A 57671-nucleotide genomic window follows, 5' to 3' on the forward strand; every position below is an offset into this window, starting at 1 on the left:
AAACCGGGTACATACCAATTTACTACAATACACAGTTATATAGACAGTCTCAAATCTTAAATTTTTCAATTTTTTCTTCTTCTTTCATTGCGGATAGAAGCAAAAGAGCCCGGTTTATTTCGGATAATGCAGCTGTAATATTACCCGTTTCCTCGTAATATTCAGCGATTTTTATCATCATTTGCAGCAGATTTTCAAAAGAAATCCATTTTTGTTTTTCTGCTGCTTCCAGTTTGGATTTACCTGTCTGTAGAGATGCCATTTCTGTCAGCTTAGTAAAATAGATTTCGGGCAGCTGATCAATGGCCGCTAAAGCGCTGTTGCGGTCTCCTTTTGCATGAAAAGCATAGGCAAGGAAACGGAGGGCATCATATTTTACAGCAGGGTCATCGGTCTGTTCAGTCAGTTTTCCGGCTACGGAAATGGTTTCATCCGGATTGTCGGAATAATTCATAACATAAAGAAGATTATTCAGCAGAATATCATTGTCAGGATATTTATGCAGGCCTTCCTCAAGAATCTTACGGCTTTTTTCGGGATCGGTTTTCCTGTATTTATATGCTTCCCGGCATATTTCCTCTGTTTTTTCCTGGATTTCCTTTAAATTAAAGTCAAAGAGTTCATCAATGGAGATGTTGAAGTAGCTTGCAAGGGCGGGAACCAGGGTGATATCGGGAAGGGAGATATCATTTTCCCACTTGCTTACCGCCTGGAAGGATATACCGATACTTTCTGCAAGCTGTTCCTGAGTAATTCCCCGTTCACGGCGTAAAGCTTTTATTTTATTTCCGATAGATAGCTTCATAAGTTTCCTCTTTTCTTTTAGTCAAAGAACGTTCTTCTTGTGATAAGTATAACTGAAGTATGAAAACAGAACAATAGCTTACCAAGTGAGCCGAATTCTGCCTGTGGTTGAATAGAATATTTGGCTGGACCGGTTTTTGGAGAGAATTTATTTATGATTGCTAAAAAAAATTTTTGCCCTTTTAGTTTATTTTCTTATGTTAAGTTTAATGTATGTACCGGCAGAAGCTGTTACAAGTAAACAAAAAGGCTTTCTAGCTCCGTATTTTGATGCAGTTTGCATACACATATAGCGGGTCTGGAAATGAAAATCAGGCCATAGATAAGATTCGTATAAATGGAAAAAAGAGTTCGGAAAAAAGTGATAAAAAGTTGTAAAAAAATTTAAAAAAATGTGTTGACAAGTTGTCCCATTTTTTGTATACTAATCAAGCAGGTTGCGAGTGCGGTAAACAAAGCGCCTCAGAAACTTGTTTGATTATGGGATCTTAGCTCAGCTGGGAGAGCATCTGCCTTACAAGCAGAGGGTCATAGGTTCGAGCCCTATAGGTCCCATATAATCTGGCGAGATAGCTCAGCTGGCTAGAGCACACGGTTCATACCCGTGGTGTCGAGGGTTCAAGTCCCCCTCTCGCTACTTGAATATGGTTAGCGGAAATGTTTATCAGAACATTTCCGCTATTTTTTTGCATGAAAGGAAAGTTCCCCCGAAAAACAGAATACAGCCACACCTGCCGATTGCACGCAGACAAAGAAGCTGTGGCAACGGTCTTCTATACGGAATAGACAGACAGTCTCCAACGTGTATGTCATGAAAAGGTATTGTTATCGTAATGAATTGGAGTTTGGCGCGGCAGGCGCCTCCTGTATAATAAAAGATAAATGCCAGGCAAAACCGGCGGAGTCCATAGTCTTGCTGTTAAATCAGCTGCGGCTGCTCCGGGGCAATGTACAGGCAGTGAAATGAAATAATGTGGAAACCTTTGCGGCGTACACAGGAAGAGGGAGAATGGAAGATGAGTCAGGCAAGCGGAATTCTTATTATGTTCGGCGGTATTTTAGTTGTGTTGCTTCTTATGCTGCTTTTGAGGGCAAAGCTTAACTCAAAGCGGGCAAAGAAGAAGCCGGCGCTTTTTAAGGCAATGCACAGGGCTGTGGAAGAAGCCGTACCCCAGGCCAAAGGATACCCTGTGGTCATGGCGCAGGCGGAAAAGGACACCATGTCCTTACTGAAGGAGGCGGGCGGGGATTTCGCCAGACAATTCGCCGTAGCCGCTGTGGGAGCGGTCTTTGGAGTGCGGGCAAACTTACATACCTATGGCAGTCACCCGCCCAAATTCGTTCTGGCTTACCGGGGCGATGAAATTTTTGCAGTGTGCGTGGGTAATCCCAGCTATAATACGATCGAGGCGGATACGGAGTGCATCCTGCATCTGACCCGCCAGACGGTGGAAAAGGTTAAGCTGAAAGCCTCAGGCCGTACAATATTTTATCTGCAGGGCGGCACGCAGTTTATCGTATCGCTTCCCCTGGCGGCGGCCTCGGAAATCGAACAGAAAGAAGAGGTTGACAATTTTAAAAAATTTCTCACGGAATTTGCACAGGTGGTCAATGAACAGTAGGAATGAGCGGATGTATGGGAATCATCACTCCACCGGCGCTTTGGCTATTCTGGGCTATGCTCATTTGAAGAAACTGGTGATAACAGAAAAATATTTTTCCCTGTTCACCAAAATTCAATTTGCTGTCACCTTTAAAGAGGGTATGGATCAACGGCAGATAGATGCATTTGTTCCATATATAAAAATGCATTGTCCCGGAATTAAGGTGATCTAAAGCGATTGCCGGGATTCAGAGATTCCGGACAGAATGTTTAAGATGAGATGGGGGGCCTTTCTCAGGAAAGGCCAATTACAGGTTAAAAGAGATGTAAACAAAAGGCTTGTATCAAGCATACGGATCGGGAGTTCTCCAACGAAAACAGAGGACTCCCGGATTTTTTATGTGAAAAGGAAAGCTTCATTTCTGCTGAACTCAAAGTCTATTCTGGAAATTAACCTAACTATAAAAATGATTCCTGCAATGTGAAAAAAGCAAAGTAAAATTTAGTAAAAATTTTAGTAAAATAAATGGCCATTATGCCACAAAATTAAAGTAAAAAGCGAACAAAATACACATAATTTAATTATGCAATCCATACAAAAATATACATATAGCACATAAATATGAAAAGAAGTGTAGACAAGAGAAAAACAATTGCATATAATCAGAAATATAGAAGGAAGTAAATTTTAGTAAAACTGAAAGGGGAGAGCATATGCCCACACTGAAAGATATCGCAACTAAGGCAGGGGTATCCATTACCTCCGTATCCAGAGTATTGAACCGGGACGACAGCTTTTCGATTTCTGAAAGTACGAAGAAAAAAATCTGGGAGACAGCGGAAGAGCTTGGCTATAAGGGCACCGGAACGAACGCGGAGGAAGAGGCGGCAAGGGGAAAGGCGACGGTGGCGTTGGTGCTTCTTTACAGCGAATATGACGAGATTATGGATTCCTATTATCAGCTGATTCGTGTGACGGTAAAGGATGCTTTAATAGAAAAGGGCTGCAGGGTAAGAGAATTTTTCTGCCCGGCCAAAGAGGGCAAGGAGCTTGATATGAGCAGGTTTTCAGGTACGATACTGATAGGCCATGCAGGCGGCTGGTATCGGAATGAAAAGATCCGGCAGAGCGTGATAGCCTCGGGAATCCCTGTGGTTTTTGCCGATTTTGACCCGGAAGATATGGAGGTGGAAGCGGACTGTGTAGTCAATGATTTCCACTCTCTTGTGGAAAAGGCGCTGTCCCATTTCTTCCGTCTTTCTTATACAACAATAGGCTATGTAGGCACCTACGGCGTGGCGGTAAGCGGCCGGGCGGTGGAGGATAAACGTTTCCTTTATTTTAAACAGATACTTGAGGAACAGGGACTTTACAGGGAGGAATTCGTCTGGAAAACAGATATCAACTATGCACAGAACGCGTACCGTTTATGCTGCCAGATGATTGAGAACGGAGATCTTCCCAGGGCGCTTTTTATAGAAAATGACGCTATGGCCATGGGATGCTTAAGGGCGTTTGAGGAAAACGGCATCCGGGTGCCGGAGGAGCTTTCCGTTATCAGCTGCAATGATGTCCCAACCGTAGAGTTCATTTCCCCGGCGCTTTCCACAGTGCATATCTATGGGGATTTGATCGGAAGCATGTCGGCCGAGCTGCTGGTGGAGCAGATGCGTACCGGCAGGGTCAGAGGAATCCGGGCCGTCATACCCAATAAGCTCATTCTCCGGCAGAGCTGTGCGCGGGAATGATTTTGTGAAACAACAGATGAAAAAACAGATTTAAATCCGCCAAAGCGGATGCGGGGAGTCAGCATGAAAGCAGTATTTAATTATGAGTTACAGGACTGGAACAACATCGAAGTCCTTCAGAGAAACAGGCTTTGCACAAGGCCGTTTTATACAGGATATGCAGACAGGGAAAGCGCCGCGGCCATGCACAGGGAAAAGAGCGGCAATTATAAGCTGCTGAATGGCAGCTGGGATTTTACATATTATGAAAATCCGTTAGAGACGCCGGAGGATTTCATGAAGCCGGAGTTTGACAGCAGCGGGTGGGGCAAGATGCCTGTGCCCGGTCATTGGCAGTTAAACGGCTTCGGGTATCCCCACTACAACGATGCGATCTCACTTTTCCCCATTTTGGAAAGGCCCGCGGTTCAGAACGACAATCCGACAGGCGCTTACCGCCATTTTTTCCGGGTGGAAAAGGATGAGGAGAAAGAATATCTGCTCCGCTTTGACGGGGTGGAAAGCGCTTACCATGTATGGCTGAACGGCACATTTGTGGGATACAGCCAGGGATCGCGCTTAAGTGCGGAATTTGATGTGACGGACTGCCTTCGCAGCGGGGAAAATCTGCTGGCGGTAAAGGTCTATAAATTCTGTGAGGGCAGCTATCTGGAAAATCAGGATATGTGGTGGTTTTCGGGGATTATCAGGGATGTGGCGCTGCTTGCCAGGCCCCGTGTCCATCTGGCCGATTATCAGCTGGACTGCGGACTGACGGAGGATGGGGAAAAGGGAATCCTGAACGCTTCTTTTTGTGTGGAAAATGGAGATGGAAAGGAAAAAGAGCTGATTCTTGCGATCCGCCTTTTCCGGGAAGAGACGGCGGTCCTATGCAGGGAGCTTAAGCTGTGTGCAGCGCCGGGGGAGAAACGGGAGCTTAAGCTGGAGGAAAAAATAGAAGAGATCAGACAGTGGTCGGCGGAACAGCCCTTTCTCTACCGTATGGAAATGGTTTTAAAGGATGCGCAGGAGGATCGCATTGTAGAAGTATATGCGGAAGAGGTCGGCTTCAGGCGGGTGGAGCTGAAAAACGGGAGGATGCTTGTTAACGGGAAGCCTGTGAAATTCAAGGGGGTCAACCGCCATGACTGGAATGAAAGCAGTGGGCGCTGCATAACCCTGGAGGATATGCACAGAGATCTGGTATTGATGAAGGAAAACAACATCAATGCCATCCGCACCTCCCATTATCCGCCCCATCCGGATTTCCTGTCCTTATGCGACCGTATGGGCTTTTATGTGATGGAGGAGGCGGATCTGGAGTGCAACCAGATGACCTATATTAAAGGGAAAATGAACCGTCTCAGCGAGGATGTGCTGTGGGAAGCAAGCTACCTGGATCGTGTGGAGCGCATGGTGCGCAGGGATAAAAACCACCCCTGTGTCCTTGTCTGGTCGCTGGGAAATGAGTCCGGCTTTGGCAGCAATTTTGTGACGGCAGGAAGGTTCGTGAAGGAATATGATCCGTCCCGGCTGATTCATTATGAAGAGGACAGGGATGCTTCCATCGCCGATATGTACAGCACAATGTATACGAGCCATCAGGAGCTGGAACGGCTGGGGAGGGATACGAGCAAAAGAAAACCGCATATCGTCTGCGAATATGCGCATGCCATGGGAAACGGCCCCGGCGGGTTAAAGGAATATTGGGAAATTTTCGATAAATATGAGCGGCTGCAGGGCGGTTTTATATGGGAATGGGTGGATCACGGATTAAAACGCAGGGATGATAAAGGAGTTACGTATTTTACGTATGGGGGAGATTACGGGGACTATCCCAACAGCGGCGCATTTTGCTGCGATGGTTTAGTGCAGGCCGACAGACGGCCCACGCCTGCTTTGAGTCAGGTGAAAAAAGCGCTGGAGCCGGTCAGATGCTTCGGGTTTTCAGCCGGAAAGGGCACGATATCCATACGGAACCGATATGATTTTCAGACGCTTTCCCATTTAAAATGCATCTGCACCCTGGAATCCTGCGGCAGCGTCAGATGGGAAAAGGAAGTGCCAATCGACGGGATTGCACCGCAGTCTGAACAGGAAATAAAACTGTTTGAGAAAGGTGAGATTCCTGGTGGGGACGGCTTGCCGGAGGCCTGGATCTGTCTGCGCTTTATTTACAGGGAAAATCCCCGGTGGTATCAGGGAAGCGGGCCTTTGGAGGCGGCCGTCCATCAGGAACGGCTGGTGCAGGCTGCCGAAGTGGATAATATCCTGCCAAAGGACATGGCGGCAGATTTAAGCGCCGTGACAAAAGTACAGGAAAGTACGCAGGGAACGCTTTCGGGGGAAATGAAAAATGGCCGGCTGTATTTACAGGGCAGGGATTTCAGCCTGGAATTTGACTGTATTCACGGATGGCTGGACGGATATACCTTCCGGGGAGAAAAGCTGCTCTGCAGGGGATTGGGCTTCAATTTTTGGAGGGCGCCGGTGGATAACGACAAAAATATGGAGAAAATGTGGGAAGATTACCGGGCGGACTGTATGTGTAATGTGGTGGAGACGATAGAAGCGGACTGGGACGAAAAGAAGGCGGTGATCCGTTGCAGACAGACCTATGCGCCCATTGTCATGGAATGGAAAATCCTGCTTGACAGCACGTACACCATTGACAGCGAAGGCAAAGTGACGATTGAGGTAAATGGGAACCCGGTGGGAATGCTGCCGGAATGCCTGCCGCGCATCGGGCTGCGGTTTCTGCTCAATGACCCATGTGAAAATGCGCAGTGGTACGGTAGAGGGCCTCTTGAGACCTATCCCGACTGTAAGGAAGGCAACCGGGTGGGCCGTTACCGGGCGGATGCCGATGCTTTTTATTTCCCTTACGTGGTGCCTCAGGAAAACGGAAACAGGGAAGATACCAGATTCGCGGTTTTTGAAGGAAATAACAACGCCCTGTATCTGGCAGGCGAAAGCCCTTTTTCCTTCAGTATCCTGCATTATTCCCAGGAGGAGCTGACCCGTGCTGCGCATACCTGCGAACTTCACAGAGAAAATAAGGTGTATCTTCAGGCAGATTACGCGCAGAATGGTTTGGGCAGCGCAAGCTGGGGGCCGGAAGCGCTTCCTCAGTACAGGCTGCGACCGCTTCCTTTTCATCTGAAATGGCAGTTGGGGGCGGCCGGGCGCGGGAGTGTCTGGGAACAGGCCCGAGGCGCATGGAAAGCGCTTGCGGAAAGCAGGGCGGTGAAAAGTAATGAATAATAACAGGGAAGGAAGAAGCAGAGGAAGCCCGGCGGAAAAGGACGGGAATGAAAAAACGGTCAGGAAAGAAATCTACCGCCTGATTATACCCATGATTTTGGAAAATCTCCTTCAGGTATCGGCGGGACTTATTTCTACGGCAATGATAGGGCGGCTGATGGCATCCGATATCTCAGCCCAGGGAATATGCGTGCGAATTACGGATACCCTGTGGTGTTTCTACAAAGGCGTTGCCATAGGAGCCACGGTTCTGATCGCCAGAAGCTTCGGGGCCGGAAAACGTGATAAATGCAGGAGAGTGGCGGAACAGACGCTGCTGACAGAAATCCCCATCGCTTTGCTTTTAGGTGTGGCGCTGTTTTTTGTGGGAATGCCTGTCTTCCGTTTTTTTACGGAGGATGCGGGAATCCTGGTTAAGGCGGGAGAATACATGAGAATCATTGTATTCGGGTTCCCGTTTGTGGTTATCATGTCGGTGGTGACGGCAACCTTTCAGGGGCATGGGAACACCAGGACGCCTATGTACATAGCGGTGGCGGTAAATATTATCAATATCATTTTCGGTTATCTTCTCATATTCGGCCCGGGCCTGCTGCCGGAATTCGGAATCAGGGGGGCGGCCATGGCGCTGGTGTCATCCCAGGCGGGAGGCGCCTGCATCGGTCTGTATCTGCTATACAGAAAAGGCGGCCTGCTGCGGAATACGGAAGAGCAAAAGCATCATTTGCGGCCTGACGGCCGTTTAATCAAAGAGATATACAGGACAGGAGTACCGGCGGCGCTTGAAAGCATGTTCTGGCAGTTTTCCGCAATCATTCTGAGTAAGGTAATCCTTGCTTACGGTGAGAATTCATTTGCAGCCTACCAGCTGGGCATACAGGCGGAAACCGTGACGGAAATGCCTGCCATCGGCTTCAGCACTGCCTCCACAACGCTGGCGGCACGCGCGCTGGGACAGAAGGATTATGAATTAAAGGAAACCTATTTTAACCAGTTAATCAGGATAGCTCTTCGGATCAGCATCTGTACTTCGCTGCTGCTGATCGTGCTGCCGAAGGCTTTTATGGGACTGATGACCAATAACCCCAAGCTGCAGGCCATCGGGGCGGTCTATGTATTTATTATGGGATTTGTACAGATTCCGCAGAATCTGTCCCGTATTTATAATGGCACCATCAGGGCGTCCGGGTACCCGGGAGTGCCCATGTATATTGCGGGCTTTGGAATCTGGATTGTGAGGATACCTCTCAGCATCATCGCGGCTTATGTGCTGAAATGGAGCATTCTCAGCATATGGCTTATCATAGCGCTGGATCAGATATCGAGATTTCTGCTGAGCGTGGCAGTTTACCATCATACAAAGAAAAAAGCAGGTCTGAGGGAAAGGATGATGTGAAAAAACAAAACATGCAGTAAAAGTAACATATAGTTTTTATTGGCGCGCGGGAACGCGCAGATGGGAGAAAGCATGAAAAAAATAATGGCATTGGGTTTGGCGGTTGTATTTATGGTATCCATGGTGCTTACGGGCTGCGGAAAAAGCGCAGGGACCGGGCAGGAGGAGGCCGGAAAAGGCGGTAAGGTGAAAATCCGCTTCGCTTCCTGGGACAGCGCGGAGGATCTGGAGGATCAGCAGAAGCTGGTGGATGCTTTTAATGAGCAGCATGATGATATTGAGGTGGTCCTGGAAGCCTACGGCAGTGATTTTGATACCAAAATTGCAGCAGGCATGGGTTCGGGAGATGCGCCGGATGTGATGTATATGTGGAATTATCCGGATTATTATGAAGGCCTGGAGCCTCTGGATGATTATCTTGCAAAGGAAGGCGAGGATTTTAAAGCGGATTTTTATGAAACGCTGTGGAATTACAATAGCATGGACGGCAAGATTTACGGTATCCCGGTAGGCTTTACCACGCACTGCCTCTTTTATAACAAGGATCTGTTCGATCAGGCGGGGGTGGCTTATCCGACCTCAGACTGGACCTGGGATGACCTGGAAGCGGCGGCAAAACAGATTCATGAAAAGCTTGGCATTTACGGCTTCTCTTATGGAATCAAGGCAGATGCCTACGATTATGAAATGTATCTGTGGAGCAATAATACAAGCTATGTAGGCAAAGATGGAAAGATGGACGGTTATCTGAATTCCCCTGAGTCTGTGGCAACGTTTACGATGTTCCAGGATATGCAGAAGGACGGCTACGCGCTTGCCGGGGAAAAAGGCGGACGCAATGAATTCAGCGCTCAGAAATCCGCAATGTTTATTTACGGCGCATGGTCTATCAATGCCTTTAATGAAGCCGGTCTGAATTATGGCGTTGTGGAAATTCCGGCTTTTGCGGGAAGCGGCCATGATTCCGTCAGCAACCTGAGCACATCGGGCCTTGCCATGAGCAAGGATTCCAAAAACAAAGAGGCTGCCTGGGAATTCATCAAGTACTGGACCGGCGTGGAGCTGAATAAAAAACGTCTCGGATATGAAATGTCTCCTCATAAGTCCGTAGTGGAATCTGAGAAAATTATGGAGGATCCCGTTTATGCGCCTTTTTATAAGATGCTGGAGCAGAGCGTGGGATATACCCCTACTATTTTCCTGACAGATAAATGGTCCTATATTTCCGATGAACTTTCTTTATCTTTTGAAGAGATTTTTAACCCGAATACACTGGAGGATCCTCAAACCGTGCTGGACGCAGTGGTCGCCGAGCAGTAACAGGATGTCAGGGGGACAAAAATTATGAATAAAAAGTGGATAACAAAAGCAACGCCCTATTTATTTATCCTGCCATGGATAGCAGGGCTTCTGGTATTTACGGCGGGGCCGCTGATTCTTTCCTTCGTGATGAGCTTTTTTGACTGGCCGATCACAAGCTCGCCGAAATTCTGCGGCATCAGCAATTATTTGGAAATGTTTACCCAGGACCGGCAATTTGGCAAATCTCTGATAATCACACTGAAATATGCAGCAATTTTTGTCCCTCTGAATATGATAATCGCCCTTTTCCTGGCAATGCTTATCACACAGCCGGTAAAGGGGGTAAAGACCTTCCGGACCATATTTTACATACCTACGGTGGTGTCCGGTGTTGCGATTTCCATTATCTGGGGATGGATGTTCAACGGAGAGTACGGGATTATCAATTACCTGCTTTCCCTGCTGGGAATCGACGGGCCGGACTGGCTGGTGGATCCGGCATGGGCGCTCTTCGCGGTAATTCTGGTAAGCGCCTTCGGCGTGGGGACGATGATGCTGATATTCTACACCAATATTAAAAATATCCCTGTGGATCTGTATGAAGCGGCCAGCCTGGACGGCGCGGGGCCTGTGAAACAGTTTTTCAGCATTACGATACCTATTATTACGCCCACGATTCTGTTTAACCTGATTACCTCCATGATAAGCGCTTTCCAGCAGCTGACGCTTGTTATGCTGCTGACAGGGGGAGGACCATTAAAATCGACCTATTTTTACGGTATGTTTGTATATGATAACGCCTTTAAGCATCACAGGCTTGGATATGCGGCATCCAACGCCTGGGTGATGTTCCTCATCATATTGGTACTGACCTCTGTTGTGTTTAAGTCTTCCGACGCCTGGGTGTTCTATGAATCTGAAGCGGGCGGCAAAAAGAAAAAAGGCTGATCTTAAATAAAACGTGCGCTCCGGCGCGCAGATCGGAGAAGATATGAAACTGAATAAAGGTACGAAAGCCGTGATTTACGCACTGCTGATTCTTGTGGCAGTATACTTCCTTTTTCCTTTTGTATATATGTTTTTCTCCGCATTTAAAACGGAAGCGGAGATCAATGCAATACCGCCGTCCCTGTTTCCGAAGAAATTTTTGTGGAGCAACTTTGTAAATGCATGGCAGTCTCAGGAATTCGGTACATTTTTGAAAAATTCCATATTGGTAACCATCGGAACGACTGTGGGTCAGCTTTTGTCCTGCTCCCTGGTTGCCTATGGGTTTGCCAGATATGAGTTCAAGGGTAAAAATGTGCTGTTCATGATACTTCTTTCCACAATGATGATTCCCTGGGACGTGACGATGATTCCGCAGTATATGGAATTCAAGCTGTTCGGATGGATCAATACGCTGAAACCGCTGATTGTGCCGTCATGGTTTGGCTCGGCTTATTATATTTTCCTGATGCGGCAGTTTTTGATGGGGGTTCCTAAGGATTATGAGGAAGCGGCGCGGATTGACGGGGCCAATGCGTTCCAGATCTATTCCAGGATTTTCATGCCGATTCTCAGGCCGCAGCTTATCCTGGTGGCGGTCCTGAATCTGCTGACGGTATGGAACGATTACCTGGGGCCATTGATTTTCCTGCAGGATCGCAGCAAGTTTACGCTGGCGTTGGGGCTGGCCTCCTTTAAGGGCGTGCATAATACGCAGATTGTCCCCATGCTTTGCATCACGATTATCATGATAATTCCCCCTATTTTAGCATTTATCGGGGCGCAGAAATATATTATAGAAGGAACCAGCGGCTCCATTAAGTAGAGCGGGAGAACAATTCCGGCCGGCCAGAGATGGCCGGCTGTTTTCAAAGAAAAGGAGAAGGGTATGGAATACGGATTGGAAAAAATTCCTTTCAGCAGGTATGGCTCTTATTTTGCCGTTTCGATCAATCAGGAGGATGGCTGCCTGTATCTGCGGGACTTGCATGGCGGAGATGAAACCTGCTCCGATATTTATGAAATGCGGTTCCCGGAAATCGGGGAGAGGCAGCGTTTTATCCGTACGGAATCTGAGCTTATGTGGTTTCGGGAAGGACAGGCGGAATGCTGGCTGAAAATCTGCATGGACAGGGATGGCCGCGTCCATTTCCTGGCGGATGGCCTGGTGCTTGAACTGCATGCCAGAGGAGGCAGATATGATACGCTTGTGCCCCTGGACGAAAGGCGGATGGAACATCATTTTTATAAAAAACAGCGGAAGTTTCTTTTTACCTGTCTGCAAGGGCGGATAACGCAGACACAGCAGTGGGATGTGGTGGGGAGCAGGGATGCGGTTATCTCTGTCTGCGGGAAAAATGCAGAGGGAGCGCCGCTGCGGACACACTGCGTCCTGGAAAGCTACCGGTGTGTGGGAACAAAGCAGGAATATCCTTCCTATGAGGAAGCCCATAAGGAAACAAAGGAAGCCTTCGATGCCTGGGAACGGCAGTTTCGCGGACCAAACAGGGTTTTTGAGGAGAGCCGCAGGCTGGCCGCTTATCTTACCTGGGCCAATTTCGTCCCGGCAAATGGGTTCCTCACCCACGACGCCATGTATATGTCAAAGAACTGGATGTTTAATATCTGGAGCTGGGATAACTGCTTTGGAGGGATTGCACTGAGCCGTGTGCAGCCAAAGCTGGCATGGGGACAGTTGAAGATTTTTATGGACAATCAGGACAGCTGCGGCGTATATGCGGACTACATAAATGAGGCGGGCGCTTCCTTTAACTGTACCAAGCCTCCTATCCATGCCTGGGCATTTCAGAAAATGAGCGCTCAGAATGCTTTCTTTTTACAGAAGGAAATTCAGGAGGAGGCCTATGAAAGCTTCTGCCGCGTTACGGATTACTGGCTTTGCTGCCGCAGGACGCCGGGAGCCGTGATGCCGGTTTATTTTCACGGAAATGATTCAGGCTGGGACAACGCTTCTGTTTTCCATCGGGGTTTCCCTGTGGAATCCCCGGATTTGAGCGCATTTCTTATCTATCAGATGGATGTGCTTTCCCGTATGGCGCAGGAGCTTCACAGACCGGAGGAAAGTGCGGCATGGAAGAAAAAAGCGGATGAAATGTATGGGCGCTTTTTCGAACGATTTTTTATAAACGGCAGATTGTGCGCATGGTATACGCCTGAACGGCAGCAGATTATGGAAGGTGACAGTCTGTTAATGTATATGCCGCTGCAGATTGCCTATCGGATGGAAAAGAAAACGGCGGATGAACTGGTGCGTCAGATGCTGGAGCGGTTTGAGACGCCGTACGGGCTGGCAACAGAAAACCCCCGGAGTGAATATTACAAAACGGGCGGATACTGGCTGGGGCCTGTCTGGGCGCCGGTTATGTATCTGATGATAGATGCGCTTCGGGACAACGGCTATGAGCAGGAGGCACGCAGGCTGGCGGAGAAATTCTGCCGTGTCACGCAAATCGGGCTGATGAGTGAAAATTATGATCCCTTTACCGGGGATGGCTATGACGATCCGGCTTTTTCCTGGCCCTCCTGCGTTCTCCTGCAGCTGCTGTGGGAATATCCGGATCTGGGAGAGGAGTAAAACGTGAAGGAATACTGGGGAATGCTGGGACTGCTGCTTGTCACAATTATCTGGGGCGCGGGATTTACCGCCAGCGATATTGCGTTACAAAGCCTGGAACCTTTTCAGATTATGGCAGGAAGATTTCTTCTGGCGGCGCTTCTTATGGGCGTTGCCGGTTTTCCCCGGGTTACGAAAATCACCAGGCAGGAGTGGAAGGCGGGAACAGGGATGGGAGTGTTTCTGTTTGCCGCCTTCGCCCTTCAGACGGTGGGGCTGCGTTATACCACACCTTCTAAAAATGCCTTTCTTACCGCGGCAAATGTGGTTTTTGTCCCCTTTATAGCGTTCCTTTTTTACAGAAAAAAGGTGCGGCCGGCCGAAATATGCGGTGCGATTCTGGCGCTGGCCGGCGTTGGCTTTCTGTCCCTGGAACGGGATCTGCGGCTGGGGCTTGGGGATGCGCTTACCCTGGCCGGCGCGGTCTGCTTTGCTTTTCAGATTGTGCTGACGGGAAAAGCGGTGGAGAAGTATCGCCCCATGGCGCTTAATTTTGTACAGATGGCGACAGCCTGCATATGTTCTCTGGCCGGGCTGGTATGCAGCCGGAATGTGAAGATAAGCTTTACTGCCGGCGGGGTATTGTCGGTTTTATATCTGGGTGCGGTGAGCACAGCGCTTACTTATCTGCTGCAGACCCTTTCCCAGAGGTATGTGGATGAAACAAAGGCGGCGGTCATACTATCTCTGGAAGCGGTATTTGGCTGCCTGTTTTCCGTATTGCTTTTAAAGGAGCATATAACATTGCGCATGTTGGCGGGAGCGGGGATGATCCTTTCAGCGGTGCTTATCCCGGAGATAAAATGGAAACGCAGATTGATCGGCAATGGCGTGGGTAAGGGAGAAAACGGGGGTAAGAAATAAAGCGGGAAAAGAATGGCGCAGTATGACTGCAAAAAAGAATGCCGCAGTATGCCAGCTTCCTCTTTTTCCGGCCTGTAATTCATGTTAGAATATATTTCTGGGGAAATATCCGGTAAACAGCCTTGTGGAGGTTATCCTTTTGCCGGGGATAAATCACATGCAAAAGACAGGGAAGGCTGCATATTTGTATAGGAGTTCCTCAGAAAATTACTGACAGTTTTCAGACGGAAGGAGAAATGAAATGCAGGCATACTTGTTTGTACATTTCAAAGAAAAGACGACCCCGGACGGGGAGCAGGTGTATTTCGGCCTGAGTAAGGACGGATTCCACTGGGAAGAGGTGAACGGCGGAAATCCGGTGCTCTGGACCTATTACGGGGACAAGGGCGTGAGGGATTTCACGATTACCCGGTGTGAAGGGAATGGGAAATTTTATATTTTTGCCACGGACTTAAGCCTCTCCTATGGTATGAGAAACCAGTATCATGGTTCCTGGGACGAAATCGGAAGGAACGGCAGCAAATGCTTTTCCGTATGGGAATCGGACAATCTGGTGGACTGGACGGAGCAGCGGCTGGCAAAAATCGGGGATGAGAATTTCGGCTGCCTGTGGGCGCCGGATATTATTTATGACAGGGAAAACGGGGATTATCTGCTGCACTGGTCGTCCTCCCACAGCTGCAATAATTATGGAAGGAAAGGGATTTATTACAGCCGTACGAAGGATTTTAAGGAATTCAGCTCTCCTGAGGTTTTATACCGGAAAGAGGACAGCGGCGTGATCGACTCCGCAATTTACGAGGAAAACGGCTGGTATTATATGTTTATCAAGAGTGAAGGAAACCCGGAGAAGATCATCCTTCTGCGGTCCGCCCATGCAGCGGGGCCTTACGAGCGTGTGGAGGCCTTTGACGAAAGCATGGAAGCTGTGGAAAGCGGCCTGTACGAAGCGCCTACCGCGGTGAAGCTGGAGGATGGCCGGTGGTGCCTGTTCCTGGACTATTACGGCGTTCCCGGCGCGGGACAGGGGTATGTCCCCTTTGTGGCGGACAGCCTGGCGGACGGACATTTTGTGCGCTCGGACGCTTCCTTTGATTTCCCTTATGGCTTTAAGCATGGAACGATACTGACCATTTCCATGGAGGAATATGATCGGATAAAATCCCATAACTGGTCGGATAAGGGGTATGTATAAAGCTGGCGGATGTGATATAATATGGAAGGGCAGTAACTGTGCAGGGACTGTACAGTTACTGCCCTTTAATCACAGGAGGAGAAAGCAATGACAAAGAAACAGGTGTATAACCCCTATTTGCCATCCTACGAATACGTACCGGATGGGGAGCCGCATGTATTCGGCGGCCGTGTTTATGTTTACGGAAGCCATGACCGTTTTGACGGTGAAATGTTCTGCCTGAACGATTATATCTGCTATTCGGCGGATGTGAAGGATTTGACGCAGTGGAAGTATGAAGGCGTTATTTTCAGAAAGGATCAGGACCCCAGAAACCAGAACCCTACGGAAACGGAGCCAATCCGTAAAATTTACAACGTGAAGTCCAGGTTTGGAAATGGCCTGAATCCTCCCGGAATCCATGCTCTCTGGGCGCCGGACGTGGTGAAGGGGCTGGATGGAAAATATTATTTATATTATTGTCTGGATTTCCTTCCGGAAATCGGCGTTGCAGTTTGCGATACGCCTGCGGGAAGCTATGAATTCCTGGGCTTTGTGAAGCATGCGGACGGTACTATACTGGGAAGAGGGGAGAATGATCTGGGACAGTTTGATCCCGGTATTTTTATAGATGATGATGGGGAAATCTATCTGTATTCCGGCAACGCGCCCATGCATAAGGAGCATATCGGAGGGAAGCAGGGCTCCCAGGTGATGACGCTGGAAAAGGATATGGTTACCCTGAAAACGGAGCCCCGCCTGCTTCTGCCCTCCATTGCGGACAGTGAGGGGACAAGCTTTGTGGGCCATGAGTTTTTTGAGGCCAGCTCCATCCGTAAAATCGGAAGCACCTATTATTTTGTATATTCCTCTGTCCTCAGCCACGAATTGTGCTATGCGGTCAGCAGCAGGCCTGACCGGGATTATATTTATGGCGGGACAATCATAGATATCGGAGATGTGGGACTTGAGGGAAGATGTGCCAAGGATGCCCTGAACTGTCTGGGAAATACCCATGGCGGCATTGAATATATTAACGGGCAGTGGTATGTTTTCTACCACAGGCAGACCAACCGCACCCAGTTTTCCAGACAGGGCTGCGCGGAAAAAATCAGCATAGATGCGGACGGGCATATCAGGCAGGTGCCGGTGACCTCATGCGGTTTGAATGATGGCCCGCTGGCCGGAGAAGGGAAATATCCCGCTTATATCTGCTGCAGGCTGACCGGAAAGGACGGGGCTGTATTTTCTTCCCAGGGGGATATGGAATTCAGGTTCCCTTATCTTACCCAGGATATCCCGGACAGGGATCCTGATGCGGAAGGCGTGAATACGGAGGAAGGGCTTCCCGTCCAGTATATAGCCAATGTGGGCGACGGCACGGTAATCGGGTATAAATCGTTTTGTTTTAACGGGACAAAAAAGATTACCATGCTTGTAAGAGGCTGCGGTAAGGGAACCGTGACCGTTTCTGCTGAAGCGGAAGGAAAAGCGGCCGGAACGATCCGCGTGGATGTGGATTCGGATTCCTGGCAGGAGGTTTCCGGCGAAGTAAATATGCCGGACGGCGAGCAGGATTTGTATTTCCGCTATGATGGGGAAGGCAGCTTTGATTTTATTGCATTTTCATTGGAAAAGGTCCGTGTTTGATTATAAGGAAGAAGAAATTGTACTGCACGGCTGTCAGGGAGATGTGTATCACTGGAAAAAGCCGGAACGTGCATAATATGTATTATTTTGTACCAAAACGGGCAATCGGGAGGAAATCAGATGAATCAGAACAGGAAACCAATTGATTATGCCAAAGCATCCTGCGAAACGATGATGCGGAAATTCGCGGCGCAGGATCTGCCGCCCAAAGGACATTTCCATTATCACCAGGGTGTTTTCCTTTCAGGGGTATATCAGACATACAGGCTTTGTGGCGATGAGAGGTATTTTCAGTATATCAAAGACTGGGTGGATTCCATTATCGATGAGAATGGGGAAATACATACCTTTGACAAGGGGCAGCTGGATGATATCCAGCCGGGGATTCTGCTGTATCCGCTGTTGGATAAAACAGGAGATCAAAGGTATCAGAAGGCGCTGGATACCTTGCTTCCTATCATAAGGGATTTTCCCAGAAACAAGGACGGCGGATTCTGGCATAAGGAAGGATGTCCGGAGCAGATGTGGCTGGACGGCCTGTATATGGCCGGACCGATTTGTGCGGAATATGCCGCCAGGTTCCAGCAGCCGGAATATCTGGAACTTGCTGCGAAGCAGGCGCTTCTCATGGAGGAAAAAACAAGGGATGACAAGACCGGCCTGTGGTATCATGCATGGGACTGTTCCCATCGTGAGGACTGGGCGGATCAGGAAACAGGGCTGTCTCATGAATTCTGGGGGAGAAGCATAGGCTGGGTGCCGGTTGCCATTCTGGACGAACTGGATTTTATGGAGCCTTCCCACCCACAGTATGAAAAGCTGTGTGCCCTGGTGCGTAATCTGCTGGAGTCTGTCTGCCGTTATCAGTCTGCAGACGGCCGCTGGTATCAGGTAGTGGATAAAGGCGGAAAAGAGGGCAACTGGCTGGAAACCTCATGCTCCTGTCTGTATACGGCCGCCATTGTAAAAGCGGTGCATAAGGGGATTTTGCCGGAGCAGTACCTGGAACAGGCCGTCAAAGGGTATGAAGCGGTTATCCATTCTCTGGCCTGGGAGGGAGAGGATCTCCTGGTGGGCGGCGTGTGCATTGGAACCGGCGTGGGGGATTACAGGCATTATTGCGAGCGCCCCACTTCAGTAAACGATCTGCATGGAGTTGGCGCCTTCCTGCTGATGTGCGCGCAGATGGAGACGGTGATGTAATTCAGGATACTGGAAAGTAAACGTAAAGGTCCGTATTTTGATTCTGGTAACGGAATGAGAATACGGACTTTTTGTATTGCCATGTTTAAAAAGATATGTTATTATAATTCCGTCACACAGCAGTATCTACGCTGCTGTAATAACAGGCCGTTCAGGCCGGTCTTTCATTTCGGCGCTTCTTTTCGAAGCAAAAATCCGTAAATGACAACAATTGAAGACAGGAGGAGCATTTATGGCAAATAGGCTCAGGAATTATTTCCCGCTCATCAGGGAACGAAAGGAGGTGTTGAAGGAGATTGGCGAAAACAGCGGACTGTATGCGGTATTCACGGGCTGGAAGCCGGAGCAGCAGGAGGAATTCCTTGATTTCTGTACAGGGATGAAGGGGGTTAAGATCCTCTATGATTCTTTTTTTAAAGAGGTCATGAACCCGGAATATACGCCTGGCAGGCTGAACCGGTTTCTGTCGCTGCTGATTGGGAAAAAGGTAACGATCCGGCAGGTGATTCCCAACGACGGCAGCAGGATTGCCGATGAGAATACGCTGCTGATCACGGATATTGTGGTGGAGTTTGAAGAAGGAAGCCTGGCAAACGTGGAAATCCAGAAAATAGGCTATTCCTTTCCCGGAGAACGCAGCGCCTGTTATTCCGCGGATTTGCTGCTGAGGCAGTACAAAAGGGTACGGGATGAGAAAAACAGGACAAAGCAGAAGTTCAGCTATAAGGATATCAAAAATGTATACATAATCGTTTTGTTTGACAAAAGCGCAAGAGAATTTCATGCTGTTTTGGGAAAACACCTGCATAAATCCTACTGGGGCTTTGATACAGGTCTGGAAGTTGAGCTTCTGCAGAACTTTATCTTCATTACGCTTGACATTTTTCGTAAAAACATGGAAAATAAAAGCATAGAGAATGAACTGGATGCGTGGTTAATGTTTTTCAGTTCCGAGGATCCGGAACGGATAATTGAACTGATAGATAAATACCCGATGTTCAGGGAGATGTATGATGATATTTATGAACTCTGCCGGAATATGGAAAAGGTGATGGGTATGTTTTCAAAGGAATTGCGGGAACTGGATCGTAATACAGTGCAGTATATGATTGACGAGATGCAGGAGACGATTGACGCGCAGGCAGCTGCGCTTGAGGCAAATGAGAAAAAACTGGAAGCAGAAAGAAAACGGCATGAAGAAGAGTTGGAAAGAGAAAAAGCAAAATATGCGGAAGCCCTTAGGTGCATAGAGGAACTGAAAAGAAAATCCAGTTCGGATCCTTTGCAGTAATCTGTTTTTAGGTGGAATTTCTGCCATATAAAGAAATAGTAAACTTTGTATTCGTTAAAACTAGAATCCGGATTGTCACCGGGCTATACGCAGTAAATGGCAATCAATAATTTGAGGCGGTATCCAATCAGGGGGAAACAGCGGCTGTCCAACCTGGGTGCCGTCTCTTTTTTTACTGTGAAAGTCGGTGGTGAGTGTGGGAGTTCGTAGCACGGAGCAATCGACTTTCATTCATGATGATGTCTGCCTGGCAGACATGTCCGTTTAGTATAGTGGCTCCGGAAGAATGCAGGTAACGGTTCAGACAGCCAGGTTTTAACAACTCTATAATAACTTTGGCTTAAACTACGGTTATAAAGAAAAAAGGGAAAAGAGAAGGATTATGGCAGATATTTTAATCGTGGAGGATGAAACGGCAATCAACGAGCTTATCAGGAGAAACCTGGAGCTTGTGGGGCACCGCTGTGTGTCTGTATATGACGGGGAGGAAGCAATCCGGCGGCTTCAGGAGGGGCAGTTTGATCTGATGCTACTGGATATTATGCTGCCGGGGGCGGACGGCTTTGAGGTGTATCAGACCGCGGAGCATGTACCTACGATTTTTCTCACGGCAAAGGGCGGGCTTTCCGACAGAGTGAGAGGGCTCCGCATGGGGGCGGATGACTATATTGTCAAGCCCTTTGAAATGCTGGAGCTTTTGGCCAGGGTGGAGGCTGTGCTGCGCCGGACAAGGAAAAGCGGGACGGATTTTGTTTTTTACGGTGTGCGGATTGATTTTGAAAGCCGGACCATTGAAAAGGACGGGCAGGAGACAGAGTGCACGCCCAGAGAGTATGAGCTGTTGGAAACCCTGGTGAAGAACCGCAATATCGCCCTGTCCCGGGAGCGGCTCCTGGATTTGGTCTGGGGCTATGACTATGAAGGGGATATCAGGACCGTGGACGTCCATATCCAGAAGCTGCGCAAAAAGCTGGGGCTGGAGGACTGCATCAAAACCGTATATAAGCTGGGTTACCGGCTGGAGATTAAATAATATGAAAAAAAAGACCTTTTTTACAACCATGCTTTTATTTCTTCTTTTCTTCAACGGCGCTTTCCTTTTTCTGGCGGTGGTTTTCTGGCATGAAAAACTGGATGTACAGAAGGAAATGGCGCTGTCGGAGCATTATATGATTCTCACCTCCGCGGCCAGGGACATGCAGGCGCTGGACAGCAGGGGAAACGGCGGGAACTATAATATGGAGGAGCTGATGCAGCCCTATACACAGTTCAGGCAGGACGGGCACAGGTCGCTTTATCTGTATCATGGCGGCCAGCTGCTGTATTCCGATGAAACAAAGCGGACAGGGAAGGATGCGGAGAATGCGCTGGCGCCCAGCCTGAAGGAGAGCGGCCAGCGGGAAATACGGATGGTGAAGGAAAAAAAAGAAACCGGGGAATACGGCTTCCTCTATGTGGAAGGGTGTTTTCCCCAGCCCTATGAGGACTATTCCCTCATTTATAAATACAGCCTTAAGGATATTTATGAGAACTGGAGAGAAATGAAAAATCTGCTTTTTTTATGCGGCGGTGTGTTTTCGCTTTTACTCTCCCTTTGCCTGATAGCGCTGCTGAACCGCCTGTTCCATCCGCTGCAGCAGATTGCGGAGACGTCCCGGGAGATGACTTCCGGGGACTTTAACGGCAGGCTTCCGGAAAAAGGGCGGGACGAGGTGGCAGCCATGGCGCACAGCTTTAACCAGATGGCGGAAACGATAAAGACGCAGATTGCCGAGCTGGAGGAGGCGGCCTCACAGAAGCAGAGGCTTGTGGATAATTTTGCCCATGAGCTGCGCACACCTTTGACAGCCATATATGGTTATGCGGAATATCTCCAGAAGGCGGCGGTTTCTGAGGAGGATAAGGTTTCCTCGGCGGGCTATATCATGTCCCAGTGCCGCAGATTATCCAATCTCTCCCAGCAGCTGCTGGAGCTTTCGGCGCTGCGTGAGGAAGGGGGAAGCCTGGGAAAAATTCAGGTGGATAAGCTGTTTTACGCCGTAAAGCAGACCATTCTGCCAAAGGCGGAGTCCCGCGGCGTTGCGGTTTCTTTTGAAGCGAAGCTGGAGGAGCTGAAGGGGAACAGGGATCTGCTGGAAAGCCTGCTGATCAATCTGATAGATAACGGAATCAAGGCCTGTGACAGCGGCGGGACAGTCAGGGTGAGCGCATATTTTCAGGGAAGGCACCCGGCGCTTGCGGTCGCGGATAATGGAAGGGGGATTCCGGAAAAGGCAATCTCTCAGATAAAAGAGCCTTTTTACAGGGTGGATAAAGCGCGCAGCCGGAAGGAGGGCGGTGCGGGCCTGGGCCTGTCAATCTGTGAACAGATTGCCCAGGTGCATCAGGCGCAGCTTCAGATTGGTTCGGCGCCGGGAAAAGGGACAGTCATACGGATTATTTTTCCGGAAATTTAATCACTTGATAATAAGTTTACAATAACTCTCTCATATAGCGGTATTATAGTAGCCTTATCAAAACAAAAGACGGCGCAGGGCAATTTATGAAAAGTGTATCGCCGTAAAAAAGAAAGGCAGGAAAAGAAAATGAGAGAGAACAGAAAAGTTGGGAAAAACAGGATGGAAAGAAAAATGAGAAAAAATAAGGGAGCAGGCATTCTGGCCGCCGTGACAGGCGCTTTTGCCCTTGTATGCGGTTGTGCGGCCATGTTCAGCGGCATGGCGGAGGCGGCAGCGGCTGCCGATATGGGAAGGACGGAGCGGATTCCCACCGTATATAACCTTCCGGCTGCGGCGCAGGGCCAGACAGCGCCGGAGGGCTACAGCAAAGCCAGCTATACGGCAGTTTCGGATCCGCTGGAATATTATCGGGATAAAAAGCCCACGGAAAATGATCTGACCCAGGAGGAAGCGGCGGAAATCGGTGCACAGCTTTTATGGAGGCTGTTTGAGGTCAGGCTGGACGGAGCCACGGTTTATATGGGCTATGATAATGGAACGGAAACCTTCCCCAGGGCGTTCTGGAGCGGTGATGTGAGGTTCGGCACAAACCGGAGGCCTGAGGATAACTGCTATACCTTTATGATAGATGCGGTAACGGGGGAAGGCTTTTTGGCAACGTATGGCAGGACTCTGAGCGTAAAAGTGGATTTGGGGCTGGATGCGGCGCTGGCAAAGGATCCAGGTGAATACATGAAGCTGGCAAAGGAGTTTGCGGAAAAAAAGAATCTGGTCGGCGGTGCGGTGAAGGAATGCGTCTATAACTGCCAGGGCTACAGCTCTAACGATCCGACCATTACTATTGATGTATATGGCGTCAGCGGGGAACGTGCTTCCATCACGTTTTCCCGATATGACCGGGCCGTACTGGGGATTTCCCTGGATGCAAACGAAAAAATCATGGAGATGATGCAGAAGCTGTGGGAACAGAATGCCGCGGAAATGGATAATAACATGGCAGGGGGCATAACGGGAAATGCGGAGGAAATCACGGAATTGAAGGCGAAATAGCCCTGCGGTCAGTGCGAAGCGCTGGCCTGCGCAGCTAAATGGTCTGCTCTGTATGAACTTTAGCCGGAAATTCATTGCTGAAGCGTTACAAAATTTTGGGCCCAGGTATTACAGAATTTCATATGATTGACATTGGCGGCAGGAAAGGATACACTGATTCTGCATATGTTTTCAGACAGACATCCAGGAATAGAAAAAGGGGGAACTTACGATGAGCGAATACAGAAAAGCAAAACCTGAGGAAAGGGAAGCCTGTATTGAATTTGCAGATTATGTTTTCAGTAAAGCGCACTGTCCGCATGATTTCGAAACGTTGATACCGAGGGTTTATGGAGAAGGCGTTGATTCCGCCTCCATGCACCGTATAGCAGTGGATGAAAGAGGAAAAATCCGCGCCCTGATTGCGGTTTTGCGGGAAGAGCTTGAAGTGGGCGGCAAAGCGCTGCAGGCAGGCTTTGTGGGAACCGTTTCAGTACATCCGAAGGCGCGGGGCGAAGGCCATATGAAGGTTCTGATGGGAGAATGGCTGAAGGAAATGCGCGAAACCTGTGACATTGCCGTTTTAGGCGGCCAGAGGCAGCGATATGAATATTTTGGGTTTACGCGGGGCGGTTCGCAGTATAAATATTCGGTAAACCGTTCTAATATTCGTCATGCACTGAAGAAGACGGACTGCGGCGGCATTTCTTTTTGCCCGCTGGAGGAAGCGGAGGGCGGATACGAGCTTGTTTATAACATTAACAAACAGCGTCCTGCCCGGGTGGAGAGGCCGAAGGAGCAGATTGGCTCCATTGTGCGGAATATGGGGGAAAAGGCTCTGGCAGTGCTGGACAACGAAAAGTTAACCGGATATATCCTTGTCAGTGGGAACGGTGATACGGTGTGTGAACTGGGACTTTTGGATGCGGGAATTATGGAGGCTGTGATTAAGGCGTATCTTGCTTATACAGAGCGGGATGAAATTGAGATCGTGGCGTCTGCCTATGATAAAGCGCTGAACCAGCGTATCGGACGCTTTGCAGAGTCTTATTGCGTGGAACCCAGCGAGATGTTTCAGATTTTTGATTTTGCCAATGTCCTGGAGGCTTATCTTTCCCTGAAACAGAAAACCCTGGGACTGGCTTTGGGTGAATTTTCTGCGGTCCTGGACGGACAGCCTGTAACGGTATGGGCGGATGAAAATGGGGTTTCTGTGGAACGTGCGGCAAAGCCGGGGGCTGCGGTGCTTGATAAGCATCAGGCGCAGGAGCTCCTGCTTTCAGAATATGGCCGGTTCATGGATGTGCAGGCTCCGGTGGGCTGGTTCCCGTTGCCGGTATTCTGGTATGCGGCGGATTCTTTCTGAAAGATTTTTTTATTAAAATGATATAGAAAGCGATTAGGCATCTTCCGGTTTCCTGACCGGAGGATGCTTTTTTGAATTCTGAAGAAAGTGCATGGTTACCAGAAGGATACTAATATGCCTGGAGATACTATCCCACTTTTATGTGCGTACTTTTTTTGCAGCAAAACCGGGTATATGATGGATATAGAACATGAAACTAACTGCGCCATATGTTCCTGCAGCGCCGGCCGAATATGCTGCGCAGTGCCGCGGGGAATGAGGGCAGCAGCTGAAATTGGGGAAGTAAAGTGGAAAAGGAGAAGCTGATATGGAAATGAAAATGATGGACAAACTGAAAAACCTGGATGAATGGAACGGAAACGGAGAGTTTCAGGCAAGGACGAGCGCACAGGGGATGATGCGTGCAGCGGAAGGCGCGGGAACGGCATGCGGCTCTGCGTGCGGTGCAGCGGATCCGGAGAAGAAGCCGGGTGCATGCGGCTCCGCTTGTGGTGCGTCAAATCCGGAGAATAAACCGACTGCGTGTGGTACTGCCTGCGGGACAACAGATCCGGAAAAGAAACCAAGCGCATGTGGCACCGCCTGCGGGACGACAGATCCGGAAAAGAAACCAAGCGCATGTGGCACCGCTTGTGGTGCATCAGATCCTGAGGAGAAGCCGGGCGCATGTGGCACCGCTTGTGGTGCAACAGATCCGGAAAAGAAACCGGGTACACGCAGTTCTGCGTGCGGTGCATCGGATCCGGAGAAGAAACCGAGCGCGTGCGGCTCTGCGTGCGGTGCGTCGGATCCGGAGAAGAAACCCAGCGCATGCAGCTCTGCCTGCGGAGCCTCAGATCCGGAGAAGAAACCCAGCGCGTGCGGCTCTGCCTGCGGAACCTCAGATCCGGAGAAGAAACCGAGCGCGTGCGGCTCTGCCTGCGGAACCTCAGATCCGGAAAAGAAACCCAGCGCATGCAGCTCTGCCTGCGGAACCTCAGATCCGGAAAAGAAACCGAGCGCGTGCGGCACCGCCTGCGGGACGACAGATCCGGAAAAGAAACCGAGTGCATGCGGCACCGCCTGCGGAACCTCAGATCCGGAATAGCCACCAGGCGCCTGTAGTTCTACCTGCGGAACCTCAGATCCGGAGCAGCCATTAGGCGCCTGCAATTTCCCCTGTGGCGCATCAGCCCCTGAAAGGTAAAACCCCGTCCTGGCCCGCACCAATCCTACCCCGCACCGCCGCCATAGATAACCCGACCATAACAGCCAGCCCACATACCGGAGGAATACAGAATGAACCCTTATTTCGCCTTTCAATGGCACATAACAGACAACTGCGATCAGCGGTGCAGGCACTGCTATATATTTTCTGAAGACAGCTGTAAAAAGCTGGCTGAGATGTCCTATAGCGATATGGAAAAGGTGCTGGACAACTGCCTGGATATGTGCGGAAAGCTGTCCCGCACCCCGTATTTTTACATAACCGGAGGCGACCCCATTCTGCACCCTGATTTCTGGAGACTGCTGGAACTGCTGAAAAAGCATGAAATCACCTTCGCCATTCTGGGAAACCCCTTCCATCTTAATGATGAAGTCTGCCGCCGGCTCTACGATTATGGCTGCCGTAAGTACCAGCTTTCCCTGGATGGATTGAGGGAAACCCACGACAGCTTCCGCAAGCCCGGCTCCTTCGACATTACCCTGGAAAAAATCAGCTGCATCCGCAGGGCGGGTATGTATTGTGCCATCATGTCCACCGTATCTAAAACCAATATGGACGAAATCCCCGGGCTGATTGATGTAGTTGTGGAAAAACAGGCCGATGTTTTCGCCGTGGGCCGCTATTGCCCCACCAGTGAGGAAAAAAGCGCGGAATTCCATATGGAACCCCTGGAATACCGGGCATATCTGGAAAAATGCTGGGAAAAGTTTGAACAATATAAGGGCTGCGGCACCACCTTCCAGCTCAAGGATCACCTGTGGACCCTGTTCCTTTATGAAAAGGGAATATTCAAAATCCCGGAGAACCTGAAACCAGACACTATTTATGACGGCTGCCACTGCGGCATCTGCCATATGACGATACTGCCCACAGGCGATGTCTATGCCTGCCGCAGGATGGAAAGCAGGATTGGAAATGCCCTGACGGACAGCATGGCGGATCTGTTTCTGGGAGAAAAAATGGATCAGTATCGGCAATATGACAGCTTTGAAAAGTGTGCCGGCTGTGAACTTCTCCGCTTCTGCAGAGGCTGCCCTGCGGTAACCTTCGGCTATACGGGAAATATGTACGCGCCCGACCCGCAGTGCTGGAAAACAACTTCATCCCCAAATGCCTGAAGCGGCACAGGAAGCTTCTCCAGGCATTTTCGGGAAGGACAAAAAGGAAAGGAGCAGCCGATGAACGCGCAAACCTGTATTCGAAAACTGCGCTATGTATGCAGCACATCCATGGGAACCGTAGATGCTCACGGAAATCCCCAGGTGCGAATTATCAATATCATGCATGTGGAACCGGAAAAAGGAGAAATTTATTTTGTAACCGCCAGAGGAAAGAATTTTTACAGAGAGCTGCAGAATGGAAAAGAGGTCGCCATCACGGCGCTCACCCGTTATCAGGAAATGATCCGCGTCAACGGCATTCCGGAAAGGGTGCCTGATACCAGGCAGAAAAAATGGCTGGACCGTATCTTTGAAGAAAACCAGATAATGAATAATGTATATCCCGGAAACAGCCGATATGTTCTGGAAGTATTCTGCGTGAAAAAAGCAGTGATAGAATATTTTAACCTGGGTGTCCATCCCATATTCAGGGAACGTTATACAATCGGGGAAGAAGCCAAAAGAGGCGGCGGATTTATGGTTACAGAGGCCTGCATCGGCTGTGGGAAATGCCTTCAGGCCTGCCCCCAGGGCTGTATCCTGGAAAAAATTCCGGTTGAAATTAAAGAGGAAAACTGCCTTCACTGCGGCCTGTGCAGCGAGGTCTGTCCGGTACAGGCCATCAAAAGGATAGAAGAGGAATAGAAAAATGCCGACAGGATTGTATCAGAGAATAAAAAGGAACAGCGGGCCAATCGGGGAACTGGCAGCGCTTCTGAAAAATGCGGATGCAGTTGTAGTGGGGGCAGGTTCCGGCCTGTCCGCCGCCGCAGGGCTTATGTATTCCGGAGAACGTTTTACGGCAAATTTCCGTGAATTTATAGAACGCTACGGATTAAGGGATATGTATTCCGCCGGTTTTTACCCATTTCCTACTCAGGAAGAAAAATGGGCTTACTGGAGCAGGCATATTTACTATAACCGTTATGATGTGGCGCCCGGAAAACCCTATCTGGATCTGTACGCGCTTCTGAAGGATAAAAATTATTTCATACTCACCACCAATGTGGATCATCAGTTCTGGCTGGCCGGTTTCCCGGACGAAAGGATTTTTGCCACACAGGGGGATTACGGCCTGTTCCAATGTGCAAAAGCCTGCCATAAAAAGCTTTATAATAATGAAACGCAGGTCAGAGCCATGGTGGCCCGGCAGAAAAACTGCCGGATTCCATCCGAACTGGTTCCCAGATGTCCGGTATGCGGAGGGTATATGGAGGTGAATCTGCGCTGCGACGGTTATTTCGTGGAAGATGAGGCGTGGATGCGCGCGTGCGTCCGCTATGAAGATTTCCTTCGTGAAAATAAGGACGGAAGGGTGGTTTATCTGGAGCTGGGCGTGGGAATGAATACGCCAGGCATCATCAAATACCCTTTCTGGCAGATGACCGATAAAAACCCTGCCGCCGTTTATGTGTGCATCAATCTGTCAGAGGCCTGTGCGCCATGGGAAATTAAGGAGCGTTCGATCTGCATCAGCGAAGATATCGCACAGGTGCTGAAGGAACTGGCAGAAACTGGAAAAGAAGGAAGGTGATTTGGAATGTCAAAGGAGGAACAGGCGCGTTACCTGATTCAAAGCCTGATAAAGGATATGCCCGAATATGGAGGTGTGGAAATTCCGGAGGGTGAAGCTGAACAGTGGCGCTTAATCCGTTCCCTGATGAACGTGCGGCCGCCCCGGCCGGTTTCCCAATCCTTTTTAGAGGTGCAGAATGCATATTTATCCCAAATGGTCAAACAGCGGGGGATCATTGATTGCCATGGGCTTATCCCATCGGATTTGGATGAGCGGATCTTCCTGTGGCAGGGGGATATCACCCGCTTAAAAGCAGACGCTGTCGTCAATGCGGCAAACAGTGCGCTTTTAGGCTGTTTTATACCTTGCCATTCCTGTATTGACAATATGATCCACTCCCTTGCGGGCGTGCAGCTCCGACTGGAATGCAATGAGATAATGTGCGAACAGGGGCATGAGGAACCCACGGGCTCTGCGAAAATTACCCCGGGCTACAATCTCCCCTGCCGTTATATCCTGCATACGGTAGGCCCGGTTATTTCCGGTCCGCTCCGCCGCAAAGACTGTGAGCTGCTCTCAGGCTGCTACAGGTCGTGTCTGGAGCTTGCGGCGGAAAATCATCTGGAGTCGATAGCATTTTGCTGCATTTCAACGGGAGTATTTCATTTTCCCCAGGAAATAGCCGCCGAAATTGCAGTAAAAACGGTATGCCGCTTCCTGGAAGGTAATTCCTCTGTGAAACAGGTTATTTTTAATGTGTTTACGGATAAGGATAAGGAGATTTACAAAGAATTGCTGAAAAAATAAAATATGGCACAGGCCCGGCTGCAGGGCGGACAGAAGGCCGTCCGGCGCCTGCAAAGCCTGAGCCTGCGGCAAAGAATAGACACAGAAATGCGTGTCTATTTTTTTGCCCTGAAATACATAATATGGAACGCGGACGGTTTGGGTTTTGTGGTATAATTTTGACACATCGGCCAATCTGTGGAAATGAACAGCGGCAAATTGACAACTTTGACACATCTGCGTGATAAAATGGATACAAGGATACCTGGAATTGTGAGCCAAAAGGGAAAATAACGATGAAAATATTGATAATAGAGGACGAGCGTCCCATAAATAATTTAATCAGGAGCACGCTGACGGCTGACGGTTACAGCTGCGACTGTGCCTTTGACGGAAAGGAAGGCGCGGATCTCATTGAACAGAGGCAATATGATCTTATCCTGCTTGATTTGATGCTGCCGGAAATAAGCGGCTATGATCTGCTGGAATACATACGGTCTTTGGGAAATATACGCGCCGCCCAAATCCCGGTTATTATCATCTCCGCCATGGGACAGGTGCAGGATCGCATTCGCGGCCTTCATTTGGGCGCGGATGATTATCTGTGCAAACCTTTTCAGATTGGGGAGCTTGCCGCCAGAGTCGAAGCAGTCCTGCGCAGGAGCGGACACTCCAATGAAAAAATCCGGATAGGCGATGTGCTCATTTCACCCGCATCACGGCAGGTATGGAAAGCCGGGACTCCGGTGGAATTAACAGTAAAGGAATTTGACCTGCTTGCAGAACTGGCGCGGCATAAAAATGTGGTTCTCAGCCGGGAGAAGCTGTATGAAACCGTATGGCAGGAGGAGTACACCGGCGAAACCCGGACATTGGATTCCCATATTCAGAAGCTGCGGAAGAAGCTGGGGTGGAACGGGCAAATCAAGACTGTGTTTCGCATCGGATATCGTCTGGAGGAACAGGAGCAGTGAGATATTTCCATAAGTTTTTTCTGAGCATAACGCTGATACTTACGGCAGCCCTGGCAGTGATGGAATATTCCTGCGTGGCATTCAGCTTAAACCACTCCTTCCGCCGGGCGCAGGACAGCGGGCTTATGCAGCATCAGCTTATCAAGCATACCATCCAGTCCACAATTCTGAATACGCTCAGCGGCGGAATCGTACCGGAACCAAGGCTTTCAGCCATTGGGGAAAATGCTGCCGGCCTGTTGGGAACGGGAGGCGGCCTGCTGCTAGCCGGAGAAGCGGATGGGATATATTATTCCGATCTCGCCTCTCCGCAGGATTTTGGGGATATTCAGGAGGGATACATAAATTATCAGGTGGTAAGAGAGGACGGCGCCGTTTCTCTGATTGTTAAAAGTGAATTTACGCAGAGCGGCCGGCGCTTATTCCTTGTGACAAAGCAGGACATATCGCAGGTTTTTTCAGAAGCGGAAAATCTGCTGGCACAATGCACGCGCCTGTATTTTCTGATTCTTGCAGTGAGCACAGCGGCGGCCCTGGGGCTGTCCTGGGCGCTGACAAGGCCGCTTACCATTCTGCGCCGCGCTACCCGCGCCTTTGGAAACGGGGATTACAGCTTTCGGGCGAACATCCATGCAAGGGATGAAATCGGCGGGCTGGCGCAGGATTATAATAAAATGGCGGATACCGTTGAGGAAAAGATTCGGGAGCTTGAAACAGCGGCAAGCCGGCAGAAGCGGTTTACCGCCAATTTTGCCCATGAGTTAAAAACGCCCATGACCTCTGTCATCGGATATGCGGATATGATATATCAAAGGAAGCTGTCTGAGGAAGAAACGGAGCAGGCGGCATGGTTTATCATGAATGAAGGGATGCGCCTGGAAGCGCTGTCCTTCAAGCTCATGGATTTGTTCGCGTTGGATCAAACCGGTTTTACGCTGGAGGAAACGGAAATCACAACCGTAATGCAGGATGCACAAGCCTCTTTACTGCCGTCCGCGGAAAAAAGAGGCGTGGAATTTGTCTGTCAGGCCGAACCCGCCTGGGTCAGGCTTGAATATGATCTTTTTAAGACCCTTTTGCTAAATCTCCTGGACAACGCGCTTAAATCCGGCGGAAAGCACGTAACACTGCTGGGACGCGCGGAAAAGGAGCTTTACCGCGTGTCTGTATCGGATGATGGCAGGGGGATTCCATCAGATGAGCTTATGCGTATCACGGAGGCCTTCTATATGGTGGACAAGTCCCGTTCCCGCAGGGAACACGGCGCGGGGCTGGGGCTTGCGCTGTGTGCGCGCATTGCCGGAATACATGGAACGAAGCTGGAGTATGTCAGTGAAACAGGGAAAGGAACAACGGTTTCCTTTACGTTGAGAAAGGAGGCGGAAGGTGATGAAGCATAAAGGCATCTACAGAATAGTCCCCTTCCTTTTGGCAGTTCTCCTGATCTCTTCCGGCCTTGTTCTTCCCCGGTTGATGATAAAACGGCTGAAAACACAGCTTCTGCAGGTCTCCGGTAATGTCAGGGCGGAAAGCCTTGCCCTGTACGGCTATGATGAAATAAACGCGCAGGTACTTGCCGGGCGGATGAAGGGATTATCCGAAATGACGGCGCTGCTTGCTGCGGGAGAGGATACCTCCGATGCACTGCTTATCGATACAAGGGAGCCGCTGGATACAGAACTGACGCAGGAGAATGCGATCAGCGCCGCACAGTCATTTTTGAGCGATATGCAGACAGTCTTTGCGGAGTACGGCTATTCCTTTTTTGACGACAGTTCTGCCGACGCCGCCCGCAGTACAGAAAAGGCGGCAGCTGAATATGAATATTCCGGGGCAAGCCTTCTCCTGTCATCCTCCGATGCGTCGCTTTCCCTTTGGAAGATAGGGCTGGGGAATTATGAGGTCATCCTGGACGCCGTAACCGGTACCCCTGTGTATCTTTGCGGGGACATCAGCCATGCCGGGGTCCCTTTAACCAAATGCGAGCCCTACGATCTTTTCTGGAAAGCGGCAGCAGGGGCATACAATTCACGCTACATGTTGGGGATTGACCTGTACCCCCGGCAAATGGAGGTAAATGAGGAGCCAGAGACAGCAGGAAGAATCCATACCTGGAAGGGACAGGGGGAACACTGTTATCTTAAAGTGGAGTTCCTGCAGGATGAAAAAAAATATACGCCTTTCTTCAGCATCCGGCTTTATGAATAAAAAACAGAGCATTTGACAACTTTGACACAACTTGGTGAAAAGTAAGACAAAACCTCCTGTTACACTGGAAATGTCCGGTGCGGCAGGAGGTTTTTTACCGGAAAGCAACGGACGGATTCTCAAAACTTACCGATAAATTCGGAATACTGATTCAGGGAGGCAATATGATGCGCAATATGAAAAAATGTACCAGTTTTTTAATCACTGCTTTCATTATTTTGGGCCTGACGGCCTGTGGGCCGAAGGCCCCGGCAGGCACGGCCGGTTCAAATGCAGGGGCGTCAAATACGCCGGAGGCAAATGCACAAGGGGCAAATGTATCGGAGTCTGATGCATCGGCGTCTAACGTTCCGGGGTTAAGTGCAGCAGAGACAAATACGCCGGACGCACAGGAGGATGTTCTAACTGCCGGTGAATCGGTCCGGAACACAACCATACATATCAGTAAAGATTATGGCGGTAATTTTTCTGCAGATGCGGATGTCCTTGCGCCTGATATCAGCAGCGCCCATATCATGACGGCAAAAAGGATGTGGTTTGATGAACAGAAGGCAGTCTCCGTCCTGTTTGACGGAAAAACACCCCAAAAGGAAGCGGCTGCGGCAGACGGCGGCATTTCCTACAGCGATGGCAGCGCATCGCTGCTGTTAACCCCGGGCACCCTTTACTACCGGACAAAGGACTGTGCATATTACAAATTTCCCACAGACAGCTTCTCGGCGGATTACGATATCAATTCTGTCGGATCCGGGTTGGGAGAGGTATACAGACAGGAAAATCTGGGCTTTATGACAAAGGAAGAAGCCCTTGAGGCTGTTTCCCTTGTTTTGAATAAGCTTTCAATTGACGTTGCGGACGAAGTGGAATGCTACGCCATTGATTCGGCAGCTATGCAGGAACAGCAGGATAAAAGAATCAAAGAAATGTCGGAATATATGGAGACGTTTGGCATAACGCCGGCGGATGACAAATCAGAAAATGATCCGACATATGGTTATCAGACAAAGGATAAGTTCACATCGGATGACGATTTCTACCGGTTCTATTTCAAGGTTGTGGACAATAACATTCCCATAACGCAGAAAACCTACACGACTCAGGCAAATGAACGAGGCATGGAAGGCTCCGTGGTTGAAGTATCCTTTTCAAAGAAGGGGATAATGGAGCTGCGTTACAGCGCTATCTATCAGATGCAAAGTACTGACGCGGCGGCCGGTCAGCTTCTTTCCGCCGAAGAGGCGCTGCAAAAGGCGGCTGATATCTGTAACGGCAGTAATTCCACGGATAAAATCACAGTCACGGCAGCTGATTTAGAATATGTCCCCACGCCCTATAATGACAGCTATGAGGACGTTAAGCTGGTTCCGGCATGGAGCCTGACCTTACAGTATGACTATGCGAAGCCTGCCAAGGGGGAAAAGAACGATGGCAAAACAGACAGCTATAAGAAAATAATGTTCATCAATGCCGTTACCGGTGAAGAGATCCGGTAACAGCCTGCGCTGTTGAAGAATCCGGCAACATTTTGGAACATGGAAACCAATAGTATTTTCATTCCGTTTTTCCTCCCAAACTGTTCGGTTAAAAGCCCATGGCCTCAAGGATCCGATGGGCTTTTTCTTTTGTTGTAAGTATTTCCAATAACCGGAATGCAACATCGGGAACGGTTTTCAGGCAGGAGGAGGTGATGATATTGTCATTGACAATAAGCCATTCATTTCCCGGAACAGCGCCGGACTCCTCCAATTCCTTCCTTTTACAGCTTCCGCGCAGATGGCAGGTGGTTGCTTTCCTGCCCTTCAGAACGCCGCTTTTTGCCAGTGGGAAAGCGGCCACACAGACGGATGCAATCAACCACAGATATCAATTTCCACATCACAGCCGAAATCATCATGCGCCCAGCTCATTACATCAACAAAAGAGCTGAACTCTATGGTTTCAAAAGCATTCAGGCATAAAAGTAAAATTTTCATATGTAACCTCTTGAAGCCCGGCTTCATTTTATTTACCAGAAAAATTGTTGTTTATTCCCGCGAGCAACGAGCCAAGTAGCCATGCTTGGTTGGATATTTGGCGACTGCCGCGAGGGTCAAATACCCCGCTGCTCTGCAGCGAGGTCTTTGATTTGTTTCGCAGATTTTATGGGATCTGCATTTTTATAACTGATTAAAATATGGCAGGGAGCGAAAATAACTGCCGCCGCTGTGAGCAGGACTGAGCGGCTTAAGATTCCACTGGAAAGAAATATTGCGGAGGGGAGGATGGATAAAGCCAGCGCCCTGAAAAGCGAATTTTTCCTGAAGCAGATAATCCAAATCAGGCAGTAAAGGAAGAGCAGTACCCCATTAATTCCCAGATACATTGCGAATGCTTCGTCTGACGGAAAGCCATGACAGGTGCCGGGAATATTAATTATCATTGTCCCGAAGCAGCCAAAACGGCCAACCTGTTCCAGAAATTCTATTTTTTTGTTTTTCCAAACATCAATAAAGTCGTCCCTGCATTGAACTGCATAGATAATGTTCGGAATCATAATGATAGAAATGAAGAACAGGCCGAATATATTTAACCATTCCATGATAGCTACCCCCGTAAGCTTCCGGGCTGTAGCGCTTCCTGACGCTGATGCCCGGTAAAGTGAATTATTCCAGCCCTTCCTCTTCGGCCTGAAAATCTTTGTAATACAGTACGAAGTCATCAATGATTTCCTGCCTGGATCTGATATATTGGGAGCTGATTCCACCGTTTTTCAGGCTGTCAATCCACTCGCTGTCAATCATGCAGCCCACGTCCATATTAATGCTGTACTTCGCTTTTTCAAGCAGGGGAACGTCTGAAATATCGCCCATGCAGTATAAATAGCCGCACAGTACCCTGAGGTATTCGGAACTGCCGGGCTGGTAATCGGCAATTTCTTTTTGCAGCAGAACGATAATTTCTTCTTTGGAAATATTGATTAAGTTAAATCCGTATTTTTTTATGATTTGTTCCGTTCTTTGTTCATTTGTCATATGCAACCCTGCTCCCTGCATTAAATCTGACGAACATCCTGAAAACTGGAACCGTCAGTCATAATGTTTAAAATCAAACCCGTCTTCAGGCCCGACTGTTTCATATCTAAATCATGCTGCCACCCTGTTTTTTTAAAAGAAATGCATTCCTACCATTCCGATTCAGGCAAATGTAAGCAGGAATTAAGCAATCTGCTCAATCCGGCTTTTTTGGCACAGAGGATAGGAGGCAATAAAAGGCTCTATTTTTTCTTTCATTTCAGCAAAGGAGGTTCCGTAAAAATACAGGGCGGTGTATGTGCTGCCCTCCCAATAGCTGTACATCCTGCCGATGCCCTCCATGGCCTGCTCCATCTGCTCAATCACATAATTGATATCACAGGTCTGGTAAATCTCATCCGGCAAATCCGCGCCGTTGGAGTAATAGGCCAGCCCCTCTAAGGTTCCTACCTCAATTTCAGGTCCTGTACCCTGCAGAACGCTGCCTTTGGGGATGCCTATGGTATTGAGCAGAGAGACCAGCCAGTTCAGGCGTTCCGGGGTATCCTCCGTCAAATAAATATCAATATCGCAGTATGCAATTTCACCGTTTGGGTTTTGTGCCGTACCACCTCCGGTAACCTCCCCTGCCTGCTCTTTTTCCAGAATTTCCTGCAGGGCATCCTCCAGCTCAAATCTGTGTTTTGGCTGAAAGCGTGCATTCAGTTTTAATGTCAAATCCATGTTATTTTTGCCTTCCTTTTTTATCTGCTCTGATTTTTTTATCAGCCGGTCTTTATCGGATGCTTCCTAGAGCTGCTGTCTGAGCGCCTTGCGCATAACCGTTTTGCCGTCCCGTTCAGCGAATCTGACAAATCCGCATTTTTCATACATCGTAACAGGCCCTCTGAAATCCTGGCAGGTATCAATGAAATTGCTGTTTACATAGGCCTCGACAAAATCATAACCTTCACCGGCCGCATCCATGCAGACTCGTTCCACCAGCTGCGTAGCAATCCCCTGTCGTTGCAGCCTGGGGGTAATTACAAAGCAAAATATGGATTTCACTCTGACATCCTCTCGGTATTCTTCAATCGGCCAGGAGGAACGCAGGTAATCGAGGCAATATTGACAATCCCCGTTGGCGTTGCACCATCCCACGATTTCATCACCGCAATAGGCCAGATAGCCCTGAAGGCTGCCCGTTTTGATGAAGTGGATGGCATGCGCCCTTCTGTCCTCACGAGTGGGAAACCAGTGCCCTTCGTTCGCATAGGAAGCATCGCTGCGCCAGGTCACGCAGTAGCATTTGGCTTCGTCTTCGTTGATATCGTGAGGAGTAACATCGAAAAAGTGTGCATAATCCTCTGCCAGGTCGGGTGTCAGTTTGCGGATTTCAATATCCATATAAGGATCCTCCTTCTCTTTTGCGGCATATGTCCGGTTACAAAAATTGCAGCATGTGCCCTGACGGTTTACAGTGCCATATTGCAAAAACTATACAGTTACAGGTTTTAATATATTCAGTATATAGGAAATAAAAAGGGAGGGCAACCAGAAATGGCAGAAAAGAGAAGGAAACAGCAGAACGGTTCAGAAAATATCCGGTGATAAACCGGGAGATTTACCGGACGACCACCGGCGGGCACTGAAATTCTATGCCTCGGTGCGCCTTGATGTAAGGCGGATTAATATGATAAAAATCGGTGGGAACGGATCGGGAACAGAACCCGCCTGAAGGTGGTTAAAAAAGGTGGCTCCGCCTTTTAAGGAAGCGGAGTTTGATATTATTTATGGGACCGGAATTCCCAGAGAAGGGATATCCTGGATCTGGCAGCAAAAAATCATCAGACCGCCCACGTCATCAGGCTGCGGTTAAAATATTTTCGTACCGGATGCCATTCAGAGCATTCCGCATAGTATCTGTGCCAGTTTTTCCGCCGGCTGGCTGCACCCGTTTACGCACCAATAGGTGAGCACACTCCATAATCCGCCGGAATGGTAAGAAAGCCGGCAGTTTAGGACCTCCATATCCTCTCCACCCTCCGGCGTCTCCCGGAGAAAACTGTCGGGAAAGCTGTCGAGAAAGCTTCCGGGAGGAAAAAGCCAGGGCAGTCCGGGAAGGCTTTGCATGTAGGGAATAAAAATCAGGTGGGCAAGATTATTTTTGTTCAGAAGCTCCAGCAGAGAGGCGTAATCCTTCCAGAAAGCGAAGTAAGAAGCGAGAATAGCGGGATACGCCTCTTTCTGCACCTGTAACATATGTTTATTAAAATTTTCAATGATATGGGAAACCACATATGCCATTACATCCTCCACAGAGCTGAAATGCCGGTAAAAGGTGCGTCTTGCAATATCGGAATGAGAGCATAGCTCCTTTATTGTGATTTCCCGGAAGGGCTTTTGCTCCAGCAGGGAAAGAAGGCCGTCCGCCAGAAGCTTCTGGGAAAGGGCGGATGCGGGATGGGATTGTCCTTTTTTCATGGTATGGCTCCTGTCACATATATTTCATTTCTGTAGCACTATTCTCTGAAGGATTGCTTTTGGGGCGAACCTCCTGTATGGTTTGATTATGACACATATGTGACAAGATGTACAGCAGGATAAGGAATACAGGCGTTATGTGCCTTTCACTGGAGGGAATGCAATGAGAAAATATTATCTGGATAATATCCGTTGGAGCGTAATTGTGCTGGTGCTGGTTTTTCATGTGGTCAGCATATACGGCAGCTGCGGGGCGGTGATGAGCTATAATGCGCCGGGTATACCAGCCATGGATGCCATCGGTTATCTGATTTATCCCTGGTTTATGCCGCTTCTGTTTGTGGTCAGCGGTATATGCGCCCGCTTTTCCCTCAGCAAAAAGAGCGGAAGGGAATATATCAGGGAGAGGGTATGGCGGTTGTTGGTGCCTTTTGTTTTCTATCTGATTTTAATCGGGCCGCTTGCATCGGGGCTTTCCTTCCGGGTGAACCACATGGAGGAGGTATTTGCGGCATTGCCTGCGCCAATCATATTCTGCATCCGGATCGTTAATGGCATGGGCCCCTCCTGGTTCCTTCTTCAGCTTTTTGTACTGTCTTTGGTATTAGTGCTGTTTCGGAAAGCCGATAAAAAGGGGCGTCTTTCTGCGTGGGGCGAACGCTGTAGTATTCCTGTACTGCTGGCGTTTTATCTGCCGGTCCTGGGAGCGGCTCAGCTTCTGTATATTGCCTATACCTTCCGTATCGGACTGTATCTGCTTCTGTTCCTTTTGGGATATTATGTATTTTCTCATGACAGAGTCCAGCGGAGCCTGCAAAAGCACTGTATTCTGCTGCTTGCGGCGGGGCTTGCAGCAGGTGTGGCGCAGACGGCCGTTTCCTGGGGGAAGCCTTATCAGGCTGTGGTTAATAACTGGCTGGTGATGCTTTATACCTGGCTCATGATTCTGGCAATACTGGGAGCCGCCGGCCGGTGGTGGAACCGAAGCACCTGCTTTACGTCCCGGATGAGCATCCGCAGCTTCGGCATTTATTATTTTCACTATGTTCCCATGATTTATGCTGCATGGTTTCTTTCGGAAAAGCTTGCTCTTCCATACATAATGAATTATATAATGACGTTTGTTTTTTCACTGGCGTCGGCAGTGCTTTTGGGGGAACTGTTTGTGAGAATTCCTGTGCTGAATGTTTTATTTGGGTTGAAAAAGAAAGATAAAAAGAGAGACAAGAAGATTATTGTTCCGGTTGACGCGCCAGGTAAATGATGGTACGCTTTTTCTTACAAGTAAGACTTGGCGGAAGGAAATAAAGTAAAATTTCCTTGCCTGCCAGTCTGATGAGAAAATGGAAGGCAGTATACAGCGGCGGCATTTGCCGAAGGCCTGCTTTCCTGTATCAGATAAAAGGGAGGAATTGTTATGGCAAAGCTTAAACCGCCGAAAGGTAAATTTGTGGCTACCGTCAAGGTAGGGCCGAAGGGACAGATTATAGTTCCAAAAGAGGTACGGGATATGTTTCAGATCGAACCGGGGGACATGCTGCTTTTGCTTGCTGATGAAGAACAGGGAATCGGCATCCTTCCTTATGACAGCACAGGACAGATGTTTGATGATATGTTCCCCGGGAAAAATCAGGAGGAATGAATATGTAAACACCAGAGGAGGCAGGACGGGAGCTTGATTTGGCAGCAGAAAAAATGCCGGGCCCCTGGGTGTGGCACAGTATTTCTGTAGCGGAAAATGCCGGTCTGATTGCAGTCAAAATCAACAGTATGGACAGCGAACGAGCGTATGTAATGGAGCTTCTGCACGATATCGGCCGCCGGGAGGGCTTTAAGGCAGTGATGCCATATCCCTGCCGCGGCCTTCTTGAAATTAAAAACACAAATTATTTAGCTGTCCTGTTTTGAAATAATCCAATCTTCTGCCATAGATGCACCAATTCTCAAAAGCATCTTTTATAAAGATTTCCCTGGGTATCCCAGATCCCTATTTTTTCCCCTTCATCTGATAATAATGAATGCGGTTAGACAGCAGCGCAGCGGCGCCTGCTATTAATGCCCCGGCGGCATACGCAGGCTTACCGATACACATCCAAACTGCGCCTCCCAGCAGCAGGCCCACCCCGGCAATTCCTCCCACAGCAGTTCCGATTCTGTCGGCTTTTGCTGACGGTGTACGCAGTTTCTTTGATTTTTCCGCTGCAAAACGGCTAAGCTCCTGGGTTTTTTCTAAAGTCTTTTGCGTATGCTCCATTGCGGAACGGGTTAATTCCATTGTTTTCTTTGCTGCCTTCATTGTGCTTTCTTGTAATCTGTTCTGATCCATTTCCTTTTCCTCCTGGAATATGATATTTAATTATCTTATATAAAAAACCGACCGTCGGTCTTTATATTGTTAAAAAAAACGACCGTCTATAGCAACAGTCATTTTTACAACCTTCAAGGAAAAAATGGCTCCAGGCCTTCCTCATAAAATCATCAGATATATTATATCAGCCATAAGCCTCGGCAAGGCTTGCAATTATGTTATCGTCAAGAATATCCAGGCCAAGCTGCCTCATAACAAACTGCAGGTAATTCAGACGTTCTTTTGTTTCCGCACAGTTACGCCCGAACAATACCGGATTTGCCCAGTAATTCAGAAGTATCAGAAAAACCTCTGAACAAAGGGCGGGCTGCGTCGTCTGCAGGGAACCGTCCCTGATGCCTTCTTTAATCAGTTCACAGAGAGTCGGCGCATCCTGCTGCATACTTGCCTGCATGCTTCCGACTACGAAATAGGGATTGACCTGCGATGATAACACCTTATCAAACATATGGGTTTCTGAGTCATCCACGAGCTGTAAAAGAATTTTTTTCAGCTTCTCTTTTGCATTTTCAGCCTTAGTATTACGAATGAGCTCATGGAAACTGTCAAAAACATACTGTGCCCTCTTCTGTATGACAGCCTCCAGAATCTCTTCTTTTGACTTGAAGTGATGGTAAAGCCCGCCTTTGGACAGCTTCAGAGCATCCAGGATGTCCTGGATACTCGTCTGCTCATACCCCTTTTCTGAAAAAAGCCGGGCAGCTGTAATTATGATTTTCTCAACTGTTTGTTCAGGATATTTGTTTCTTCCCATAATGCCTCCATATAAACCGACGGTTGGTTTGTATTGAGGATAGCAGAGATTACATGAACCGTCAAGCTAAATAATGAACAATTGATTTATTTTCATTGACATCCGATCTTATATGAACTATAGTAAAAGTGTGAAAAGTAAGAAAAGTAATACTTTTAATACAAAAGTGCATATGTGAAAGAAAGGAAAACTGTGACATGAGTAAAATTGTATTTTTCTGTATTCCTGCCTATGGGCATACCAATCCTACCATAGAGGTCGTCCGTGAGCTGGTAAAAAGGGGAAATCAGGTCCATTACTATTCCTTTTATGAGTTCCGGTCCCGTATTGAAGAAACAGGCGCCGTCTGCATACCCTGCGATGATTTTATGCCTCCCGCTCCAAAAGATATTGACAAAAAAGTAGGAAAGGATCTGTCCTCCCTGGTGGATATGACTGTGGATGTAACGCTTGCCATGGAAGATAAGGTACTGGGTGAGCTGCGGGCCTGGAAGCCGGATTGTATAGTATCGGATTCCATCTGTATCTGGGGAAAGCTGTATGCGAAAAAACTGAATGTTCCCTTCGTCTGCTCCACAACCACCTTTGCATTTAACCAGCAGACGGCGCGTCTTATGAAGCAGAGCCTTTCGGAGCTTCTGCGTATGCTGTCCGGGATGCCCCGAATCAATGCCAGGCTCAGGCAGCTGCGCCGCCATGGTTATGAAATCCGGCAATTTTACGAGCTGTTACAAAATGATAATGATACGGAAACCATTGTTTATACATCGAAAGAATTCCAGCCCATGTCGGAAACCTTTTCCGATAAATTTACCTTCACCGGGCCTTCCATTGCGGTCCCGAAGCCGTCAGGACATAAGAAAAGCAGGCCGCTGATTTACATATCCCTGGGAACCGTGCTGAACAGGCAGGAGGATTTCTATATAAGCTGCATGAAAGCGCTGAAAACAGAAGCTTTGGATGTCATTATGTCAGTAGGCGGGCGCACAGATATTTCCGGTCTCGGAGTTATTCCGGATAATTTTCAGGTAATACCCAGGGTCAATCAGCTGGAGGTGCTTCAGGAGGCTGATGTATTTCTTACCCACTGCGGCATGAACAGTGTGAGCGAAAGCCTGTATTTCGGCGTGCCTATGGTATTGTTTCCCCAGCAGCCGGAGGAGGGCGCGGTTGCCCGCCGCGTACAGGAGGTGGGAGCCGGAATCCCCTTGCCGGGAAGGGAAGCCTCCGTAATCCGGGAAAGCATCCTGCAGGTTTTGAAGAATGCCCGGTTTCGTGTGGCCGCGGGCGGAATCGGAGAAAGCTTCAGAAAAGCCGGAGGAGCGCAGAAAGCAGCTGATGTAATCGAAAAAATCTCCTCAAAATGATTTTTTTAAAGGGAAAATGTGGTATACTCTCATTAAAGTCCGGTTTCAGCCTGTTCCCTTGCAGAACAGGCTGAAGCTGCGACATGCATTTTGAAAAGATCAGATTATTAAGGAGAGTAACACATGAGAATAGGAATGGGCTACGACGTACACCGCCTTACGGAGGACAGGAAGCTGATTATCGGCGGAGTGGAAATCCCTTACGAAAAAGGGCTTCTCGGCCATTCGGATGCGGATGTCCTTCTGCATGCCATCATGGATGCCCTGCTTGGCGCTGCGGCGCTTGGGGATATCGGAAAGCATTTCCCCGATACCGATCCCGCGTATAAAGGAATCAGCAGTATGGAGCTTCTGCGTAAGGTGGGCGAACTTTTGGAGGAACACAGCTTTCTGATTGAAAATATTGACGCAACCATCATTGCGCAGGCGCCTAAAATGCGTCCCCACATCGATACAATGCGTAAAAACATTGCGCAGGCGCTGCAAATTGAGGTGGATCAGGTGAATGTAAAGGCAACCACAGAGGAAGGGCTTGGCTTTACCGGGACAGGAGAGGGCATTTCTTCCCAGGCTGTCTGCCTTCTGAATACACCCTATGGCCTGTATTCCCAGGATGTGAACGGAGGCTGCGCCGGGTGCGGAGGCTGCCCGAAGGCATAAATAATGAAGAAGGTTGGATAAAGGGATGGAATTACAAAAGCAGCGGATCAGACGGCTGGAGGCTGCCGGCTGCCGTAGTTTAAGGGAATTGTGGGAAGAAGCTTTTGCAGAAGACACTAAGCTGTTCAATGACTATTATTTTGATAATAAGGCGGAAAAAAACAACGCCCTGATACTGGAGGAGGATGGAAAGCTGCTGTCCATGGTTTCCATGACGCCTTATCAGGTCTGCGTGAAGACGGATGGTATATTCCGGAAGGTAGAATCTACCTATCTTGTGGGAGTGGCGACCAGACAGGAGTGGCGCAGGCACGGCTTCATGGGCAGGCTGCTGAAGGAAGCCTGCGGGGAATTGAATGCTGCCGGACAGCCGTTTGCCTTCTTACAGCCTGCGGCCCCTGAAATTTATGAGCCTTTCCGGTTTACCTATATTTATGACAAGCCCCAGTGGATTTTTCAGCCGGAGTTCGGCCTGATGGCGGACGACCTGCTGGAAGGGGAATCGAGAGAACCTGTTTTTATCCGGGACGGACGTAAAATACTGCAGGCGGCGGAAAATGTCCTGGAGAAAAAAGAACAGCCGGGATACGGTATGCTGGAGGTCAGGCCCATGGAGGAAGAGGATATCCCGGAGGTGGTGCGTTTTGCGGTTCCGTTGCTGGAGCGCAGGTTCCAGGTATATACGGAACGCTCCGCGGAGTACTATGAAATGATGCTTAAGGAAATGTACGCCCAGCAGGGGGACAGTTTCCTGCTTCTGGATGATAAGCGGATTGTGGGCTATTTCCTTTACAGCCGGGAAAAAGGCCCGGTGATACAGGAGGCGTTGATTTATCCGGAATTTGAGGAGCTTGTGCTTGAGCCGGATACTGTCAGCCAGCCGGCAATTATGGGAAGGATTATCAGTCTGCCCGCCATGCTTTCTTTCATCCGTTGCAGGCAGAAACTGGATGTGCTGCTGAAATATGAGGACAGCATGATTGAAGAAAACAATGGATTTTTCAGATGGCAGACCGGTCCCGGCGAAAGCAGCGTGTGCAGAATGGACGCGGGAAAAGTCGGACAGCAGATTTATGCGGAAACCTCGCCTGAGCTGCTGACCGCATTTCTGTTCGGAAGAAGGCCGGCGGAAGAATGCTTTAGCTTCAGAAATGGATACCGGTGGGAGCGGGAGGGACTTTTGCAGGGGCTGGAACGTATCAAAACCCTCCGCGACGTATGCATCAATGAAATTGTCTGAGGCGGATGCGTTTGGCCTGGCAGGCGGTAGGTGTAGGGAGGATGGATAGTGGAAACGGATAGATACATAGGGATTATACGAGTTAGCATTGGTTGATAAAGAGTTTAGAACAATGTGTCAGGGGGTTAAGTGGGGGAATACGTAAAAAGAAGGAATAAGTAAAAAGAAGTTGACAAAAAAAGGAGTTTTGCATATCCTGTATATAGATAGCAAATGAAGGAAAAAGGCGATGAACGGAAAGAGTAGGTTGTTGGTTTGCCGCAGAGAGGGAGTGTCACCGGCTGGAAGCATTCCTGGCAGATATGGCTGAAAGTGCCTCCGGGAGCTGATCGGGTGAGGGGAGTTTTCCTGTAGCCGGGTACGTTTACGCACGTTACGTGTTTTGAGTGCAGGTATTAACCTGAATTAGAGTGGAACCGCGGCTTCAACCGTCTCTGTTGCAGAGAAGGGAAGGAACCGCGGTTTATTTGTTGCCCTGGAAAGAAGGAAGGTAAATGGGTATTATAGGAAACATAAAAGAGGAGATTAGGATTATCAGGGAGCGTGACCCTGCAATACATTCTTCTATGGAGGTATTTCTTTATCCCAGCTTTAAGGTCATGCTTCATTACAGGCTGGCTCATAAGCTGTATCGATCGGGCCATTTTTTTCTGGCCAGGTGGATTTCGCAGAGGGGGGTCAGGAAAACGGGGATTGAAATCCATCCGGGAGCGCAGATTGGCAGGGGGTTTTTTATTGATCACGGAAATGGTGTGATTATCGGGGAAACGGCGATTATCGGGGATAATGTGACTTTGTATCAGGGGGTAACGCTGGGGGGAACCGGGAAAGAGCATGGGAAAAGGCATCCTACGGTGGGGGATAATGTTATGATAAGCGCCGGCGCCAAGGTGCTGGGGTCTTTTACCATAGGGGAAAATTCCAAAATCGGTGCGGGAAGCGTGGTGCTGGAGGAGGTGCCGCCCAATTCCACTGTGGTGGGAGTGCCCGGCCGGGTGGTGAAAAGGGGAAATCAGCCGATTCCCCGTGATACCATGGATCAGGTCAATCTGCCTGACCCTGTGAAAGAGGATATTTCCAATCTTCAGCATGCAAACAGTGAATTAATCAACAGACTGCTTGACCTGGAGGCGGAAGTGCGTTACCTTAAAAGAACAGAGGAAAAAAGCTGCGAGGAAGAAAAATGCGCTTATCGTGAGGTGTGCCGTCAGAAGGAACGGTGTCACGAGAAGATAAAATGCTGTCAGAAGGGGCAGGAGGGCTGTCCCGTGTCATGCGGGGAGAAACAGACGGAAAACTGAGCGCCCTGAACAGTTACGATAAAATTATTTGAGAATATGAAAAAGGAGAACCAGTCAAGATGAAAATTTACAACACCCTGACAAAGAGAAAAGAAGAATTTGTGCCGATTACCCCCGGTGAGGTTAAAATGTATGTCTGCGGCCCCACCGTATATAATCTGATCCATATCGGCAATGCCCGCCCGATGATTGTATTTGATACGGTGCGCCGTTATTTTGAGCATAAGGGCTATAAAGTAAATTATGTGAGCAACTTCACTGATGTGGATGATAAAATCATAAAGAAGGCGATTGAAGAGGGCGTGGATTCCACGGTTATTTCCGAGCGTTATATCGCGGAATGCAAAAAGGATATGGAATCCCTTAATGTGAAGCCTGCCACCACCCATCCCCAGGCCACCCAGGAAATCTGCGGCATGCTGGATATGATACAGGAGCTGATTGACAAAGGGCATGCCTATGCGGCGGAGGACGGCACGGTATATTTCCGTGTCAGAAGTTTTAAGGAATATGGTAAGCTTTCCCATAAGAATCTGGATGATTTGGAGGGAGGCAAGCGTTCCCTGCTGGTATCCGGCGAGGATCAGAAGGAGGATCCCTTTGATTTCGTACTCTGGAAGCCGAAAAAAGACGGGGAGCCTTACTGGGAGTCCCCCTGGTGCAAAGGCCGTCCCGGCTGGCATATCGAATGCTCCGTAATGAGCAAGAAATATCTGGGGGAAGAGATCGATATCCACGCAGGCGGGGAGGATTTGGTTTTCCCTCATCATGAGAACGAAATCGCCCAGTCTGAGGCGGCAAACGGCAAGACCTTTGCCAGGTACTGGATGCACAACGCATTTTTGAACATTGATAATAAAAAAATGAGCAAATCTGCCGGAAACTTCTTTACCGTGCGTGATATTGTAGCGAAATATGATCCGCAGGTGGTCCGTTTCTTCATGCTTTCCGCTCATTACAGAAGCCCGCTGAACTTCAGCGACGAGCTGATGGAAGCGGCCAAGAACGGTCTGGACAGAATCCGTACCGCTGCAGCCAACCTGAATTTCCTTCTGGAAAAAGCGGGCGCGGGCGAAGCCACGGAAGAGGAGAAGAAGCTTCTTAAGGAGGCTGCCGGATTTGCGGTGAAGTTTGACGAGGCCATGGACGATGATTTTAATACGGCGGACGCCATTGCCGCTATTTTTGAGCTTGTGAAATTCGCCAATACCAATGCCGGCGCGGATAATTCCGCCGCTTATATAAAAGCGCTGCTGGAGGAAATCAAGGAGCTGGCCGATGTTTGCGGGCTTATCGTGGAGAAAAAGGAAGAAATGCTGGATGAGGACGTGGAAGCGCTGATCGCGGAGCGTCAGGCAGCCAGGAAAGCAAAGAATTTTGCCAGAGCGGATGAAATCAGGGATGAGCTGCTTGAGAGGGGAATCATTCTGGAGGATACCCGCGAGGGAGTAAAATGGAAGAGAGCTTAAGCCTGCTTACGCAGATTAAAAAAGAATTCAACCTGGGGGAAGTAGATCTTCGGACCTACTCCCCCCTGACTCTTGCCTTCGTGGGGGATTGTATTTACGATCTCATTATCAGGACTGTGGTGGTGGAGCGGCATAATGCATCCCCCAACAGGCTGCATAAGGAAAAAAGCCATCTGGTCAAGGCGCAGACACAGGCGGAGATGGGAACTGTTTTGCAGCAGTATCTTACGGAGGAGGAGCTTGCCGTATACAGGCGGGGGCGGAATGCCAAGTCCTATACCACGGCCAAGAATGCTTCCGTAGGGGATTACCGGAAGGCCACCGCGCTGGAGGCGCTTTACGGCTACCTTTATCTGGACGGCCGGATGGAACGGCTGATGGAGCTGGTGAAAATTTCACTCAGGGAGCTTGATCTTGCTCTCTGAATAAAAAGAGTATGAAAAATCCGTTCCGGTGTGACCTGCCGGAGCGAAACTGAAGGAGCGGTTATGAGATACGAAGAACTGACCATAGAAGGGCGGAATGCGGTTATAGAAGCCTTCCGTTCGGGAAAGACCATTGACAGAGTTTTTATTCTGGACAACTGTCAGGACGGTCCGATTATGACCATCAAAAGAGAAGCGAAAAAGACGGATTGTCTCATTAAGTATGTTTCCAGGGAACGTCTGGATCAGATGTCTGAAACAGGAAAACATCAGGGGGTTATTGCCTATGCCGCTGCCTATGAATATGCGCAGGTAGAAGATATGCTGAAGCTGGCTGAGGAAAGGCAGGAGCCGCCCTTTTTGATATTATTGGATAATATTGAAGATCCCCATAATCTGGGGGCGATCATCCGTACTGCCAACCTGGCGGGCGCCCACGGTGTCATTATTCCTAAAAACAGGGCTGTGGGTCTGACCGCAACCGTGGCCCGTACCTCTGCCGGGGCCTTGAATTACACACCGGTGGCCAAGGTGACCAATCTGGTAAAAACCATGGACGAGTTAAAGAAAAAAGGAATGTGGTTTGTGTGTGCGGACATGGACGGAACCAGAATGTATGATTTGAACCTGACCGGCGCAATCGGCCTTGTTATTGGTAACGAAGGCGAAGGCGTGGGAAGGCTGGTGAAGGAAAACTGTGACTTTGTCGCGTCCATCCCCATGAAGGGAAACATTGACTCCCTGAATGCCTCAGTGGCGGCAGGCGTGCTGGCTTATGAGATTGTCAGACAGAGAATTATATAAAAAGGTAGAAGGAAGGTAACTGCCTGAACCCTTCACAGCTACAGAGGCAACATTCCTTCAGATTGCAGGAGCATTAAGAAAAAATGAAAAATTTGAATTTTCTGGCGGTTACGGGATGCGGTCTTCTGGCTGTATTCCTGATTTCCTTTACAGCGGCATGCAGCAGGCAGTCCGGAGCGGCCGACGCTCCGGTCATGCAGGCGGACAGCGGCGGGCTGCAGAGCGTGGGAACCGTGGATAAAACAGAAAATGGAACAGCGGATGCAGGACAGGCGGCTGATGATTCCGGCGCGTCGGTGCAGGATTCTGTGTCGCATGAGTCTGTAGGACAGGCCCAGGAGGCGACGGTGAAAACCGGGAAGGACTCCGAAGGCGCGGCAGACGGAAAGCAGGACACAGGACAGACGATGGACCGCGGCGGGGAGGAAGCCGGAGACACAGGCCAGGTGTCCGGAAATGATGGCGGAGAAGCCGGAGATGAAAGTCTCGTATCCGGAAATGGCAGCGCAGAAGCCGGAGACACAGGCCAGGTATCCGGAAATGACAACGGGGAATCCGCCGGTCAAAATCAGGTATCAGGAAATAACAGTGGAGCGTCTGTAAGCGGAAACCAGGTGTCCGGCAACAGCGGCCCCGGCAGTGACGGCGGTGAGAATCAGATTTCAGGAAACAGAATTCCCGCAAGGCAGTTACTCCGCCCTTGCGGAGGAAGCGTATCCGGCAGCAGTATTTCAGAAAATGATATTTCAGGAAATTCTCTGTCCGGCAGCACTTCCGGCAACAGTATATCTGCAAACAGCATTTCCCAAAACAGCACAGGTGGAAATAAGGATTCAAAAAAGGAAAACTCCTCCGGAAGTGAGGCCGGCAAAGAAGAATCGGGAGGCAGTTCCTCCGACAGCACAGTTTCAGGCAGCAGTATGTCAGGCAACACCGTTTCAGGCAGCAGTACGTCAGGCAACTCAGTTTCAGGCAGCAGTGCCTCAGGCAATTCTGTTTCCGACAGTGATATCATAGCTCATATGGGAAGGAATACGGCAAAGCTGGAGGATCCTTTTGACAGGAAACACTACACCCTGGCCCAACGGCAGGCGGTCCGCAGCTCCCATAAGGAAACGCTTCTCGCCAATGAACTGGATAAACAGACGATATCAGGAAACAACATTGATTTTTCGGATATCAAAATAACCTGTCTGGGCGACAGCATTACCCAGGCCGTAAACCTGGATAATCTGGATAATTATCAGGAGCTTGCCTATCCCCATATCCTGCAGGAAACGCTGGATGCCAGAAAAGTATATAATCTGGGAATAGGAGGCTCTTCTATCGGGAGATACTGGGCGGACGCCTTCGTAGACCGCTACCAGAAAATCCCTGAGGACAGCGATATCATTCTTGTAATGGGCGGCACAAATGACGAGTTCTGTGCAAGCCTGGTGGAATTCGGAAATCCCGCGGAGCGTAAAAGGAGAACCTTCTGGGGGGATTTGGATGAACTGATGGATGGGCTGAAGACGGACTATCCTAATGCGGAGGTGATTTTCATGACACCTCTTCCCAACAGCCTTCAGGATTACCTGAAAATCCAGCACCCCTACCTGATTCCCCAGGATAAATTCGCGGATGTCATCAAGGAGCTGGCGGACGAACATGGAATGGAAGTGATTGACCTTTACAATTCTAATATTCTGGACGGACATGATAAAGACAATGTCCTGCATTTCATGCCGGACGGCGTACATCCCAACGCGGACGGCTATGAGATTCTGGGAGAGCATGTGGCGGCGGATTTGATACGGATTCTGCAGTCGAGGCAGAAGAAAGGAACGGATTCCCAATGAAAGATTCCTACGGGGAATATACCGACGAGGAGCTGATCGTGCTTCTCAGGGACGGTGAAAATGATATCACGGATTACATTATGGAAAAATATAAGGGCATGGTGAAGGCAAAAGCCAAGTCCATGTACCTTTTAGGCGGGGACAGCGATGATTTAATCCAGGAAGGCATGATTGGGCTTTTCAAAGCTATCCGGGATTATGACAGCGGCAGGGATGCCAGCTTCAGCACCTTTGCGGATCTTTGCGTATCCAGACAGATGTATACGGCAGTGCAGGCCTCTTCCCGGAAGAAACACATGCCTCTTAACACCTATATTTCCCTGTACAGCAAAAACATCGGGCCGGATGGGGATGGCAATGAGGAAAACAGCCTGATGAACGCCATTCCTGCGGCGCTGGAAATGAGTCCGGAAGAGCTTTTTATCGACCGGGAAAATGTGGAAGGGCTGGAGCAGGCGATTGAGAAAGAATTAAGCGGCTTTGAAAAGCAGGTGCTGGATCTTTACATTACGGGGATGAGCTATAACCAGATTGCCCGGGTACTGGGCAAGGATGGAAAAAGTACGGACAATGCGCTTCAGAGGATTAAGGCAAAGCTTCGCAGGGCGATTTCCGGGGACTGAGTCGGAGTGAAACGCCGCGGGGTTTTTAAAGGGAGGAAAACTGCAGATGAAGGATAAAGAAGATACGAATGAAAATATGAGGGACAGGGAAAAGGGTATGATAAATTTGAATTTTGCAGGGATCCGATCCAGGGAGGAACTGTACAGGTATCTGCAGGAAAAGCTGAATCTGCCGGAATCCAGGGGAGAAAATCTTGATAACATTTACGCAGTGCTTACGGAAGCTTCCGGGAAAATACATATTATAGTAGAAGGGCTGTCAAAGAGCCGCAGAAGGTTGGGAAGCTATCTGGACGGCGTTTTGAAAACGCTCAGGGCCGCGGAGGCGGTTACAGAGGATTTAACCATAGAGGTGCGCGGACAAATCGATGCTGATAAGGAATGGCTGGATAATCCTACGGTAGTGGAGCAATCCTGCGCGTACAGCCGGCCTGTAATGACGGCGCCGGATGGTAAGCCGGTTCCCCATAATTCCAGGGAAGGCCTTTTGTACCGCGCGGAAGGCATGCCTTATGTCAGGCTCCGTTTTCCCAATGCGATGAATGTCCAGCTGCAGATTGGCGATATCATGTATCCGTTCCTGGAGACGGAAAAGGATGTGTGGACGGTGGATCTGCCCCTGGAGCCGGGATTTTATTATGTGCATCTCTACGTGGACAACTGTCTGGCAATCAGCCCGTTCCTTTCCATAGGCTATGGTTTTTCACGGCCGGTGAACTATATTGAGGTCGGGCCGGTGCCGGAATTTTTACAGATGCACGATGTGCCGCATGGGGATATCAGGCATGAGTATTATCCTTCTGCTGTTACCGGAAGGACGGAAAGCTGCATCTGCTATGTGCCGCCGGGATATGAAGAGGGGACGCTGGAATATCCGGTACTCTACCTGCAGCATGGCTTCGGGGAGAATGAACGGGGCTGGATATGGCAGGGAAAGGTGAATCATATCATGGATAACCTGCTGGCAGAAGGAAAGGCCGTGCCCATGCTAATCGTTATGGCAAACGGTATGGTCATGGAGGAAGACGGGGATGGGGAGGCAGTGCTCCGGCACAGCCTTTTCCCGGAGGAGCTTGTGCAGGATATCATTCCCTTCATTGAGAAGAAATACCGGGTGAAAAAGGATAGGGACCACCGGGCGATGGCCGGGCTTTCCATGGGATCCATGCAGACAAGCATGACGGTCTGCCGTTATTCGCAGCTTTTTGGCTGGGAGGGGCTGTTCAGTGGTTTTATGCACAATTTTATCGGAGAAGACCCGGATAACAGCTATCTGGAAATTATGAAGGAAAAGGAATTCCAGGAGAAGCAGCATCTGTTTTTCAGGGCTATGGGAAGGCAGGATGAGTTCTGGGATTTTTTTACGGAGGACGATGCTTTCTGTGAAGAAAACGGGATTCCCTGTGTGCGCAGGGAGTACAGAGGCGGGCATGACTGGAATGTCTGGAGACAGTGTATCTATGATTTTCTCCCACAGCTTTTCCGGGAAGATGCTGAAAAATAGAAAAGCAGGAAAGACACAGGATAAAGTATGGACGAAAATTTTGTCAGGGAACGTGAAAAAGCCGTACAGGCAGTAAAGGAATGCGGCGAAGAAGCATTGCTGGGCGGCCGTCTGTGGCATGCGGTAAGCCTTTATGAGGGAACCACCTTTTATACGAGCAAAAAGCTTCCCTTTACCTACCGGATTAAAGGACGTGAGCTTTTCTGCGATCGGAAGGAAAAATCCATTACCGAGGCAACCGTGCTTCGGGCTTATAAAAAGATTCTGGAGGCGCGGGCGGCAGGTGAGCCGATCCGCGGGCCGAAGAAGCTCAGCATGTTCGGCGCTCCCTATATCTGGGGAATTCTGAAGGGGCTGGGGCTGGCCGGGGGTGAAGAGACGGAACGGATGGCCGAAATGCCAGAGGATGCCGCCGATGCGGAACGGGCGGCCGAAACGCCGGCGGATGCCGCCGGTGCGAAAATGACCGGTCCGGACGATGCAAAGATTGCGTCCGAACTATGAAAGGAGCCGAAGATGCTTACAATCAGCAGGGATAAGGTATATGACAGACTGGATAAAAACATTCCTCCGTCAGCCATTTGCGAAAGCGGGGAAACAGTAATATTCGAAACCAGGGACTGCTATGACGACAGTGTAACCAGTGAAGAGCGTCCTCTGGGAGACAGGGAAGACGCCCTGGGAAATCCGGCAACCGGACCCTTGTATATTAACGGCGCGGATGCGGGGGATGTGCTGAAAGTAGAAATCCTGGATATCAGCCTGCATTCCAGGGGTGTTATGTGCGCTTCCTTTTCATGGGGTATTTTTGCAGGCAGACTGCCGGAAGCAAAGGCGGTAATGTATGAAATCGAGGGAGATAAGATTCGCTTTGATGATACGCTGCTGCTTGACTGCTGTCCCATGATAGGGGTCATCGGAACGGCGCCTGCCGGAGAAGGGATAGCCACATCTGTTCCCGATGTCCACGGCGGAAACATGGACTGTAGAAAAATCGGGGCGGGAACGGTCCTTTATCTGCCTGTTGCAGTTCCGGGAGCGTTGCTTTCCATGGGTGATCTCCATGCCCTGATGGGAGACGGAGAGGTTTTTGGCTGCGGGCTGGAAATTGCGGGAACGGTTACCGTAAGGGTAAGTGTATTAAAGGAAAATCCAATCCCCACGCCGTTTTTGATAACCCGGGATGCTGTAATTACCATTCAGTCGGCGGCTACCGTGTTTGAGGCGGGAAAGACAGCCGCCAGGCTGATGGAAGAATTTGTGAGAAGGGTGACCGGCCTGGAGGAAGTGAAATCCGAGATGCTGATGTCGCTGGTTTCGCATATGTCGGTATGCCAAATCGTAAATCCGCTGATGACGGCGCGCGTGGAATTCCCCAGGAATATATTGGAACAGTATGGATGGAGGGCGGAATAAGAAAACCATAAAAATGTAGTAATGATTCGGCATTGTTCGGGAATAAATACATGATTTAACAAAAATTTACCATTTTACTACCGTATATGGAAGCAATTTTGTTAAAAAATGGGATAAAATGTATTTATAAGCTGAGGAGGCCGGATATGTCAGAGCAGGAGAAGTTAGCAAACCGTATTAAGACCCTTTGCTCGGCAAAGGACATGTCTTATTATACTTTGTCCTACCGTTCCGCAGTTCCGATGACGACACTGATGCACATCATTGATTGTTCTACCCAGAACCCGGGGATTTTTACAATCTGCAAGCTGTGCGGAGGACTTGGTATTACATTAAAAGAGTTTTTCGATTCACCCGAATTCCTGGAAATTGAGGTGGGTGAAGAATAGCGTCTTACGCTTTCTTCCATTTATTGGTTGATTATACCCTTCATGAAGATGGCCGCCCTGGTGCTTGGGGCGGTCATTCTTTATGCACAAACAGGCTGGCGGACACAGAAACCGGAAAACATGGGAATGATGGATAAAGGCCAAATAGGGCAGAACTTTAACAGCAGCAGGGCTGAATAAAATGTATGAGCCCCCAATTTTAATCAATCAAATTTTTTTATAAAAGTACTTGCTTTTTTTACATGAGATGAATATAATAGCATTAAACATATGAAAGATTGTTCATATGTTTGAATGAAAAAATAAATAAAGGATACCATATGATTGGAGGAGCTTCTATGAAAAGAAATTATGAGCATGCGGAAAGCTGTGAATATATTCATGTCCATGAGGATATTGTTGAAAAAGTAAATGCGCAGATGCCGGCGGAGGATGATTTGGATGATCTGGCTGACTTTTTTAAGATATTCGGGGATACTACAAGAATTAAAATGCTGTATGTGCTGCTTTGTTCCGAAATGTGTGTCTGCGATTTGGCGCAGATACTGAATATGACGCAGTCGGCAATTTCCCACCAGCTGAGGGTGCTTAAGCAGATGGATTTAGTGAAGAGCAGGAGGGATGGGAAGACTATTTTTTACTCGCTGTCCGACGGACATATCAAGACAATTCTGAGCCAGGGGCTTGATCATATTCAGGAGGATGAAGAATAATGACCAGGAAATTAAAGAAAAGACTGAAACGGATTATCATCGGAGCCGCTTTTTTTGCGGCTGCTGTACTGATTGAGAATTTTGCGCCGGGGCTGCCCTGGTATGTATTGCTGGCCGTATTTTTGACAGCCTATGTGATTGTGGGCGGAGACGTTGTGAAGAGAGCGGTGGGCAATATCGGCAAGGGCCAGGTTTTTGATGAGAATTTTCTTATGACCATTGCCACGGTGGGAGCCTTTTTTGTAGGGGAGTATCCGGAAGCGGTGGCGGTAATGCTGTTTTACCAGGTAGGTGAGCTGTTCCAGAGCTACGCGGTGAACCGTTCCAGAAAGAACATAACGGAGCTGATGGATATCCGTCCGGATTTTGCCAACGTGCGCAGGGACGGCGTGGAAGCGCAGGTGGATCCGGATGAAGTGGCCGTGGGTGAGACGATTGTGGTGAAGCCCGGCGAGAGAATCCCGCTGGACGGCGTGATTACAAAAGGAAATTCCAGCCTGGATACGATGGCGCTCACCGGTGAAAGCGTGCCCAGAGAGGTCCTCTGCGGCGAAGAGGTAATCAGCGGATGCATCAATCTGACGGGTGTGCTTGAGGTACAGGTCAGCAAGCCCTTCGGTGAATCCACAGTGTCCAAAATCCTGGATCTGGTGGAGAACGCCAGCAGCAAAAAAGCAGAAGCGGAAAATTTCATCACCAAATTTGCTAGGTATTATACGCCCATTGTGGTACTCTGTGCCGCAGTTCTGGCAGTAATTCCGCCGTTGTTTTTAGGAGGCTGGTCCACCTGGATTTACAGAGGGCTGACATTCCTGGTGGTTTCCTGCCCCTGCGCCGTGGTTATCAGTGTGCCGCTGAGCTTTTTCGGCGGGCTGGGAGGCGCCAGCAAAGCGGGTGTCCTGATCAAGGGGAGCAATTATCTGGAAGCTCTTGCGGAAGCGGAAATTGTTGTTATGGATAAAACAGGCACGCTCACAAAGGGAACCTTTAAGGTGACGGAGGTGAAGCCTGCTTCTGAAAACGGTGTTGAGGTGATTTCCGGGGAGAAGCTGCTGGAGCTTACGGCTTATGCGGAAAGCTATTCCAACCACCCTATTTCCCTTTCCATCCAGAAGGCCTATGGAAAGGAACTGGATAAAAACAGGCTGGAAAGCACGGAAGAGCTGGCTGGGCACGGTGTCCATGCGGTCATTGACGGATTTGACATTTATGCCGGAAACGAAAAACTGATGCGCCAGCAGAAAATTAGCTTTACCAATGCCGCGCAGATTGGTACAATTGTCCATGTAGCAAAGAATGACCAGTATCTGGGATATATCCTTATTGCTGATGAAATCAAGGAGGATGCCGCAGAATGTATCCGCGGGCTGAAGGCCGAGGGTGTTAACCGGGTGATAATGCTCACCGGGGACCGGAAGGAAACGGCGGATTATGTGGCTTCGCAAATAGGCCTGACGGAGGTTCACTCAGAGCTGCTTCCCGGTGATAAGGTGGATGAGGTGGAGAAAATCATCGCATCCAAATCGTCAAAGGGCAGGCTGGTATTTGTGGGAGATGGCATTAACGACGCGCCGGTCCTGGCAAGGGCGGATATCGGAATCGCCATGGGCGGCCTGGGAAGCGACGCAGCCATTGAAGCGGCGGATGTGGTAATCATGACGGATGAACCGTCCAAGATTGCCGCAGCCATGAGGATTTCCCGCAAGACGCTGGGCATTGTAAAACAGAATATCGTTTTTGCCCTGGGAGTAAAAATCCTTGTTCTCATTCTGGCGGCTTTTGGAATTGCCAACATGTGGCTGGCGGTTTTTGCCGATGTGGGTGTGGCGGTTATCGCCATCCTCAATGCCATGAGAGCCATGCAGGTGAAGGGCATTGACTGATGAGTGATAAGGTGCGGCGTTTCGGCCAGGGCTGCGCATATACCGGGAAAGCGGAGTATGGAAAAAATACAACTTAATCTACAATTAACACAGGAAGATATACAAACAGCAATAAGTCGGTATCATTATCAGGATACCGACTTACCGCTGTTTTTTCAGGTTTATGAAGAAGTGCGGAAATATCTGGATCCGGAAGGCTATTATGTGTATTCCGGGCCGGATAGGGAAAGAATCGGAAACAGGATATGGAAGGCGGCCGGGGAAAAAGCTAAAAAAGAAACCCAAAAAGAGACCCAAAAAGAGACCAAAAAAGAAACCGGGGGAAGAGCTGAGGAAGAAGCCGGGGTGGCCGGCGCGGAGGACAACATAACCGCGTCCGGTGAGGCTTTAATGCTTCCCGGCGGGAAGCATGGCTTCTGTCAGGTGATCGTGACACTTGGCAGCGGGCCGGACCGGCTCCAGGAAGGGTATGCGGCAAAGGGAATGCTCACGGAAAGCTATATGGCGGAGTGTATCTGCACGGAGCTTCTGTGGAAAGCCTATGAGGAGCTGAATGAAAAAATCAGGGGAAAATATGGACTGTTCGTGGAAAAGATGCTCTTTCCGGGAAGCGAGCTTCCGCTGGAGGCCATGGAAGGGATGTTTTCCCAAATCGGGCAGACAACGGTTTCCTTCAACCGCTTTTACGTACTTTCACCGAAAAAAAGCGTGGTGTACCAGGCACGGCTGGGGGACACGGCCTGCACAGAGCTGTGTTCCTCCTGCGGAAATAAGGACTGTCCCAACAGGAAGACAGCGATATGTGAAAAGGAAAGGGAGGACGTCGGGATGAAG

At 49.3% G+C, this 57671-nt stretch carries 56 protein-coding genes, 2 tRNA genes, 1 pseudogene and 1 other annotated feature (1 of these 60 running past the window's edge); of the genes and pseudogenes, 49 read left to right on the forward strand and 10 right to left on the reverse strand.

Annotated features, from left to right (window positions below; translation table 11 throughout):
- Positions 1-49: 49 nt before the first annotated feature.
- Positions 50-805: a helix-turn-helix domain-containing protein gene (locus DXC51_RS12800; RefSeq protein WP_021639082.1), complete on the reverse strand. Its 756-nt coding sequence runs from the start codon at positions 803-805 to the stop codon at positions 50-52.
- Between the two features lie 481 nt (positions 806-1286).
- Between DXC51_RS12800 and DXC51_RS12805 the strand changes: the two genes are divergently transcribed.
- The 29 genes from DXC51_RS12805 to DXC51_RS12955 all read left to right on the forward strand — a co-directional run bounded on the left by DXC51_RS12805 (position 1287) and on the right by DXC51_RS12955 (position 34099).
- Positions 1287-1359: transfer RNA gene (locus tag DXC51_RS12805), tRNA-Val, on the forward strand.
- Between the two features lie 8 nt (positions 1360-1367).
- A tRNA-Met gene (locus DXC51_RS12810) sits at positions 1368-1441 on the forward strand.
- Between the two features lie 379 nt (positions 1442-1820).
- Positions 1821-2426 carry a hypothetical protein gene (locus DXC51_RS12815; protein ID WP_117530906.1) on the forward strand — a complete coding sequence of 202 codons (606 nt, stop codon included), beginning with the start codon at positions 1821-1823 and terminating at the stop codon, positions 2424-2426.
- Positions 2416-2640: a hypothetical protein gene (locus DXC51_RS12820; RefSeq protein WP_021639077.1), complete on the forward strand. Its 225-nt coding sequence runs from the start codon at positions 2416-2418 to the stop codon at positions 2638-2640. The genes DXC51_RS12815 and DXC51_RS12820 overlap by 11 nt, the downstream gene beginning before the upstream one ends.
- Before the next feature lie 481 nt (positions 2641-3121).
- Positions 3122-4156, forward strand: a complete 1035-nt coding sequence (locus DXC51_RS12830; protein ID WP_021639075.1) for a LacI family DNA-binding transcriptional regulator — start codon at positions 3122-3124, stop codon at positions 4154-4156.
- Positions 4157-4219: 63 nt separating this feature from the next.
- Positions 4220-7399: a glycoside hydrolase family 2 gene (locus DXC51_RS12835; RefSeq protein WP_025491543.1), complete on the forward strand. Its 3180-nt coding sequence runs from the start codon at positions 4220-4222 to the stop codon at positions 7397-7399.
- Complete coding sequence (locus tag DXC51_RS12840; RefSeq protein WP_021639073.1) at positions 7392-8795, forward strand: MATE family efflux transporter; 1404 nt, start codon at positions 7392-7394, stop codon at positions 8793-8795. The genes DXC51_RS12835 and DXC51_RS12840 overlap by 8 nt, the downstream gene beginning before the upstream one ends.
- 72 nt (positions 8796-8867) lie before the next feature.
- Complete coding sequence (locus DXC51_RS12845; protein WP_025491546.1) at positions 8868-10115, forward strand: ABC transporter substrate-binding protein; 1248 nt, start codon at positions 8868-8870, stop codon at positions 10113-10115.
- Between the two features lie 24 nt (positions 10116-10139).
- Complete coding sequence (locus tag DXC51_RS12850) at positions 10140-11045, forward strand: carbohydrate ABC transporter permease (RefSeq protein ID WP_021639071.1); 906 nt, start codon at positions 10140-10142, stop codon at positions 11043-11045.
- 43 nt (positions 11046-11088) lie between these two features.
- On the forward strand, positions 11089-11910 hold the full coding sequence (locus DXC51_RS12855; protein WP_025491547.1) for a carbohydrate ABC transporter permease: 822 nt from the start codon (positions 11089-11091) through the stop codon (positions 11908-11910).
- A 63-nt stretch (positions 11911-11973) separates the two neighbouring features.
- Positions 11974-13680: an amylo-alpha-1,6-glucosidase gene (locus DXC51_RS12860; RefSeq protein ID WP_021639069.1), complete on the forward strand. Its 1707-nt coding sequence runs from the start codon at positions 11974-11976 to the stop codon at positions 13678-13680.
- Positions 13681-13683: 3 nt separating this feature from the next.
- Positions 13684-14583: a DMT family transporter gene (locus DXC51_RS12865; RefSeq protein ID WP_051358459.1), complete on the forward strand. Its 900-nt coding sequence runs from the start codon at positions 13684-13686 to the stop codon at positions 14581-14583.
- 241 nt (positions 14584-14824) lie between these two features.
- Positions 14825-15778 carry a glycoside hydrolase family 43 protein gene (locus DXC51_RS12870; protein WP_021639067.1) on the forward strand — a complete coding sequence of 318 codons (954 nt, stop codon included), beginning with the start codon at positions 14825-14827 and terminating at the stop codon, positions 15776-15778.
- Positions 15779-15865: 87 nt separating this feature from the next.
- Positions 15866-17407, forward strand: coding sequence for a family 43 glycosylhydrolase (locus tag DXC51_RS12875; RefSeq protein WP_021639066.1), 1542 nt, complete (start codon positions 15866-15868; stop codon positions 17405-17407).
- 120 nt (positions 17408-17527) lie between these two features.
- Positions 17528-18610, forward strand: coding sequence for a glycoside hydrolase family 88/105 protein (locus tag DXC51_RS12880; protein ID WP_021639064.1), 1083 nt, complete (start codon positions 17528-17530; stop codon positions 18608-18610).
- Positions 18611-18842: 232 nt separating this feature from the next.
- The gene (locus DXC51_RS12885; RefSeq protein ID WP_021639062.1) at positions 18843-19901 is read left to right on the forward strand and encodes a PD-(D/E)XK nuclease family transposase; all 1059 of its coding nucleotides are present in this window, start codon (positions 18843-18845) and stop codon (positions 19899-19901) included.
- A 382-nt stretch (positions 19902-20283) separates the two neighbouring features.
- Positions 20284-20934 carry a response regulator transcription factor gene (locus DXC51_RS12890; protein ID WP_021639060.1) on the forward strand — a complete coding sequence of 217 codons (651 nt, stop codon included), beginning with the start codon at positions 20284-20286 and terminating at the stop codon, positions 20932-20934.
- Between the two features lies 1 nt (position 20935).
- On the forward strand, positions 20936-22357 hold the full coding sequence (locus tag DXC51_RS12895; RefSeq protein ID WP_021639059.1) for a HAMP domain-containing sensor histidine kinase: 1422 nt from the start codon (positions 20936-20938) through the stop codon (positions 22355-22357).
- A gap of 129 nt (positions 22358-22486) precedes the next feature.
- Positions 22487-23410 carry a hypothetical protein gene (locus DXC51_RS12900; RefSeq protein WP_025491551.1) on the forward strand — a complete coding sequence of 308 codons (924 nt, stop codon included), beginning with the start codon at positions 22487-22489 and terminating at the stop codon, positions 23408-23410.
- Between the two features lie 211 nt (positions 23411-23621).
- Positions 23622-24755, forward strand: a complete 1134-nt coding sequence (locus DXC51_RS12905; RefSeq protein WP_021639057.1) for a GNAT family N-acetyltransferase — start codon at positions 23622-23624, stop codon at positions 24753-24755.
- A 307-nt stretch (positions 24756-25062) separates the two neighbouring features.
- Entirely contained in the window at positions 25063-25842 is a 780-nt protein-coding gene (acgA, locus tag DXC51_RS12915; RefSeq protein ID WP_243003197.1) for an ACGX-repeat peptide, read from the forward strand.
- A gap of 191 nt (positions 25843-26033) precedes the next feature.
- Positions 26034-27080, forward strand: a complete 1047-nt coding sequence (gene acgM / locus DXC51_RS12920) for a radical SAM/SPASM domain protein, ACGX system (RefSeq protein ID WP_035321526.1) — start codon at positions 26034-26036, stop codon at positions 27078-27080.
- Positions 27081-27140: 60 nt separating this feature from the next.
- Positions 27141-27767: a 4Fe-4S binding protein gene (locus DXC51_RS12925; protein WP_035321524.1), complete on the forward strand. Its 627-nt coding sequence runs from the start codon at positions 27141-27143 to the stop codon at positions 27765-27767.
- Between the two features lie 4 nt (positions 27768-27771).
- Positions 27772-28656, forward strand: a complete 885-nt coding sequence (locus tag DXC51_RS12930; protein WP_021635348.1) for an SIR2 family NAD-dependent protein deacylase — start codon at positions 27772-27774, stop codon at positions 28654-28656.
- A 6-nt stretch (positions 28657-28662) separates the two neighbouring features.
- Entirely contained in the window at positions 28663-29445 is a 783-nt protein-coding gene (locus tag DXC51_RS12935; RefSeq protein ID WP_021635347.1) for a protein-ADP-ribose hydrolase, read from the forward strand.
- Between the two features lie 275 nt (positions 29446-29720).
- Positions 29721-30398: a response regulator transcription factor gene (locus DXC51_RS12940; RefSeq protein ID WP_021635345.1), complete on the forward strand. Its 678-nt coding sequence runs from the start codon at positions 29721-29723 to the stop codon at positions 30396-30398.
- A complete protein-coding gene (locus DXC51_RS12945; RefSeq protein ID WP_021635344.1) occupies positions 30395-31798 on the forward strand; it encodes a sensor histidine kinase in 1404 nt (467 codons plus the stop codon). Before DXC51_RS12940 ends, DXC51_RS12945 begins: the two co-directional genes overlap by 4 nt.
- Positions 31788-32606 (forward strand): hypothetical protein, encoded by an 819-nt coding sequence (locus tag DXC51_RS12950; RefSeq protein ID WP_021635343.1) that lies wholly within the window; start codon positions 31788-31790, stop codon positions 32604-32606. The genes DXC51_RS12945 and DXC51_RS12950 overlap by 11 nt, the downstream gene beginning before the upstream one ends.
- A gap of 164 nt (positions 32607-32770) precedes the next feature.
- On the forward strand, positions 32771-34099 hold the full coding sequence (locus DXC51_RS12955; protein WP_147332365.1) for a hypothetical protein: 1329 nt from the start codon (positions 32771-32773) through the stop codon (positions 34097-34099).
- Between the two features lie 88 nt (positions 34100-34187).
- Here the strand turns inward: DXC51_RS12955 and DXC51_RS12960 are convergent, their stop codons facing one another.
- The 6 genes from DXC51_RS12960 to DXC51_RS12980 all read right to left on the reverse strand — a co-directional run bounded on the left by DXC51_RS12960 (position 34188) and on the right by DXC51_RS12980 (position 37003).
- Positions 34188-34460: a DJ-1/PfpI family protein gene (locus tag DXC51_RS12960; protein ID WP_051358334.1), complete on the reverse strand. Its 273-nt coding sequence runs from the start codon at positions 34458-34460 to the stop codon at positions 34188-34190.
- The gene (locus DXC51_RS30425; protein WP_035321540.1) at positions 34457-34579 is read right to left on the reverse strand and encodes a protease; all 123 of its coding nucleotides are present in this window, start codon (positions 34577-34579) and stop codon (positions 34457-34459) included. Before DXC51_RS30425 ends, DXC51_RS12960 begins: the two co-directional genes overlap by 4 nt.
- Before the next feature lie 116 nt (positions 34580-34695).
- Positions 34696-35184, reverse strand: coding sequence for a hypothetical protein (locus DXC51_RS12965; RefSeq protein WP_021635338.1), 489 nt, complete (start codon positions 35182-35184; stop codon positions 34696-34698).
- 64 nt (positions 35185-35248) lie between these two features.
- The gene (locus tag DXC51_RS12970; protein WP_035321522.1) at positions 35249-35617 is read right to left on the reverse strand and encodes a hypothetical protein; all 369 of its coding nucleotides are present in this window, start codon (positions 35615-35617) and stop codon (positions 35249-35251) included.
- Positions 35618-35800: 183 nt separating this feature from the next.
- The gene (locus tag DXC51_RS12975) at positions 35801-36340 is read right to left on the reverse strand and encodes a hypothetical protein (protein ID WP_021635336.1); all 540 of its coding nucleotides are present in this window, start codon (positions 36338-36340) and stop codon (positions 35801-35803) included.
- Between the two features lie 66 nt (positions 36341-36406).
- The gene (locus DXC51_RS12980) at positions 36407-37003 is read right to left on the reverse strand and encodes a GNAT family N-acetyltransferase (RefSeq protein ID WP_021635335.1); all 597 of its coding nucleotides are present in this window, start codon (positions 37001-37003) and stop codon (positions 36407-36409) included.
- A 235-nt stretch (positions 37004-37238) separates the two neighbouring features.
- Between DXC51_RS12980 and DXC51_RS30610 the strand changes: the two are divergent.
- Positions 37239-37444: pseudogene (locus DXC51_RS30610) on the forward strand (recombinase RecA); the annotation flags it as partial.
- Positions 37445-37498: 54 nt separating this feature from the next.
- Here DXC51_RS30610 and DXC51_RS12990 read toward each other — a convergent pair.
- Positions 37499-38080, reverse strand: a complete 582-nt coding sequence (locus tag DXC51_RS12990) for a TetR/AcrR family transcriptional regulator (RefSeq protein WP_021635332.1) — start codon at positions 38078-38080, stop codon at positions 37499-37501.
- A gap of 163 nt (positions 38081-38243) precedes the next feature.
- Between DXC51_RS12990 and DXC51_RS12995 the strand changes: the two genes are divergently transcribed.
- The 3 genes from DXC51_RS12995 to DXC51_RS13005 all read left to right on the forward strand — a co-directional run bounded on the left by DXC51_RS12995 (position 38244) and on the right by DXC51_RS13005 (position 39988).
- Positions 38244-39344, forward strand: a complete 1101-nt coding sequence (locus tag DXC51_RS12995; RefSeq protein WP_021635331.1) for an acyltransferase family protein — start codon at positions 38244-38246, stop codon at positions 39342-39344.
- A 153-nt stretch (positions 39345-39497) separates the two neighbouring features.
- Complete coding sequence (locus DXC51_RS13000) at positions 39498-39722, forward strand: AbrB/MazE/SpoVT family DNA-binding domain-containing protein (protein ID WP_021635330.1); 225 nt, start codon at positions 39498-39500, stop codon at positions 39720-39722.
- Positions 39723-39760: 38 nt separating this feature from the next.
- Positions 39761-39988: an HD domain-containing protein gene (locus tag DXC51_RS13005; RefSeq protein ID WP_035321519.1), complete on the forward strand. Its 228-nt coding sequence runs from the start codon at positions 39761-39763 to the stop codon at positions 39986-39988.
- Between the two features lie 79 nt (positions 39989-40067).
- Here the strand turns inward: DXC51_RS13005 and DXC51_RS13010 are convergent, their stop codons facing one another.
- Both DXC51_RS13010 and DXC51_RS13015 read right to left on the reverse strand, forming a co-directional pair.
- Positions 40068-40406, reverse strand: a complete 339-nt coding sequence (locus DXC51_RS13010; protein ID WP_021635328.1) for a hypothetical protein — start codon at positions 40404-40406, stop codon at positions 40068-40070.
- A gap of 166 nt (positions 40407-40572) precedes the next feature.
- The gene (locus DXC51_RS13015) at positions 40573-41202 is read right to left on the reverse strand and encodes a TetR/AcrR family transcriptional regulator (protein ID WP_021635327.1); all 630 of its coding nucleotides are present in this window, start codon (positions 41200-41202) and stop codon (positions 40573-40575) included.
- A gap of 197 nt (positions 41203-41399) precedes the next feature.
- On the opposite strand from DXC51_RS13015, the gene DXC51_RS13020 reads away from it, so the two are divergent.
- The 16 genes from DXC51_RS13020 to DXC51_RS30030 form a co-directional block, all read left to right on the forward strand.
- Positions 41400-42569, forward strand: coding sequence for a macrolide family glycosyltransferase (locus DXC51_RS13020; RefSeq protein WP_021635325.1), 1170 nt, complete (start codon positions 41400-41402; stop codon positions 42567-42569).
- Between the two features lie 123 nt (positions 42570-42692).
- On the forward strand, positions 42693-43229 hold the full coding sequence (gene ispF / locus DXC51_RS13025) for a 2-C-methyl-D-erythritol 2,4-cyclodiphosphate synthase (RefSeq protein ID WP_021635324.1): 537 nt from the start codon (positions 42693-42695) through the stop codon (positions 43227-43229).
- A 25-nt stretch (positions 43230-43254) separates the two neighbouring features.
- On the forward strand, positions 43255-44469 hold the full coding sequence (locus tag DXC51_RS13030) for a GNAT family N-acetyltransferase (RefSeq protein ID WP_021635323.1): 1215 nt from the start codon (positions 43255-43257) through the stop codon (positions 44467-44469).
- 220 nt (positions 44470-44689) lie between these two features.
- Positions 44690-44908, forward strand: a binding site (T-box leader).
- A 55-nt stretch (positions 44909-44963) separates the two neighbouring features.
- Positions 44964-45770: a serine O-acetyltransferase EpsC gene (gene epsC / locus DXC51_RS13035; protein WP_021635321.1), complete on the forward strand. Its 807-nt coding sequence runs from the start codon at positions 44964-44966 to the stop codon at positions 45768-45770.
- A 59-nt stretch (positions 45771-45829) separates the two neighbouring features.
- Positions 45830-47239, forward strand: coding sequence for a cysteine--tRNA ligase (cysS, locus tag DXC51_RS13040; RefSeq protein WP_021635320.1), 1410 nt, complete (start codon positions 45830-45832; stop codon positions 47237-47239).
- Positions 47224-47664 carry a Mini-ribonuclease 3 gene (locus DXC51_RS13045; protein ID WP_021635319.1) on the forward strand — a complete coding sequence of 147 codons (441 nt, stop codon included), beginning with the start codon at positions 47224-47226 and terminating at the stop codon, positions 47662-47664. Before cysS ends, DXC51_RS13045 begins: the two co-directional genes overlap by 16 nt.
- 63 nt (positions 47665-47727) lie before the next feature.
- A complete protein-coding gene (gene rlmB, locus DXC51_RS13050; RefSeq protein ID WP_021635318.1) occupies positions 47728-48468 on the forward strand; it encodes a 23S rRNA (guanosine(2251)-2'-O)-methyltransferase RlmB in 741 nt (246 codons plus the stop codon).
- Between the two features lie 83 nt (positions 48469-48551).
- The gene (locus tag DXC51_RS13055; RefSeq protein ID WP_021635317.1) at positions 48552-50309 is read left to right on the forward strand and encodes a GDSL-type esterase/lipase family protein; all 1758 of its coding nucleotides are present in this window, start codon (positions 48552-48554) and stop codon (positions 50307-50309) included.
- Positions 50306-50932, forward strand: a complete 627-nt coding sequence (gene sigH / locus DXC51_RS13060; protein WP_021635316.1) for an RNA polymerase sporulation sigma factor SigH — start codon at positions 50306-50308, stop codon at positions 50930-50932. Before DXC51_RS13055 ends, sigH begins: the two co-directional genes overlap by 4 nt.
- 46 nt (positions 50933-50978) lie before the next feature.
- Positions 50979-52436 (forward strand): alpha/beta hydrolase-fold protein, encoded by a 1458-nt coding sequence (locus DXC51_RS13065; RefSeq protein ID WP_021635315.1) that lies wholly within the window; start codon positions 50979-50981, stop codon positions 52434-52436.
- A gap of 27 nt (positions 52437-52463) precedes the next feature.
- A complete protein-coding gene (locus DXC51_RS29515) occupies positions 52464-52940 on the forward strand; it encodes a hypothetical protein (protein WP_021635314.1) in 477 nt (158 codons plus the stop codon).
- 12 nt (positions 52941-52952) lie between these two features.
- Positions 52953-53852 (forward strand): acetamidase/formamidase family protein, encoded by a 900-nt coding sequence (locus tag DXC51_RS13075; protein ID WP_021635313.1) that lies wholly within the window; start codon positions 52953-52955, stop codon positions 53850-53852.
- A 146-nt stretch (positions 53853-53998) separates the two neighbouring features.
- Positions 53999-54241, forward strand: a complete 243-nt coding sequence (locus tag DXC51_RS13080) for a helix-turn-helix transcriptional regulator (RefSeq protein WP_025491577.1) — start codon at positions 53999-54001, stop codon at positions 54239-54241.
- Between the two features lie 338 nt (positions 54242-54579).
- The gene (locus DXC51_RS13085) at positions 54580-54954 is read left to right on the forward strand and encodes an ArsR/SmtB family transcription factor (RefSeq protein ID WP_025491578.1); all 375 of its coding nucleotides are present in this window, start codon (positions 54580-54582) and stop codon (positions 54952-54954) included.
- A complete protein-coding gene (locus tag DXC51_RS13090; protein ID WP_021635309.1) occupies positions 54954-56837 on the forward strand; it encodes a heavy metal translocating P-type ATPase in 1884 nt (627 codons plus the stop codon). The genes DXC51_RS13085 and DXC51_RS13090 overlap by 1 nt, the downstream gene beginning before the upstream one ends.
- 57 nt (positions 56838-56894) lie before the next feature.
- Positions 56895-57671 carry the 5' portion of a cob(I)yrinic acid a,c-diamide adenosyltransferase gene (locus DXC51_RS30030; protein WP_021635308.1) on the forward strand. The gene runs 528 nt beyond the window's last position, so the window shows 777 of its 1305 coding nt (coding positions 1-777); it begins with the start codon at positions 56895-56897; its stop codon lies beyond the right edge, outside the window.

This window comes from Eisenbergiella massiliensis (genome assembly GCF_003435485.1).

What these genes read in the sequence shown, in the direction of transcription:
- DXC51_RS12800 (WP_021639082.1), bottom strand. Translation starts at nt 805, where the DNA reads ATGAAGCTATCTATCGGAAATAAAATAAAAGCTTTACGCCGTGAACGG.
- DXC51_RS12815 (WP_117530906.1), top strand. Translation starts at nt 1,821, where the DNA reads ATGAGTCAGGCAAGCGGAATTCTTATTATGTTCGGCGGTATTTTAGTT.
- DXC51_RS12820 (WP_021639077.1), top strand. Translation starts at nt 2,416, where the DNA reads ATGAACAGTAGGAATGAGCGGATGTATGGGAATCATCACTCCACCGGC.
- DXC51_RS12830 (WP_021639075.1), top strand. Translation starts at nt 3,122, where the DNA reads ATGCCCACACTGAAAGATATCGCAACTAAGGCAGGGGTATCCATTACC.
- DXC51_RS12835 (WP_025491543.1), top strand. Translation starts at nt 4,220, where the DNA reads ATGAAAGCAGTATTTAATTATGAGTTACAGGACTGGAACAACATCGAA.
- DXC51_RS12840 (WP_021639073.1), top strand. Translation starts at nt 7,392, where the DNA reads ATGAATAATAACAGGGAAGGAAGAAGCAGAGGAAGCCCGGCGGAAAAG.
- DXC51_RS12845 (WP_025491546.1), top strand. Translation starts at nt 8,868, where the DNA reads ATGAAAAAAATAATGGCATTGGGTTTGGCGGTTGTATTTATGGTATCC.
- DXC51_RS12850 (WP_021639071.1), top strand. Translation starts at nt 10,140, where the DNA reads ATGAATAAAAAGTGGATAACAAAAGCAACGCCCTATTTATTTATCCTG.
- DXC51_RS12855 (WP_025491547.1), top strand. Translation starts at nt 11,089, where the DNA reads ATGAAACTGAATAAAGGTACGAAAGCCGTGATTTACGCACTGCTGATT.
- DXC51_RS12860 (WP_021639069.1), top strand. Translation starts at nt 11,974, where the DNA reads ATGGAATACGGATTGGAAAAAATTCCTTTCAGCAGGTATGGCTCTTAT.
- DXC51_RS12870 (WP_021639067.1), top strand. Translation starts at nt 14,825, where the DNA reads ATGCAGGCATACTTGTTTGTACATTTCAAAGAAAAGACGACCCCGGAC.
- DXC51_RS12875 (WP_021639066.1), top strand. Translation starts at nt 15,866, where the DNA reads ATGACAAAGAAACAGGTGTATAACCCCTATTTGCCATCCTACGAATAC.
- DXC51_RS12880 (WP_021639064.1), top strand. Translation starts at nt 17,528, where the DNA reads ATGAATCAGAACAGGAAACCAATTGATTATGCCAAAGCATCCTGCGAA.
- DXC51_RS12885 (WP_021639062.1), top strand. Translation starts at nt 18,843, where the DNA reads ATGGCAAATAGGCTCAGGAATTATTTCCCGCTCATCAGGGAACGAAAG.
- DXC51_RS12890 (WP_021639060.1), top strand. Translation starts at nt 20,284, where the DNA reads ATGGCAGATATTTTAATCGTGGAGGATGAAACGGCAATCAACGAGCTT.
- DXC51_RS12895 (WP_021639059.1), top strand. Translation starts at nt 20,936, where the DNA reads ATGAAAAAAAAGACCTTTTTTACAACCATGCTTTTATTTCTTCTTTTC.
- DXC51_RS12900 (WP_025491551.1), top strand. Translation starts at nt 22,487, where the DNA reads ATGAGAGAGAACAGAAAAGTTGGGAAAAACAGGATGGAAAGAAAAATG.
- DXC51_RS12905 (WP_021639057.1), top strand. Translation starts at nt 23,622, where the DNA reads ATGAGCGAATACAGAAAAGCAAAACCTGAGGAAAGGGAAGCCTGTATT.
- acgA (WP_243003197.1), top strand. Translation starts at nt 25,063, where the DNA reads ATGGAAATGAAAATGATGGACAAACTGAAAAACCTGGATGAATGGAAC.
- acgM (WP_035321526.1), top strand. Translation starts at nt 26,034, where the DNA reads ATGAACCCTTATTTCGCCTTTCAATGGCACATAACAGACAACTGCGAT.
- DXC51_RS12925 (WP_035321524.1), top strand. Translation starts at nt 27,141, where the DNA reads ATGAACGCGCAAACCTGTATTCGAAAACTGCGCTATGTATGCAGCACA.
- DXC51_RS12930 (WP_021635348.1), top strand. Translation starts at nt 27,772, where the DNA reads ATGCCGACAGGATTGTATCAGAGAATAAAAAGGAACAGCGGGCCAATC.
- DXC51_RS12935 (WP_021635347.1), top strand. Translation starts at nt 28,663, where the DNA reads ATGTCAAAGGAGGAACAGGCGCGTTACCTGATTCAAAGCCTGATAAAG.
- DXC51_RS12940 (WP_021635345.1), top strand. Translation starts at nt 29,721, where the DNA reads ATGAAAATATTGATAATAGAGGACGAGCGTCCCATAAATAATTTAATC.
- DXC51_RS12950 (WP_021635343.1), top strand. Translation starts at nt 31,788, where the DNA reads ATGAAGCATAAAGGCATCTACAGAATAGTCCCCTTCCTTTTGGCAGTT.
- DXC51_RS12955 (WP_147332365.1), top strand. Translation starts at nt 32,771, where the DNA reads ATGATGCGCAATATGAAAAAATGTACCAGTTTTTTAATCACTGCTTTC.
- DXC51_RS30425 (WP_035321540.1), bottom strand. Translation starts at nt 34,579, where the DNA reads ATGAAAATTTTACTTTTATGCCTGAATGCTTTTGAAACCATAGAGTTC.
- DXC51_RS12965 (WP_021635338.1), bottom strand. Translation starts at nt 35,184, where the DNA reads ATGGAATGGTTAAATATATTCGGCCTGTTCTTCATTTCTATCATTATG.
- DXC51_RS12970 (WP_035321522.1), bottom strand. Translation starts at nt 35,617, where the DNA reads ATGACAAATGAACAAAGAACGGAACAAATCATAAAAAAATACGGATTT.
- DXC51_RS12975 (WP_021635336.1), bottom strand. Translation starts at nt 36,340, where the DNA reads ATGGATTTGACATTAAAACTGAATGCACGCTTTCAGCCAAAACACAGA.
- DXC51_RS12980 (WP_021635335.1), bottom strand. Translation starts at nt 37,003, where the DNA reads ATGGATATTGAAATCCGCAAACTGACACCCGACCTGGCAGAGGATTAT.
- DXC51_RS12990 (WP_021635332.1), bottom strand. Translation starts at nt 38,080, where the DNA reads ATGAAAAAAGGACAATCCCATCCCGCATCCGCCCTTTCCCAGAAGCTT.
- DXC51_RS12995 (WP_021635331.1), top strand. Translation starts at nt 38,244, where the DNA reads ATGAGAAAATATTATCTGGATAATATCCGTTGGAGCGTAATTGTGCTG.
- DXC51_RS13000 (WP_021635330.1), top strand. Translation starts at nt 39,498, where the DNA reads ATGGCAAAGCTTAAACCGCCGAAAGGTAAATTTGTGGCTACCGTCAAG.
- DXC51_RS13010 (WP_021635328.1), bottom strand. Translation starts at nt 40,406, where the DNA reads ATGGATCAGAACAGATTACAAGAAAGCACAATGAAGGCAGCAAAGAAA.
- DXC51_RS13015 (WP_021635327.1), bottom strand. Translation starts at nt 41,202, where the DNA reads ATGGGAAGAAACAAATATCCTGAACAAACAGTTGAGAAAATCATAATT.
- DXC51_RS13020 (WP_021635325.1), top strand. Translation starts at nt 41,400, where the DNA reads ATGAGTAAAATTGTATTTTTCTGTATTCCTGCCTATGGGCATACCAAT.
- ispF (WP_021635324.1), top strand. Translation starts at nt 42,693, where the DNA reads ATGAGAATAGGAATGGGCTACGACGTACACCGCCTTACGGAGGACAGG.
- DXC51_RS13030 (WP_021635323.1), top strand. Translation starts at nt 43,255, where the DNA reads ATGGAATTACAAAAGCAGCGGATCAGACGGCTGGAGGCTGCCGGCTGC.
- epsC (WP_021635321.1), top strand. Translation starts at nt 44,964, where the DNA reads ATGGGTATTATAGGAAACATAAAAGAGGAGATTAGGATTATCAGGGAG.
- cysS (WP_021635320.1), top strand. Translation starts at nt 45,830, where the DNA reads ATGAAAATTTACAACACCCTGACAAAGAGAAAAGAAGAATTTGTGCCG.
- DXC51_RS13045 (WP_021635319.1), top strand. Translation starts at nt 47,224, where the DNA reads ATGGAAGAGAGCTTAAGCCTGCTTACGCAGATTAAAAAAGAATTCAAC.
- rlmB (WP_021635318.1), top strand. Translation starts at nt 47,728, where the DNA reads ATGAGATACGAAGAACTGACCATAGAAGGGCGGAATGCGGTTATAGAA.
- DXC51_RS13055 (WP_021635317.1), top strand. Translation starts at nt 48,552, where the DNA reads ATGAAAAATTTGAATTTTCTGGCGGTTACGGGATGCGGTCTTCTGGCT.
- sigH (WP_021635316.1), top strand. Translation starts at nt 50,306, where the DNA reads ATGAAAGATTCCTACGGGGAATATACCGACGAGGAGCTGATCGTGCTT.
- DXC51_RS13065 (WP_021635315.1), top strand. Translation starts at nt 50,979, where the DNA reads ATGAAGGATAAAGAAGATACGAATGAAAATATGAGGGACAGGGAAAAG.
- DXC51_RS29515 (WP_021635314.1), top strand. Translation starts at nt 52,464, where the DNA reads ATGGACGAAAATTTTGTCAGGGAACGTGAAAAAGCCGTACAGGCAGTA.
- DXC51_RS13075 (WP_021635313.1), top strand. Translation starts at nt 52,953, where the DNA reads ATGCTTACAATCAGCAGGGATAAGGTATATGACAGACTGGATAAAAAC.
- DXC51_RS13080 (WP_025491577.1), top strand. Translation starts at nt 53,999, where the DNA reads ATGTCAGAGCAGGAGAAGTTAGCAAACCGTATTAAGACCCTTTGCTCG.
- DXC51_RS13085 (WP_025491578.1), top strand. Translation starts at nt 54,580, where the DNA reads ATGAAAAGAAATTATGAGCATGCGGAAAGCTGTGAATATATTCATGTC.
- DXC51_RS13090 (WP_021635309.1), top strand. Translation starts at nt 54,954, where the DNA reads ATGACCAGGAAATTAAAGAAAAGACTGAAACGGATTATCATCGGAGCC.